The organism is Streptomyces sp. NBC_00259, from assembly GCF_036181745.1.
GTDB lineage: Bacteria > Actinomycetota > Actinomycetes > Streptomycetales > Streptomycetaceae > Streptomyces > Streptomyces pratisoli.
Map to the genome: position 1 here is coordinate 911790 of NZ_CP108080.1, position 57671 is coordinate 969460.

General features: G+C 70.2%; 45 protein-coding genes (2 of these 45 cut by a window edge). 25 read left to right on the top strand and 20 right to left on the bottom strand.

What is annotated here, in order from left to right:
- Positions 1-508, top strand: partial view of an Eco57I restriction-modification methylase domain-containing protein gene (locus OG766_RS04035; RefSeq protein ID WP_328724574.1) — the final stretch only. 3617 nt of this gene lie to the left of the window's left edge; only the last 508 of its 4125 coding nucleotides appear in the window; its start codon lies beyond the left edge, outside the window; the stop codon is at positions 506-508.
- 501 nt (positions 509-1009) lie between these two features.
- Here the strand turns inward: OG766_RS04035 and OG766_RS04040 are convergent.
- Together OG766_RS04040 and OG766_RS04045 are read right to left on the bottom strand one after the other, a co-directional pair.
- Entirely contained in the window at positions 1010-1210 is a 201-nt protein-coding gene (locus OG766_RS04040) for a DUF397 domain-containing protein (protein WP_328724575.1), read from the bottom strand.
- Positions 1207-2088, bottom strand: coding sequence for a helix-turn-helix domain-containing protein (locus OG766_RS04045; protein ID WP_328724576.1), 882 nt, complete (start codon positions 2086-2088; stop codon positions 1207-1209). Before OG766_RS04045 ends, OG766_RS04040 begins: the two co-directional genes overlap by 4 nt.
- A 156-nt stretch (positions 2089-2244) precedes the next feature.
- Here OG766_RS04045 and OG766_RS04050 point away from each other — a divergent pair, with 156 nt between their 5' ends.
- Positions 2245-2688 carry an ATP-binding protein gene (locus OG766_RS04050; RefSeq protein ID WP_328724577.1) on the top strand — a complete coding sequence of 148 codons (444 nt, stop codon included), beginning with the start codon at positions 2245-2247 and terminating at the stop codon, positions 2686-2688.
- Positions 2689-2794: 106 nt separating this feature from the next.
- On the opposite strand, the gene OG766_RS04055 is transcribed toward OG766_RS04050, so the two are convergent.
- The 6 genes from OG766_RS04055 to OG766_RS04080 all read right to left on the bottom strand — a co-directional run bounded on the left by OG766_RS04055 (position 2795) and on the right by OG766_RS04080 (position 13531).
- On the bottom strand, positions 2795-4603 hold the full coding sequence (locus OG766_RS04055) for a hypothetical protein (protein WP_328724578.1): 1809 nt from the start codon (positions 4601-4603) through the stop codon (positions 2795-2797).
- 43 nt (positions 4604-4646) lie between these two features.
- Positions 4647-5960, bottom strand: a complete 1314-nt coding sequence (locus OG766_RS04060) for a hypothetical protein (RefSeq protein WP_328724579.1) — start codon at positions 5958-5960, stop codon at positions 4647-4649.
- 43 nt (positions 5961-6003) lie between these two features.
- Positions 6004-7119: a hypothetical protein gene (locus tag OG766_RS04065; RefSeq protein WP_328724580.1), complete on the bottom strand. Its 1116-nt coding sequence runs from the start codon at positions 7117-7119 to the stop codon at positions 6004-6006.
- Between the two features lie 5 nt (positions 7120-7124).
- Positions 7125-9008 carry a DUF1998 domain-containing protein gene (locus OG766_RS04070; RefSeq protein WP_328724581.1) on the bottom strand — a complete coding sequence of 628 codons (1884 nt, stop codon included), beginning with the start codon at positions 9006-9008 and terminating at the stop codon, positions 7125-7127.
- The gene (locus OG766_RS04075; RefSeq protein WP_328724582.1) at positions 9005-12154 is read right to left on the bottom strand and encodes a helicase-related protein; all 3150 of its coding nucleotides are present in this window, start codon (positions 12152-12154) and stop codon (positions 9005-9007) included. Before OG766_RS04075 ends, OG766_RS04070 begins: the two co-directional genes overlap by 4 nt.
- Before the next feature lie 126 nt (positions 12155-12280).
- Complete coding sequence (locus OG766_RS04080) at positions 12281-13531, bottom strand: sigma-70 family RNA polymerase sigma factor (protein ID WP_328724583.1); 1251 nt, start codon at positions 13529-13531, stop codon at positions 12281-12283.
- 182 nt (positions 13532-13713) lie between these two features.
- On the opposite strand from OG766_RS04080, the gene OG766_RS04085 reads away from it, so the two are divergent.
- The 3 genes from OG766_RS04085 to OG766_RS04095 are packed head-to-tail and all read left to right on the top strand — an operon-like array spanning position 13714 to position 18953.
- Positions 13714-15537: a DUF4357 domain-containing protein gene (locus OG766_RS04085; RefSeq protein ID WP_328724584.1), complete on the top strand. Its 1824-nt coding sequence runs from the start codon at positions 13714-13716 to the stop codon at positions 15535-15537.
- A complete protein-coding gene (locus tag OG766_RS04090; protein WP_328724585.1) occupies positions 15534-16781 on the top strand; it encodes an McrC family protein in 1248 nt (415 codons plus the stop codon). The genes OG766_RS04085 and OG766_RS04090 overlap by 4 nt, the downstream gene beginning before the upstream one ends.
- 36 nt (positions 16782-16817) lie before the next feature.
- On the top strand, positions 16818-18953 hold the full coding sequence (locus tag OG766_RS04095) for a UvrD-helicase domain-containing protein (RefSeq protein ID WP_328724586.1): 2136 nt from the start codon (positions 16818-16820) through the stop codon (positions 18951-18953).
- 63 nt (positions 18954-19016) lie between these two features.
- Here the strand turns inward: OG766_RS04095 and OG766_RS04100 are convergent, their stop codons facing one another.
- Complete coding sequence (locus OG766_RS04100) at positions 19017-20672, bottom strand: HsdM family class I SAM-dependent methyltransferase (protein ID WP_328724587.1); 1656 nt, start codon at positions 20670-20672, stop codon at positions 19017-19019.
- 285 nt (positions 20673-20957) lie between these two features.
- Between OG766_RS04100 and OG766_RS04105 the strand changes: the two genes are divergently transcribed.
- Together OG766_RS04105 and OG766_RS04110 are read left to right on the top strand one after the other, a co-directional pair.
- Positions 20958-22661 (top strand): TIGR04141 family sporadically distributed protein, encoded by a 1704-nt coding sequence (locus tag OG766_RS04105; RefSeq protein ID WP_328724588.1) that lies wholly within the window; start codon positions 20958-20960, stop codon positions 22659-22661.
- A gap of 863 nt (positions 22662-23524) precedes the next feature.
- A complete protein-coding gene (locus OG766_RS04110; protein WP_328727423.1) occupies positions 23525-23983 on the top strand; it encodes a histidine phosphatase family protein in 459 nt (152 codons plus the stop codon).
- Between the two features lie 32 nt (positions 23984-24015).
- On the opposite strand, the gene metG is transcribed toward OG766_RS04110, so the two are convergent.
- Both metG and OG766_RS04120 read right to left on the bottom strand, forming a co-directional pair.
- Positions 24016-25740 (bottom strand): methionine--tRNA ligase, encoded by a 1725-nt coding sequence (metG, locus tag OG766_RS04115; RefSeq protein WP_328724589.1) that lies wholly within the window; start codon positions 25738-25740, stop codon positions 24016-24018.
- Positions 25741-26260: 520 nt separating this feature from the next.
- Entirely contained in the window at positions 26261-26683 is a 423-nt protein-coding gene (locus tag OG766_RS04120) for a secondary thiamine-phosphate synthase enzyme YjbQ (RefSeq protein ID WP_328724590.1), read from the bottom strand.
- Between the two features lie 92 nt (positions 26684-26775).
- Here OG766_RS04120 and OG766_RS36695 point away from each other — a divergent pair, with 92 nt between their 5' ends.
- The 9 genes from OG766_RS36695 to OG766_RS04160 all read left to right on the top strand — a co-directional run bounded on the left by OG766_RS36695 (position 26776) and on the right by OG766_RS04160 (position 36632).
- Positions 26776-26859 carry a putative leader peptide gene (locus tag OG766_RS36695; protein ID WP_351816447.1) on the top strand — a complete coding sequence of 28 codons (84 nt, stop codon included), beginning with the start codon at positions 26776-26778 and terminating at the stop codon, positions 26857-26859.
- A 242-nt stretch (positions 26860-27101) separates the two neighbouring features.
- Positions 27102-28001, top strand: coding sequence for an ABC transporter permease (locus OG766_RS04125; protein ID WP_266376257.1), 900 nt, complete (start codon positions 27102-27104; stop codon positions 27999-28001).
- Positions 27974-28738: an ABC transporter ATP-binding protein gene (locus OG766_RS04130; RefSeq protein WP_266376255.1), complete on the top strand. Its 765-nt coding sequence runs from the start codon at positions 27974-27976 to the stop codon at positions 28736-28738. The genes OG766_RS04125 and OG766_RS04130 overlap by 28 nt, the downstream gene beginning before the upstream one ends.
- 27 nt (positions 28739-28765) lie before the next feature.
- On the top strand, positions 28766-29809 hold the full coding sequence (locus OG766_RS04135) for an ABC transporter substrate-binding protein (protein ID WP_266376253.1): 1044 nt from the start codon (positions 28766-28768) through the stop codon (positions 29807-29809).
- Complete coding sequence (locus tag OG766_RS04140) at positions 29809-31017, top strand: LLM class flavin-dependent oxidoreductase (protein WP_328724591.1); 1209 nt, start codon at positions 29809-29811, stop codon at positions 31015-31017. Before OG766_RS04135 ends, OG766_RS04140 begins: the two co-directional genes overlap by 1 nt.
- 217 nt (positions 31018-31234) lie before the next feature.
- Complete coding sequence (locus OG766_RS04145; protein WP_328724592.1) at positions 31235-32425, top strand: NAD(P)/FAD-dependent oxidoreductase; 1191 nt, start codon at positions 31235-31237, stop codon at positions 32423-32425.
- An 86-nt stretch (positions 32426-32511) separates the two neighbouring features.
- Positions 32512-33870 carry a 2-oxoadipate dioxygenase/decarboxylase gene (gene hglS, locus OG766_RS04150; RefSeq protein ID WP_328724593.1) on the top strand — a complete coding sequence of 453 codons (1359 nt, stop codon included), beginning with the start codon at positions 32512-32514 and terminating at the stop codon, positions 33868-33870.
- On the top strand, positions 33867-35405 hold the full coding sequence (gene amaB, locus OG766_RS04155; RefSeq protein ID WP_266376246.1) for an L-piperidine-6-carboxylate dehydrogenase: 1539 nt from the start codon (positions 33867-33869) through the stop codon (positions 35403-35405). The genes hglS and amaB overlap by 4 nt, the downstream gene beginning before the upstream one ends.
- Before the next feature lie 102 nt (positions 35406-35507).
- Positions 35508-36632, top strand: coding sequence for an NAD(P)-binding domain-containing protein (locus OG766_RS04160; protein ID WP_328727424.1), 1125 nt, complete (start codon positions 35508-35510; stop codon positions 36630-36632).
- A 95-nt stretch (positions 36633-36727) separates the two neighbouring features.
- Here OG766_RS04160 and mltG read toward each other — a convergent pair whose 3' ends face one another.
- Together mltG and OG766_RS04170 are read right to left on the bottom strand one after the other, a co-directional pair.
- Positions 36728-37609, bottom strand: a complete 882-nt coding sequence (gene mltG / locus OG766_RS04165) for an endolytic transglycosylase MltG (RefSeq protein WP_328724594.1) — start codon at positions 37607-37609, stop codon at positions 36728-36730.
- Positions 37610-37718: 109 nt separating this feature from the next.
- The gene (locus tag OG766_RS04170) at positions 37719-39539 is read right to left on the bottom strand and encodes an ABC transporter ATP-binding protein (protein WP_266376242.1); all 1821 of its coding nucleotides are present in this window, start codon (positions 39537-39539) and stop codon (positions 37719-37721) included.
- A 95-nt stretch (positions 39540-39634) separates the two neighbouring features.
- Between OG766_RS04170 and OG766_RS04175 the strand changes: the two genes are divergently transcribed.
- Positions 39635-40090 (top strand): MarR family winged helix-turn-helix transcriptional regulator, encoded by a 456-nt coding sequence (locus OG766_RS04175; RefSeq protein ID WP_266376240.1) that lies wholly within the window; start codon positions 39635-39637, stop codon positions 40088-40090.
- A 155-nt stretch (positions 40091-40245) separates the two neighbouring features.
- On the opposite strand, the gene OG766_RS04180 is transcribed toward OG766_RS04175, so the two are convergent.
- Positions 40246-41829: an alkaline phosphatase D family protein gene (locus tag OG766_RS04180; RefSeq protein ID WP_266376238.1), complete on the bottom strand. Its 1584-nt coding sequence runs from the start codon at positions 41827-41829 to the stop codon at positions 40246-40248.
- Between the two features lie 407 nt (positions 41830-42236).
- Here OG766_RS04180 and OG766_RS04185 point away from each other — a divergent pair, with 407 nt between their 5' ends.
- A complete protein-coding gene (locus OG766_RS04185) occupies positions 42237-43670 on the top strand; it encodes a Gfo/Idh/MocA family protein (RefSeq protein WP_266376236.1) in 1434 nt (477 codons plus the stop codon).
- A gap of 54 nt (positions 43671-43724) precedes the next feature.
- Here OG766_RS04185 and OG766_RS04190 read toward each other — a convergent pair whose 3' ends face one another.
- Entirely contained in the window at positions 43725-43886 is a 162-nt protein-coding gene (locus OG766_RS04190) for a hypothetical protein (RefSeq protein ID WP_328724595.1), read from the bottom strand.
- A gap of 405 nt (positions 43887-44291) precedes the next feature.
- Between OG766_RS04190 and OG766_RS04195 the strand changes: the two genes are divergently transcribed.
- Both OG766_RS04195 and OG766_RS04200 read left to right on the top strand, forming a co-directional pair.
- Positions 44292-46160 carry an ABC transporter ATP-binding protein gene (locus tag OG766_RS04195; protein ID WP_328724596.1) on the top strand — a complete coding sequence of 623 codons (1869 nt, stop codon included), beginning with the start codon at positions 44292-44294 and terminating at the stop codon, positions 46158-46160.
- Entirely contained in the window at positions 46157-47938 is a 1782-nt protein-coding gene (locus tag OG766_RS04200; protein ID WP_266376230.1) for an ABC transporter ATP-binding protein, read from the top strand. Before OG766_RS04195 ends, OG766_RS04200 begins: the two co-directional genes overlap by 4 nt.
- Before the next feature lie 48 nt (positions 47939-47986).
- Here the strand turns inward: OG766_RS04200 and OG766_RS04205 are convergent, their stop codons facing one another.
- On the bottom strand, positions 47987-48634 hold the full coding sequence (locus tag OG766_RS04205) for a TMEM175 family protein (protein ID WP_266376228.1): 648 nt from the start codon (positions 48632-48634) through the stop codon (positions 47987-47989).
- Between the two features lie 121 nt (positions 48635-48755).
- A complete protein-coding gene (locus OG766_RS04210) occupies positions 48756-49547 on the bottom strand; it encodes a metal-dependent hydrolase (protein ID WP_266376226.1) in 792 nt (263 codons plus the stop codon).
- A 121-nt stretch (positions 49548-49668) separates the two neighbouring features.
- Here OG766_RS04210 and OG766_RS04215 point away from each other — a divergent pair, with 121 nt between their 5' ends.
- On the top strand, positions 49669-52182 hold the full coding sequence (locus tag OG766_RS04215; protein WP_266376224.1) for a DEAD/DEAH box helicase: 2514 nt from the start codon (positions 49669-49671) through the stop codon (positions 52180-52182).
- A gap of 13 nt (positions 52183-52195) precedes the next feature.
- Entirely contained in the window at positions 52196-53155 is a 960-nt protein-coding gene (locus tag OG766_RS04220) for an acyl-CoA thioesterase (RefSeq protein WP_266376222.1), read from the top strand.
- Between the two features lie 20 nt (positions 53156-53175).
- On the opposite strand, the gene OG766_RS04225 is transcribed toward OG766_RS04220, so the two are convergent.
- Positions 53176-53577 (bottom strand): LppU/SCO3897 family protein, encoded by a 402-nt coding sequence (locus tag OG766_RS04225; RefSeq protein WP_266376220.1) that lies wholly within the window; start codon positions 53575-53577, stop codon positions 53176-53178.
- A 94-nt stretch (positions 53578-53671) separates the two neighbouring features.
- Here OG766_RS04225 and OG766_RS04230 point away from each other — a divergent pair, with 94 nt between their 5' ends.
- Complete coding sequence (locus OG766_RS04230; protein WP_328724597.1) at positions 53672-54160, top strand: glutathione peroxidase; 489 nt, start codon at positions 53672-53674, stop codon at positions 54158-54160.
- A gap of 56 nt (positions 54161-54216) precedes the next feature.
- On the opposite strand, the gene OG766_RS04235 is transcribed toward OG766_RS04230, so the two are convergent.
- Positions 54217-55473, bottom strand: coding sequence for an acyl-CoA dehydrogenase family protein (locus OG766_RS04235; RefSeq protein ID WP_328724598.1), 1257 nt, complete (start codon positions 55471-55473; stop codon positions 54217-54219).
- 163 nt (positions 55474-55636) lie between these two features.
- Between OG766_RS04235 and OG766_RS04240 the strand changes: the two genes are divergently transcribed.
- Positions 55637-56290 (top strand): TetR family transcriptional regulator, encoded by a 654-nt coding sequence (locus tag OG766_RS04240; protein ID WP_266376214.1) that lies wholly within the window; start codon positions 55637-55639, stop codon positions 56288-56290.
- A gap of 33 nt (positions 56291-56323) precedes the next feature.
- Here OG766_RS04240 and def read toward each other — a convergent pair whose 3' ends face one another.
- On the bottom strand, positions 56324-56881 hold the full coding sequence (gene def / locus OG766_RS04245) for a peptide deformylase (RefSeq protein ID WP_328724599.1): 558 nt from the start codon (positions 56879-56881) through the stop codon (positions 56324-56326).
- A 126-nt stretch (positions 56882-57007) separates the two neighbouring features.
- Here def and OG766_RS04250 point away from each other — a divergent pair, with 126 nt between their 5' ends.
- A protein-coding gene (locus OG766_RS04250; protein ID WP_266376210.1) for a Mur ligase family protein crosses the window boundary here: on the top strand, positions 57008-57671 show its 5' portion. The gene runs 584 nt beyond the window's last position; 664 of the gene's 1248 nt are visible here — the first part of the coding sequence; its start codon is at positions 57008-57010; its stop codon lies beyond the right edge, outside the window.

A 57671-nucleotide genomic window follows, 5' to 3' on the forward strand; every position in this document is an offset into this window, starting at 1 on the left:
TGCCTGGTCGTCCATGGTCAGCGACTACTGCGTCCGCCAGAAGATCGGCGGCACACACCTCACTTACGGCTACATCCAACAGATGCCTGTCCCCACTCCCAACCAGCTCGCGCCGCACGCACAGTTCATCACCCCGCGCGTCCTCGAACTCACCTACACCGCAGCCGACATGATCCCCTTCGCCCGTGACCTCGGCGACCCCGGCGCTCCTTTCCGCTGGGACCCCGACCGCCGTGCCATCATCCGCGCCGAACTGGACGCCCTCTTCTTCCACCTCTACGGCATCACCCGCGACGACACCGAGTACATTCTGGACACCTTCAGCGTCGTCCGCGACAACGACATCAAGACCCACGGCGAGTACCGCACCAAGAACCTGATCCTCGCCGAGTACGACCGGATGGCCGTCGCCGGCCTCACCCTGGAGAACCCGCTCATCGAGGGCGAGTCCGGTACCTACCTCTCCACCCTCACCCCGCCCCCCGGCCAGGGCCCCCGGCACGCCTGATCCCACCCAAGGAGGCGAACGCCCTGTGGTACGTCGAAGCCAGACCAGCAATCCGCGCACGACCGTCGTCCTGACGGCGGGCACGGACTGGGGTACACGTGCCGCAGGGCAACGCCGGGGCAGTGGGGCCGAGTTCCCGATGCCCCGGAAGCAGGCGGCGAAGCTCAAGGCGTTGCAGGAATCCCTCGGCCTGATACGCACGGCGATCAACGCCAAGCGTTGGGCCCAGGCGCGCTACATGCTCAGCCGCGCCCGAGCCCTGGTGAATGCGCTGCCCGCCGACCAGACCGTCAAGGCGCGCGAGCAACTCACCCAGCTGCGGAAGACGTTCGAGGCACGCAACACCCCAGCAGCCAAGAAGGACACGAAGGCGAAGCCGAACGTCAAGGCGGCGCGGGCGGGCGGCAAGAAGGCCGCCGCGAAGCCCGCACCTCAGAAGAAGGCCGCGCCGAAGCCGGCACCCGACCTCGGCGACCGCCTCATCAACCGTGCCGCGCTCGGTTACGCCTCCGAGACGCCCGACACGAACCGCACAAAGGGCGCCCAGCCCTCCCGGCCCACGGCGAAGGGCGGGCGGGCCAGGTCCTTGGAGTCCCGTACGTGAACGGCCTGTTCGGCGATCGCGATCTCTACGCAGTCATCGCCCTGGCTGCCGCTGTAGGTTGACTTGAACCAGGCGAGTTCCGTCGCACTGCCGCTCATAGCTCTCCTCGGAGTCGCTCCAGCAAGGCCCCGGATTCATTGGGACTCAGGGCCTGCGAGCGAAGTGTTTCATAGCGCTGGCAGAGCAGGCTCACCTCTTTCCGGTCCGAGATCAGCCGGCCGTTCTCCTGCCCTTCGGAGTAGCCGAGCCGCTGTCCTGTAGGGGTCTCCAGGATCCGCACCGGCCCATCCAGGCACGGATGCAACCCCTGCTCCAGCGGGACCACTTGAAGCGTCACATTGCGCGGAGCACTGTGCTCCAGCACATGATCGAACAGCCCACGCATCGCCTGCGCATCACCGAACCGCCGCCGGAACACATGCTCCTCAACGATGAAGCTGAATGGCACCTTCGGCCGGTCCCGCATCATCGCCTGCCGTTCCATGCGGGCGGCAAGGAGTTCCTCCAGCTCCCCATCCGTCCGCAGCGGAATCGTGCCCTCGAGCACCGCCCTCGCGTACGCCTCCGACTGCAACAACCCCGGCACCAGCCGGCACTCGTACGTGCACAGACTCACCGCCTCCCGCTCCAGCCGAGCCCACCGCCGGAACCACGCCGCGAGTCCCACCTCACCCCGGCTGAGATGGCGGGCAGCCCTCCGCAGCGCGCCGGTGTTCCCCAGCGCCTCCTCCGCACGCTCGATGAACGCCTCGTCCGGCATCCGACGGCCCAGCTCCACGGATTCCACGGTGTGCTTGGAGTACCGGACGACAGCGGCGAGGTCTCCCCGGCTGAGCCCCGCGTGCTCACGTAACGCCTGGACGACCGCGCCGAAGGTACGCAGACTGTCCGAGGGATGGGGCTCCCGCTCCCCGTCTCCCGCCGGAACCGTCCGGGTGCCGATGCCCGTGTCCGCCTCCGCTTCGACGATGTCCATCCGCCGCCCCTCTCTCCAGCCCTTGGACCCGCACACGTTCAACACTCAGCGTGACGGCCGGACTCACGTACTGTCCACTCCATGCGCCCGTACGCTCACTTCGCGTACGGGGTGCGGTGCTCGCACTCGGTCACACCGAGCCGTCACGCTGGCGTCATGAACCACCCCATTCCCCAACTCGTCACCTCAGCCGTCACCTTCACACAGTTGCTGTCGTCCACACGGCGCGGCGCCCGGCTCGCCCGGCTGCTCAGTGCGAGCCAACTCCAGTCCTGGGGCGCCCCGCAGGACCTCACGGAGCGTGCCGAAATCGTCGTCGCGGAGCTTGCGGCGAACGCCGTGCTGCACGGCCGCCTGCCCGGTCGCAGCTTTCGCCTGACCCTCGTGTTCGACGCCTCGCCCGGTCTCCTCCGCATCGACGTCACCGACGCGCGCGGGGAGAGGTGGCCGCAGGTCCGTCCCTTGAGCGCCGTATCGGGCGCCTCGCTCCCCACTGGTAGGCACGGCCTCTCGCTCGTCGCCGCGCTCGCCGACCACTGGGAGACGCTCCCCTTTCCGCCCAGCGGCAAGACCGTCCGGGCCGTGCTCTCGGCACCCTGAGGGGCGACCGCCGCCACCTACGGGGAACGCACGCGGGCCACGTCACCGCGCACGTCGCGGCCGCCCCTCTGCGATGGAGGCGAAGTGCCCGGGCTCGGCAAGGTGCTCAGTTCGTGCGCGTGTTTGACAGGTGCGGCCCCACGTAGCCCACGATCACCTTGCCCGTGGCGCCCGCCGTGTCGTCGTAGAAGTGGACGCGGGGCGCGATCCTCCCCTTGTTGTCGATCTTGATATGGGCCTCCATGAACACCTTGCCCGACGCGTCGACCTCCGTCGACACAGGGAGCATGCGCTGCTGCCGGAACTTCCTGTCGTTGCGAACGGAGTCGGACTCGACCATGGCCACGCGCGTCACCGGATAGGTGCGCATGCCCTGCGGGGAAGCCTCGCAGAAATCCCGGAAGGTTCCGCCGAATCCCTGCTCGCCGGCGCTGCTCGCCCCGTAGGAATCCAGCGCCAGCAGCGCGTCCCATACCTTCGACGCCCAGGTCGAGCTCTTCAGGTCGTCGTCGAGGTCTGCCGCCTTGCTCCTGTCGTAGGTCAGAACGAGATGCTTCATCCGCTCGCGCACGCGTTCGTTCAGGTCGGCGAAGGACATCGGCGCCGCTTCCTCCACGGGCGGCGTGTAGGCGTCGTCCGCCCGGCCGGCCTCCACCAGCCGCTGCTGCAGAACCGCCACTTGGTGGCGCAGGGCGGACAGCTGCGCCTGGGTGGCATCGTGGTCGGCGATTTCGTCCTCATAGCGATCGGTCGCGTCCCGCAGTTCCTCATCGAGGGCGCGTCTGCTGCGCTCCGCCAAGTCCCTGGCCTTGGCTGCCTCGCTCAGCTCCTCCAGCGCCTTGTCGATCGTCTCGTTGGCCGTGCTCAGCTGGGCGCGCAGGGAGCCGACGGTCTCCGTCCTCAGGGACTCGGCGGTCTGGGACCGAGCCGCACGCAGGCCCTTGAGGACCCCCTCGATGCCGGGGAACACGGTCTCGGCGAGCAGGGCCGGTTGCGGTGTGGTGACAGCGTGCTGGCGCGGATACCTGGAGATCCGAACGTCCGCGTTGCGGAACGTCGGGTCGCTGAGCCGCCGGTACGTCAGCAGGCGGTGCCGCCGACCGTCTTCGGTGGAGCCGAGGGCGACGTCCGGAAGATACGTGCGTATCTGGCCGGAGAAGATGTCGTGCCCTTCTCCAGCCGCCTCCCTGAAGGCGGGGACGGCATCCCGTTCCAGCCGGAACACCGAGGCGATTCCTACCAGGTTCCGGGCGACCCGGGTCAGTAGCCTTTCCCAGGCCGAATCGCCATTGGACGGCTCCGCCGCGAGCACCATTGGAAGCTCTCGGGACGAATCGGTGAGGGCGGACATCAGCAGGCCGACCGACTCGGGGCCGATCAGGTGAGGTGCCGAGGAGAGCCGTATCGGCCCGTCCGTCACGGTGAAGTGATCGAGAAGCTCACGGACGAGCCGAGGCGGGACCGGTGTGATCGGCCGTCTGCCCGGACTGGGATGGTGCTCCAGCTCGACACCGACGTAAGCCGCTGTCGACTCATGGTCGGCAGCGGACGTGAGCGTCGTCTGCCAGGTCCCTCCCTGTTCTTCCTCCTTGCTCTCCCGCAGGCGAAGCCGCAGCGCGGTCTGATGGCCGTCGGTGTCGTAGGAGTCGGTCACGGTGAGGGTGTAGGCGTCGGTGAGCCGATGGACGCCCGAGGAGAGCTGCGTCGCCAGCCCCTTGCTCTCCAGCCAGGAGGTGAAACACGCGCGGGCTCCCGCGAACATCTGCTCCCGCTCGTCCTCGGGGATCGGCAGTACCGTCCGGTAGACCAGCGGGTTCTCAACACGCTGCTCGTCTCGGACAGATCCGTCCCTGACCCATCGCGGAGTATTCGGCGCGGGCTTGCGGCTGGGCATCGCCAACGGAGTGGGGCTCAACAGTGACCTCCTGCTTGATCGACGAACGGAAGTCGGCCGACACCTACACGGGCAACGCGGGGAACACGGTCACGGAACCGTCCTTGTCGCGGGCGATCTCGATCGCCACGTCCCTCGGGCGACCGCCGACCGTGACGCCACGGCCCAGCTGGTGAATCCTGTGTGCCGCGCTCATCAGGCGATCGACCTCACCGGTCGTGAAGACGGGTCGCAAACCGTTCGGACGCGCCAGTTCCAGGGCTGACAGGCGTACCAGGACAGCGGCGATGCCCGACTCCAGTTCGTCGAGGTGCTGTTGGTCGCGCTTGAGCGCGCGGGTGAAGTTCTCGAACAGGTTGCCGGGGTCGCCCTGGGCGTGCTCGACGGCCTGGAGGACGACGACCCGCCGCTTCAGCGCGATGGCCAGGGAGGCGATCTCGAGGTGGGTGCGGAACATGCCGCCCTGGTCGTCGACACCGGGGAAGGCCGTGGTCAGCGCGCCGAGTTCGACGGCCTCGCCCTCGGGCAGTCCGTCGAGCGCGCTCCGCCAGCGGGCAAGGCGGCCGTCGGCCTTGCTCAGCGCTGTGTCGATGGCATGCACCGCCGAGTCGAGTCCCAGCGAGACACCGAGCCTGCCCTGGTCGAGCAGAATGGCGGTGGCTTTGTCGATGGCTCCGCGGCAGCCGTCGAGTGCGCTGCGCTCGTCTTCGAGCCTGTCCTCCTGAAGTTGCTCCAGCAGTTCCGTGATGTGCTCGATTGCCTGCTGGCGCTGCTGGTCGGCGTGCGCGCTCACCCCCACCGCCACGGCCATGAGCACGAGGGGAGCGGCCACGGTGAGCGCGGCGCCGCCGGCGGCCGCGGCACCGGCGGTCGCACCGGCCCCGCCGACAGCGCCCGCCGATGCCGCTCCTCCGACGGGCACGAACGTCGCTTTGGCGGCGATCTTGCCCGACGTCGTGTTTACGAAGTCCCCGAAGAACTGACCCGCCGCCCCCTTCGGCACCATCGGGCGCAGGATGCCCTGCCCGAGCTGAGCAGCGACCTTCGCCGGGACCACCATGCGATACAGGCTCTCGCCGGAAGCGGTCGCTCTGGCCGCCGTGAGGGAGCTTCGCGTCGATTGCGTGATGAACTGCGACAGGTGTTGCGCCAGGGGACTCGCGGCGTCGAGCGGGATGCCACGGCCGCGGTCGATCCTGTCCGGCAGCGGATGCGCCTCAAGGGTGACGATCGGCTCGTCGGCCAGGACCGCCAGCACTCCGCGCAGTTCGGCCAGGCGCTCGGCCGTCATCGACTCGCCCGCGGTCAACCCGGGCACCCGGACGTCAGCGGTCGCCAGCGTCCACACGGGCACGGTCGTCTTACGGTCGTCAGTCATCGTCTCCCCTTGTTCTTTCCACATGTGCGTAGCCCCGTTGGCGTCATCGCCGCATCTGCACCCAGCCGTGCAGCCCCTCCAGATGCCGCGGCAGTCGGCTCCCCTGCCAACCCAGGACCAGCCGCTCCCGCGCACGGGTGATCATGACGTAGTACGCCATGCGCAGGGTCACAGACGTGGGGTCGGTGGCGGAGTCGGATTCCGCGTCGGCGACGACGACGGTGTCGAAGTCGAGGCCCTTGGCGCTGGCGCGATGGACGAGGACGACGCCCGGGCGGACGAGGTCCAGGTCGCGGTAGCGGCCGGAGGGGGCCGCCGAACTGTAGAGCTGAGGCTCGCGGGCGAGACCGGCCCGTTCGAGGCGCCTCATCAGATCGGCCGCGGTGGGCAGGCGGTTGACGATCACGCCGATGCGCTGCCGCGGCTGCCGTGCGGCCATGGTCACGATGTCCTCGGCGAGATCCTTGTTACCGGAGTAATGGCGCACGACAGGCAGGGAGCCACCTCGCGAGGGCAGGTCGGGGCGGATGCCGCCGCTGCGGAAGTACTCGGCGAGGGAGGCGATCTCGCGGGTGTTGCGGTGGTTGCCGGAGATCTCGGCACGTGCGGTGGAGCGGCCGAGGGCGTCGGTGATCTCGGTGAGGGTGGAGTTCGTCTCGGTGAGTCGCTGGCATTCGTCGGCGAACACCGTGACGGAGGCGGCGGCGAGGCGGACCAGCCGGTAGAAGCCCGGCGGCAGGTCCTGGCCCTCGTCGACGACGAGATGAGGGGTTGCCTCGTCGTCCTCGTCGAGGGTGGCGGCGGCTCGACGGGTGAGTTCCGCCCAGTCGAACCAGCCGTCCTCCGTGCGCGGTGCGTCGTGGCCGAAGTGGCGATGGATCCAGGTGTGTCCCGTGGCGGCGTCGACGGGTGTGCCCTCGACAGCGAGGCCCTGGAGGATTCCGCGCAGGAGCTGGCGCAGGAGGTTGGATCGCGAGATCAGGAAGGTGGGGCGGCCGGTGAGGGCGAGGTGGACGGCTCGGTGTGCGGCGAGCAGGCTCTTGCCGCTGCCGGGCGGGCCACTGACGACGTGGTTGCCGGACAGCGGCAGGGCGTCCAGGCAGTCGCGCTGGGCGGGGGTGAGGTCCGGGTGCAGCACGGGGGTGTTCGCTGTGGTCATGGGTGTCATCCCTGGGCGATGGCGGCGGCGTACTCGCGGCTCGCGGTGAGGACGTCGGTGAAGTAGCCGGGGACCCGTGCGGAGCCGACGACCAGGGCACGGTCGAGCAGGGTGTTGCCGGTCTGGCAGCTCGTCTCGGGCAGCAGGGTGCAGGCGTGGCAGGCGGCCCGGTTGAGGTTGCCGAAGCCCTGGCCGGTGTGCTCGGCGCACAGCGGATCGGCGGAGCACCAGGCGGCCGCCTCCAACATGCGGATGAGCGTCTCGGCGAAGTGCGGTGACTCGCCCTGCCGGACCAGGCCGCCGAGGGTGCCCTCCGCGTCACCGGCGGCCGTGTAGATCAGCAGTCCGTGCTGGCCGTACTCGGGGCGGCCGTAGACGCGTTCGCGCAGGCTGGCGGTGGTGTAGCCGGAGTCGAAGGACAGTTGGCGGATGAGCAGGTGGGCGACGGTGTGCAGGAGCAGGAAGCGCGGCGAGAGTTCGCTGCCGGTCGTCTCGGCGAGCTGTTCTTCGCGGAACGACGCGTCGAGGTCCGTACGGACACCCAGGACGTGGGCCCGGACACGGGGGTCGTTCTCCCAGGCGGTGAGGCGCTGTTCGTCGAGGGTGAGGACGATACCCTCGCCGTAGACCTCGGTCGCGGGGAGCCAGCGCAGGCGGCCGCTGGTGTCTGCAGGTACGAGGGTGCCGCCCGGGGAGTGGCGGCGGAAGCCGGTCAGCGCCCGCACTTCGCGGAGGCGGTCGGCCAGGACGATGCCGCCGATATGGGCGTCGAGGGTGGCCCAGGGCTCCTCCTTCTCGCCGTCGAGGCCGAGTCCGGTGCGGCGGATCCCAAACTCCGTTGTGGCTTCCGGAAGTTGTACGGCGTCGAAGGCGTACCACTCGTCGCGGCTCAGGTCGACCTTTCCGGACTTTCCGGACTCCTGTCGGTCGGGGGACGACGGCGCGGGGGCACCTGTGGCCTCCGCGACGAGCTGGTCGATGAGGCTGTCCGGGGCTTCGGTGTCCTCCTTGATCATGTCGCGGAAGGCGTCGGCCCTGCGCTTGCCGAGTGCGTCGAGCAGGTGCGGCCAGTAGTCGTGGCCCAGGACGGCCTCCGCCAGGTTCCGCTCCGCGCGCGGCGCTTCGGCGGTCTGGGGGATGTCGAGGGCCGAGTAGACGACCGGGTAGTAGACGTTTCCGGCGGTGCGCTGCACGTTGTGCACCTGGTGGCCGCAGGCCGTCCTCGCGTCCCAGTGCTGCCAGGGGTTGCGGCCCGAGCAGCGTCCGCCCTGGGGGCCGAGGACGTCGAGCAGGTCGCGTTCGGCGCCGCAGGGCTTGCCGCCCTCCCTGATCGCGTCGCAGCGCACCGAGAGTGCCTCGAGTCCCGAGGCGCGGTCGGCGACGCGGAAGCTGAGCCGGCCCGCCTTCCATGCCTGCTTCGACTCGGAGCAGGAGTCGCGCAGTTCGGGCGCGAGCTTGGAGTGGGCCCAGTACCACCAGTCGACGTCATCGAGGTGGCCGTCCGGGCAGATACGGACGAACCGCATCGGGGTGAGCCGGGGTGCCGCTGCGCACGACGTGCAGACGGGCGGCTCGCCCGGCTTCTCGTGCTCGCGCAGGAAGCGGACCATGGCCCGGCAGGAGCCGCAGAACAGCCATCCGGGGAAGCGCACATAGGGAACGCCGGGGCGATCGGCCTTGTCGTAGCGGTCGTTGAGGGTGTGGGGCGCGGCGTAGAAGCCCATGACGCCGAGGCGGGTGGCGAGCCGTTCGGAGGGGACGGGGGTCTTGAGGTCCGGCCACCTCTCGATACCGGCGGCGACGAACGACTCGCCCTGGACGTCGAGTACCGCGCCCACACCGAACGGCAGCACGGTCTGTGCCTGGCGGACCCGGAGTTTGCGCTTCACTTTCCTGCTCCCGTCACGGTGATCTGGCACTCGCGGTCGACGCTGCGCATGGAGTTGAGGGTCTCCCACAGGCCGTAGCGCTGCTCGAAGACCTTGAGGAGGTTGTGCTGGCCCTTGCCCTGGCTGCGGTAGTAGAGGTCCTTGCCCTCGGCCGCTGCGGTGCCGGCCTGCCGGTACCAGTCGTCCAGGAGGTAACCGAGTTCCGTTCGTACGTCGGCGCGGACGGCGTCGGCGTCGGCTCCTGTGGCGCCATGCTCGGCGGTCGCGGCTCGCTCGGCGAGAACGTCGGCGATCCGCCCCGCGTCTTCCTTGTGGTCGGTGATGCGTCCGGCCCGGTTCTCGGCGGCCAGGCCGAGCCGGTGGCGGACCAGGATGACCAGCGCGGCGTGCAGGGCGCGGCGGCGGGCGGGCAACGACCAGGGTGTGACGCTGGCGGGTTCGACGTAGCGGTAGAGCGCCCGGTGGTAGTCCATGAAGGTCTCGTAGTGGGAGCGGTCGCGCGGACGTGTGGCGTTGAAGTAGGTGACGACGAGTCCCGGCACCTTGTGACGGCCGACGCGACTGGTGGCCTGGATGTACTCGGCGGTCGTCTTGGGCTGGCCCTGCATGAGCATGTACGCGAGCCGCTTCACGTCGACGCCGACGGAGAGCATGTTGGTGCACGGCAGGAAGGACACCGACCGGGGGTCCGTCCAGGGCTTTTCGAGGCGGTCGAGGAGAATGGGCTGCTCGGCGCGCGGCAGGTTGCTGGTCAGCTCCTGTACATCGCCGTCGCTGAGCGCGCGTACACCGACGCCCTCGTCGAGGCCGCGGAGCTGGGCGGGGATGTCGTCGCCGGCCGCGGTGACCGTACGGCCGAGCTCGCGCAGGCTGTGGTGGTAGGCGACCAGGGTCCAGTAGTCGTCGCGGTGTTCCTCGGGGAGCTGGTGGACGCCCTGGAGCATGGCCGCGGTGGTGGCGACGGCGCCTCGGCCGGCGGTGTGGCCCTGTGCCATGACGCCGAGGTAGAGGCGGCCGGGGCTGCCGGTGTCGGGGACGGCGAAGAAGCTGTCGCGGGCGTCGAGTCCGGACGGCGGGAAGAGCTGGACGTCCTGGTGGTGCAGGGCGCGGACCTGTTCGGCGGAGCGCCGGATGGTGGCCGTGGCGGCAACGATCTTGGGCGGGCGGCCGTCCGGGCCCGTGCACAGCTCCAGGACGGCCGCCTCGTAGAGGCCGACCGTGGTGCCGAGCGGTCCGGTGAGCAGGTGCAGCTCGTCCTGGATGATCAGGGACGGGGGCCGGTGGCCGGTGCCCGCGCCGAAGAGGCGGCCGGAGTCGGGCTCCCAGGCGAGCCGGGCGAACTTGTCGACGGTGCCGAGGACGAACGTGGGCGGATCCTTGTAGAGGTGCTGGTCGACGACGGCGACGGGCAGGACGTCGTGGAAGGCGCACTCGTCGCGGGTGCAGTGGAAGGCGAACTCGTCCGCCCCGGCCCGGACTCCGTAGTCGGAGCGGACGCTGGACTTGGCCGACGGCAGGATGCGGGTGCCGCACCACGGGCAGCGGTCGAGAATGAAGATGTCCTCGGGGTGGCTGGCCTCGCGCTGCTCGTCGAAGGCGGCTTTGGCCGCCTCGAACTTGTTCGGAGTGGTGGTGTCGCCGACCCACAGGCCGATGGTGATGGGTTCGTCACCGAGGCCGAGTCCGGGTTCGGTGCGGCGGAGGTGCTCCAGGGCGCAGATCGTGGTGGCGGCGCGCTGGAACTGCTGGGTGGTGAGCAGACTGAGCGTGTAGCGGCTGATCACGGTGGTCCCGCCGCCTTCGCCGCGGATCCGGCGCAGGGCGATGGTGAAGGCGGCCAGGAGCAGATAGGCCTCGGTCTTGCCACCACCGGTGGGGAACCAGATCAGGTCGGTGGTCTCGCGGTCCCGGTGGCCGGGATCGGTGACGCCGTCGAGTGCGAGGAGGAAGAAGGCGAGCTGGAAGGGGCGCCAGGTGGCCTCGGGATCGACGGGCGGGTCGAGGGCCACGGCGTCGGAACGATGCCACCTCTGCCCGGCCTGGTCGGGGGCGGAATGCCGCATCTGGAGCAGCATGGCGCGCTGGGCGATCCGGAAGGCGTCCAGGAGTTCGGGGCGGTCGGGGTCGCACAGGGTACGCACGCCGGCCTCGATACGGGTGACCGCCTGGCGGACGCGGTCGAGGATCCGCTCCGCGGCCTCGCGGCCCCAGGGCGGCACCTCGACGGATCGCTGACCGACGTACCAGGCGTGGTACGAGGCGGCGAACTCAGCTAGTTCCTCACGGAGTTGGTCCCTGCCGACGGCCGGGTCGGCCAGGTGGGAGATCGTGAGCGCGGGGGCGTCGATCGGGCCGCCGGGCCGGACGGCGGGCACCTCGGCACGCGGCAGGGCCTCACAGGCGAGGAGTTCGACACCGCCGTCCTCGCCGCGCTCCTCGCGGACGGCGCAGCCGTGGCCGACGGCGTGGGTGACGACGTGCCGGTACTGGAGGCGCAGTTCGCGTTCCTCGGGATCGCGGCTGGCGAGCCGGACACTGGGATACGGCAGCACGGCGCCGTCGACGGGGCGGACGCTGAGCCGGCACTGGAACAGCATGTCGTCCCAGTCGGGCGCCTTGTCGTCGGCTCCGTAGTGGTGCTTCTCGTTGACCAGGGCCACGGTGACGAGGGTGCCCGTGCCGTAGGAGCGGCGGGTCACCTGGATCTTCGCGCGCTCTTCGAAGACGGGTACCTCCTCACGGTCGGGGCCGATCGTGTGGGTCTCGGGCTTGAGGGGGACGCGCTGCCAGCGCCGCCCGCGCCCGGGTTCGTTGCGCTGCGTCTCGTAGCGGGCGGCGGCACAGGTGACCTCCACGTCCACGGCATCGGTGTAGAAGCTGATACCGAGCGACGCGGGCAGCCAGCTGTTGGTCTCGGGCACGGGGTCGGTGGCCGGGTCCACGTCGGGGGCGTCCTGCTCGGCGCCGGGTGCCTCGAGGGCGTCGGCGGCGAGGGCGAGCCGGCGCTGCCGGTCCGCCTGCTGCGGATAGAGCGTGCCCATCAGGTACTGCCGGTCCGGCGGTGCGTCGAGCACCTCGTCGTCAGGGCCGACGGGCCCGACGAGCTGGCGGGTGAGGTAGTCGACCAGCTCCTGGCGCGGGTCCATGTGCGGGGTCCTTCGGATCAGGGTCGGGTCACGGGAGGGGGCGGCAGTGACTCCGTCGGAATCAGCGGGGTCAGGACATCAGCGAACGACGACAGGTCCGGGCGGTCGGCTAGGCCGGGGATAAGGTCACCGAACGCGGGGTCGTCGCCGACGAGCCCTCCCGGCGGGCTGTCTGATCCTGCGCACCTCCTCCACTTCGGCGAAGGTGAGACCACTGGCGTAGGCCACGTTGTCGACCGTCGTGGCACGGCCCTCGCTCGAGAGCTCGCGCTCGGCCTTGGCGACCTTGCCGATGTTCGCGCGGACGTCCGCGGGGAGTCGGACCCGGGGGCCTTCGTCAGCGACGGCCCGGATGATGGCGTGCTGTATGCACGAAGTCGCATAGGTCGAGAACTTGTTGCCCCTGGAGGCATCGAATCTGCGGACCGCGCTCAGCAGTCCGATGCTTCCGTGCTGGACGAGGTCCTCGATGTCCAGTCCGCGCCCTTGGTAGCCCTGCGCGATCTTCCGCACGAGCCGCTGGTTGTGCAGCACCAGGCACTCGTAAGCGCGCCGCCGCTCGCTGTCGCGGGGCAGCGCCGCGATCTCGTCCTCCGGAACATCGCGGGCGAGGAGGCCGGTACCGCCACGTAGGAGAAGGGCGAGGCCGACTTCCTCGTCCGCCTTCAGCACCACACTGGCTGCGTCCGAGCGCCACCGGTCTTCCTCCAGGACGGCTCGGGCGGCGCGAACGGCGTCGGCGAGTCCGGCGTCCTCGGCAGGGGAAGCAACAAGGACATGCGTCCTGCCGATCGGAGGCTTCACGGGTGCGGACCGGAACGTCGTAGCCGGAGCGGGCGCGACGGAGCGGACGTCACGACGCTCCCCTGGTTCTGCTCGCCCGCGGGGCGTTCCAGGTCGAGTGATCGGGAAGTCGGCGGTCAGCTCGCGTGCTTCGCCAGGGCTCAGCCCGTGGAGCCGCACCACACCATCGTGGGCGAGCCTGCTGACAGTACCGTTGACGGCGGCGTAGCGGGCCAGCATGCGCCGGGCTTGGGCCAGGCGTCTGGCTGCCTCGGTTCCGGTCGACCCGGGTTCAGCGGAGGGGGCCGGCGGGGCGGACACCTTCGACGGCGGGGGCGCAATCGGCACCTCAAGATCGGTGACGGGCGCGGGGCGCGGGTTCACCCGTCCCGGGCTCGGCTTCACGTGAATGCCGGCAACGGCCAGCTTGTTACGAAGCTTTCCCCGCTGTTCGTCGGTCCTCAGCCCGAGTCTGTCCGCCTCCTGAGCGAAGGCCCGCTGACTGACAACGCCCGCGCGAGAGGCGCAGTCCTTCAGCCTCTCGATGACAGACGGCAACTCCGCCTCTATCAAGCGCCGTTCGACCTCGGTCACCGGCTCCCCCTCATGCCGCCGCTCCGACCAGCCCGCCGGAGACTTCCATACTTTACGACCGGAGTAGTCACTTCCTCAACATATTCTGTGCATACGTTTACTTGTACTCCTAGTCTTTTGACAGTGTCAACAGGTAAGATGGCGGCGTTCGCGAAGGCCTCGCCCCACCCGGAAGGTCGCCCATGTCCCAGCCCGAACGCCTCCCCGGCACAACCGAGTTCCGCATCAAACTGCCCAAGGGCGGCGAGGCGCGCGGGTACCTGCTCTCCGAGTTCGGCGGTAACGGCACGCACAAGTTCCTCCTGCTGGAGGGGTCGTCGGTGGCCGCCGACGCCTGGCCCGGACTCGGTGACCACGCCCGCCGGAACCGCGCGGACCTGCGGGCGGACGGCGGTCTCATCAACGCTCCCGCCGATCCCGGAGCGCCGCGGCTGGAGCGTCACTGGCTGGCGACTCGCGACATCGAGTGCAACTCGTCGTCGGCCGCCGCCTCGCTCGTCTACGGCTACGACGCCTCCGGCCCGGAGTCCTGGCGCACCGCGGAGGGTCATCCGCTCGCCGACTACCTGTCCACCGGCTGGCGTGCCCCGCGCAAGGCGTGGCTGGTGCGCGGCTCCAACGTCTCGGGGCACAACCTGGTGCGGCAACTGTGGCTGCCGGAGGGGATCGTCTCCCTCGCGGGCACGCATCTGCCGCCCATGGAGGAAGCCGAACCGACCAAGAGCGCGCTGCGCCGCTTCGTGGAGGAGGGCTACGAGGGGGCGGCGTCGTACAACCAGAAGCGGGGGCTCGTCGACGAACTGCACGCGTTCCTGACCCAGATGCGCATCGGTGACACCATCGCCACCATCGGCGACGGCCGGCTGCACCTCGGCCGGATCACCGGGGAGTCCGTACAGACCGCGTCGCCCGGCGGATTGTCCAACCTCCGCAGGACCGTCTCCTGGCTGCCGCAGAGCCATGCCTATGAGGAACTGCCGGAGGAGGTCCAGCAGAAGCTGTCCGTACAGCACGACGTCGTCGACCTGACCGGTGTGCTGGACGCACTCGACGGGCTCACAGGAGAGACGGTCCTCACGGCCCCGAGAGCAACCGGTGACACCGGCGGGCACGCCACCGCGGAACGGCCGGCGCAACGTGAGCTGTCCCTTCCCCAGGTCACCGAGGAACTCGTCGCCGACCTCCTGGTCCACGACCGCGCGTGGCTGGAGGAGATGCGCGAGCTCCTCATCGACGAGCGGCAGTTGGTGTTCTACGGCCCTCCGGGCACCGGCAAGACCTATCTGGCCATGAAACTGGCCGAATACTTCGGTGGCGGTCCGGAGCAGGTCAAGATCGTGCAGTTCCATCCCTCCTACGCCTACGAGGACTTCTTCGAAGGGTTCCGGCCGGTGGAGGATGCCGAGACCCGGGAGGTGGCCTTCCGGCTGACAGCGGGCCCCCTGCGCGAACTCGCGGACCTCGCCTCTCGCGAAGGCAACCGGCACATCCCGCACTTCCTGATCATCGACGAGATCAACCGCGCCAATCTGGCGAAGGTCTTCGGCGAGCTGTACTTCCTCCTGGAGTACCGGACGCGGTCCGTCCGTCTCACGTACTCCGGAGACGACTTCGCCTTGCCGCCCAACCTCTTCGTCATCGGCACGATGAACACCGCCGACCGGTCGATCGCCCTCGTGGACGCCGCGATGCGGCGCCGTTTCGCGTTCGTGGAGCTGTCCCCGCGCGCCGAGCCGACCGCCGGGCTGCTCGCGCGCTGGCTGAAGCGCGACGGCAGGGACCCGGAGCCCGCTCGTCTCCTCGATGCCCTCAACGCCCTGATCGATGACGCCGACTTCGCCATCGGTCCGTCGTACCTGATGAAGCCGGGCGTGTACCGCGACGGCGGCCTCGAACGGACCTGGCGCACGAAGATCCTCCCACTGCTGGAGGAGCACCACTACGGCGAGGGCCTCGACATCGCCGCCCGCTACGGCCTCGACTCCCTGCGCGAGCAGCACCCGTGACTGCGCCCGACGTCTCGCTGCGCGAATACGGGCCCGCCGTCTCCGTCGCGCTGAGCGCCGAGGCCGGGCGGGCCCTGGCCGCCTCCGGCATCCTGCAGAGCGCAACCCCCGATCCCTGCCGGAGCGGGCACTGGCTCCTGCGTGCCGGCAGCCGGGTCGGCGCCGTACGCACACCCGGCGGTCCCGTCGTGCGGATCACACCCAAGACCCCCGTGAGTCGGCTGTTCTTCCTTCTCGGGTTCAGCCTCGATCCTGCACGTGCCTGGCGCGACAGCCGGGAAGGCACCGTCGACACCGGAGCGTACGACGACGTCGTGCCCGCACTCGCTCACACCGTGGAGCGACAGATCGACGCGGCACTGCGGCGGGGCTCCCTCCAGGGCTACCAGGAAGTGGAGGAGTCCGCGCTGGTCGTGCGCGGGCGGCTGCGCGAGGCCGAGCAGATCCGGCGGCACTTCGGCCGCACACCACCCGTGGAGATCGCCTACGACGCGTACACCGCCGACACCGCCGAGAACCGCATCCTGCGCGCCGCCACCGAGCGGTTGCTGCGGCTGCCGGGCGTTCCCGGTCCCGTCCGACGGCGTCTCGCCCATCAGCGCGCACGTCTCGCCGAAGCGCTGCCACTGGTACGGGGGCAGGAACTGCCGCGTTGGCATCCGTCACGCCTGAACTCCCGCTACCAGCCCGCGCTGCGGCTCGCCGAGGCCGTCCTGCGGGGCACCTCACCGGAACACCGGCCAGCCGGTTCCGAACCACTCACCGTCGACGGCTTCCTGCTCGACATGAACAAGTTGTTCGAGGACTTCGTCACGGTCGCCCTGCGTGAGGCCCTTCGAGAGCACGGCCTGGTCTCCCGCCTTCAGGACCCACACCACCTCGACGCCGCGGGTCTCGTGCGGATACGCCCTGATCTTGTCGTCCGCACCGGCGACGGCCGCATTCCACTCGCCGTTGTCGACGCCAAGTACAAGGTCGAGAAGGCCGACGGACTCCTCAACGCCGACCTGTATCAGGCGCTGGCTTACGCCACCGTGCTCTCTCTGCCCGAGGCGCATCTGGTGTACGCCGCGGGACGGCAGCCCGAGCGCTTCCATGAGGTGCGCGGAACGACGGCAGGGCCGGGCGGACGAGGAGTGCGGCTGTACCGGCACAGCCTCGATCTGTCCCGCGAGCCCGGACAGCTCCTGTCGACTCTGAAGGAGATCGCCGGACGGCTGGCCGGGGCCACCCCACATCCATGACCATGGAACACCGTCAGGCAGAAAGGAAGGGACCTCATGCCCCGGCTCGCCTTCGCCCAGAGCTTCTGGGACGGCTACGACACCCTGGAGAAGCCGGTTCGAGCCGGAGTGCGCAAGGCCATGGCGAAATTCCAGGCCATGAGCGTCGCCGAACTCAACGCGGACAAGGGACTGCACCTGGAGTCCGTCGAGAACGCCCGTGACCCGCGCATGCGCACCATTCGGATCACCGACTTCTGGCGGGGCGTCGTCCTCGCCCCCGACGACGGCAGTGACATGTTCCTCCTGGTCAATGTCCTACCTCACGACGACGCCTATACCTGGGCGGCAAAGCGTCTGTACAGCGCGAACTCCGCGACCCGGGCCCTGGAGGTACGCAACGCCGTCGCCCTGGACGAGCTGACACCGCTGTACGAGACGGCCGCACGCACGGCTCCACGGCTGCTGTTCGCGGACGTCTCCGACGGCACACTGCGTGAACTCGGCATCGACGACCAGGTGCTGCGCGCCGCGCGTTCACTTGTGGACAAGGCTCAATTGGACGCGTTCGCCACACTCCTACCGGAAGATCAGCTGGAGGTGCTGCAGTACCTCGCCGAGGGTTTCAGCCCGGAGGAGGTCTACCGCGACGTCGTGGCTGTCCGTCGACCCGCCGATGCGCCCGCCGAACCCGTGGAGGACCTGGCCACGGTGATCGCCAACACTCCGGCGCGCATCCGCCTGGTCACCGGGCCGCAGGAGCTGGAGGAGATCCTGGAGAAGCCGTTCGACGCCTGGCGGGTGTTCCTTCACCCCTCCCAGCGTCGCGTCGCCTACCGCACCTCCTACGGGGGTCCCGTGCAAGTCACCGGCGGCCCCGGGACAGGCAAGACGGTGGCTGCCCTGCATCGGGTCAAGCACCTGTTGGGCCGCTCCGAAGACGGCCGTGTCCTGCTCACCACGTACACGAACGCGCTGGCTGCCGGACTGCGTGAGATGCTCGGCCTGCTACTCGACGAGGACGAGCAATTGCTGGCGCGGGTCGACGTAACGACGGTCGACGCTTGTGCGAACGGCATCGTGCGCGCGAAGTCGGGGGCCGCGCCCAAGCCGGTCGGGGACCGGGAGCAGCGGCAGTTGTGGGAGAGGGTGGTCAAGCAGCTCGGTCTGCCGTTCACCGCCCAGTTCCTGGCCCAGGAGTACCGGCACGTCGTACTCGGCCAGAACCTCCGCGATCTCGACGCCTACCTCGGCGCGAGCCGCCGCGGTCGAGGCATCGGTCTCGGTCCGACGCGCCGCCGGGAGGTGTGGAGCGGCGTGGAGCGGTTCGAACAGTTCCTGCGCGACCGCGGCGAGACGACTCACCTGCGCGTCTGCGCCCGCGCGGCGGAACTGCTCGCCGGGGAGCCGGCTCCGTATGCCCACGTCGTCGTCGACGAGGCGCAGGACCTGCACCCCGCGCAGTGGCGTGTCCTGCGCGCTGTCGTCGCACCCGGCCCCGACGACCTGTTCGTCACCGGCGACCCGCATCAGCGGATCTACGACTCCCGTGTGTCGCTCGGATCCCTGGGCATCACCACCGCCGGCCGCAGCTTCCGGTTGCGCGTCAACTACCGCTCCACCGAGGAGATCCTCGCCTGGTCTGCGAGTCTCCTCGCGCCCGTCACCGTCGACGCGCTCGAGGGCGAGGGAACGGACTCACTGGCTGGGTACCGGTCTCTCCTCCACGGACGCCGCCCCCAGGCACAGGGGTACGCAACCCGGCAGAAGGAGACCGAGGCCCTGGTCGACCGGGTCCGGGCGTTGCTCGCCGAGGGTCTCGCACCGCACGAGATCGGCGTATGCGCACGTTTCAACCTTTCCCTGGACGCGGCCGAGGAGACACTGAAGTCCGCGGGCGTCCCGGTGGTACGCGTCAAAGGACAGGTCGCGCAGGGGACCGAGGGCATACGGCTGGCCACGATGCACGCGATGAAGGGGCTGGAGTTCCGAGCGGTTTCCGTTCTCGGTGTCGCCGACGGCACCGTCCCGTTCACGCGGGAGATCACACCGCGCGAGGCGGACGCGCTGCAGCACGACGCCGACCTGCTCAGGGAGCGGTGCCTGCTCTTCGTCGCCTGCACCCGTGCTCGCGAAGCGCTGAGCGTGACGTGGAGCGGAACTCAGAGCCCGTTTCTGCCACGCGCCGCCTGACGGAAACGGTCGCCCTGCACGGGCCGGTGCGTGGCACCCACTTTGGTGCACCGTGCACCGGCCTCACTCATCCGGGGCCAGGGCGCCCGTGGCAAGGCCGTCACGGGCGACCTCGGCCAGCTGCCGGCTCAGCTCGTCGACCTTGCGCATTCCCTCCTCGTATGCGGACAGGGCTCGGAAAGCCGAGCCGTACCGACGCTGCTCGTCGATGTTCATACGAGGGATACGGGCGCCCCTGGCGTCAAGGCGGTAGGTCCCGCTGGCACTTGTGGACCGGCGGGTATTGACGGAGCTGCGCAGGAATCCCTGCAGATAGTCCGTGTCGAGCTGTTCACTGGCCGAGACCGGTTCCGGACCGTCGTACGTCACGAGCCCGGCGCGGGCGAGATCCGCGACGCTGGTGGTCGCGGTGTCCAGGGAACCCGATCCACCTCCCGCCGCAAGCTCGGGCAGGAGTGTGGCGAGTCGGCGGATCTGGTCTTCCAGCTCCTTCCGCAGGGCTGCGTACTCACCGGGATAGTCGCGGTGCCGGGACCGGAGATGGCTACCGGGGGTCAGGTCGACGGTGTCGTCGAGCAGTTCGATCAGGGGCACGTCGGCGACCTGGTCGGGGCGTGGTTCCAGGCTGCCGTCGGGGCTGTTGCCGGTCAGGTCGACCATGCGCACGGTGTGGTTCGTATCCGCACTTGCGGTGCTCTCGGGACGCTGCAGACACCACAAATGCACGGGCAGGGCGTGAGAGGTCGCCGTCCCTGGCGGCAGGGCGACCACTTGGCGCACGATGCCCCGACGTACAAGTTCTGCTCGGATGCGGCGGCCCGCCTTGCGGTAGGCGACCGAGGCCGGCATGACCATGAGGACCTGGCCGCCGGGCACGGTGTGCGCATAGGCATGCTGGAGCCACGCGAGCTCCCCTTCGGCCTTGGAAGGGGTACCGAGTTCCCAGCGGGCGTCGAGCAGCAGCTCCTCTCGCCCCCACTCAGTCACGCCAGCTGGCGGGTCGCAGACCACCAAATCCGCCTTGAGGTCCGGCCACTCGTCCGCTCGAAGGGAATCACCTGCCACGATGCGCACGCCTGATCGGCCCAGGGCGTCAGCGCGGAGCTGTGCGAAACGGGAACTGTCGGCATCCATCTCCTGGCCGCAGCAACGCATCCTGGCTTCGGAGGCAACGGACAGGAGCAGCACCCCGATTCCACAGGCCGGGTCGAAGACCGTGGCGTCGCCTGGCGGCTCGGGAGCGAAGTGGCTCACGGCCCGCACCACGCGCTCGGGAGTCACCTGGTCCGATCCCGCACGCCGAGCGGAATCCATGAACCGTTCAGTCAGTCCGTTCATGAGGTCGACGGGCGCTTCGGTTTGAGCGAGCTCCCGTACACGGGTGGCGACGTCATCGGGCAGTCTCGGCTCATGTTCTCCGGCCAGCACCGCAGCCACCTCTGCCAGGCCCGTGATCATCTGTTCCCCGTACGCGCCCCGCATGGCCTGCCACAGCTCGACCTCGGGTGACACCTCCTGGCCTTTGCGCTGCTTGTCCAGCCACTCCTGGACCTCGGCGAGCGCATAGAGCGGACTGTTCGCGGCACCTCCCGCCGGCGCGGGGAAGTCGTCGTAGCGCCGACGCCAGTTGGAGACAGCGGCCCGAGTGACTCCGGCCAGCCGAGCGATCTCGGAACCGGTGACCATTGGTCCGACCGATGAAGTGGCATTGTCCGTCATAGTTCCAGCGTACACGGGTCGTCGATCTCATTTCGAGAGCGACACCTGTTGACGTCGTACACACATTAATGTCAGCATCCTCTGTGTACCTGGTTCTCATGGGCCAGTGCGACATCGGCGTGCCCTCGCCTCAGCCGCCCTCATTCCTGTCCCGATCCCGCGCCTCAGGGCTGCCCAAGCCTGCCTCACGCATCTGTCCTTGTTCCGTCCAGCCACGACCCGAAGGCATCGACGTGCCCCTCTCGCCCCTCAGACCTCTCCCTCACTGCCCCACGGAGGCACGCCTTGGTATCCAGCACCGCAGTACGCACCGTTTACCGGCTGTCCGGCGTCGCCCCCACCCCGGAGGCTATGCTCGACGCTCTTGACGCCGAACTGCTGGACAGGCTCGGTGCCGATCCATATTTCCCTGAGGTGCTCGGGGTTCCGGCCGTGTACCTCACCTGCGGGATGGAGCACACCAAGGCCCCATGGTGCGAACCCATGTCGCGCACCACCGGCATCACCGTCACGGAAAGCGTTCGGCGCACCGCCGCCGTGCTCCTGCTCACCATCGACGGCATCGTGTACGCCATCGGCTGCGACCAGGGGTACCGGCTGATCCCCGACCACCTCAAGGACAAGCGCTTCGGTCTATCCTTCGCCATCCGGCAGATGGATCCGAACATGATCCGCGGGGCTGTCTCGAAGACTCTCGGGCAGACGCGCACCGACATCTCCCTGGTTCCGGGCGGCGCCCCGGTCCCCCTGCTCGGCATCCGTGACCACTCGCGCATCGTGCGCAGCCTGGGCGGATACCTCGACGACCTCCCGCTCACCCGGTCGCGGTACACGCGCGGAAAGGCCGTCAGTGCCCAGGGCGGATGCGGGCTGAGGATCGCCCTCGGAGTCGAACCTGAGGCCCTGATCTCCGACCTGCGGACGATCGCCAGGATCTGCCGCGAAGACATCCCGCACCAGGAGCTGGAGTTTGTCGACCACATCGCGCCGGTCAGCGACACGACGACCCTCGACACCCTCGACCAGGCCCTGGACGACCGTCTCGGCCGGCCCGCCGACGGACGGATCTCCGTCTCCGTCCCCTCGGAACATCACGTGGCATACGCGGTGGCCACCACGTACATGACGCAGATCAACAGCCCCGGAGCGCTGCGCTCCGACAATTTCGACCTCGGCTACGTACTCACCCGGGCCCGACTCGCACCGCCCGGTCGACGCCTCAAGTCGCTGCGCGAGGGGACCGTGACCCTTGCCAGGGACCGCCGGGCCGGCACCGTCGATACGCTCGCCGTCACCAGTTCACTGACTTGGTTGGAGACCGGCATCTCCCTCGGCTCCCGCCGGTTCTTCCTGATGGAGGGTGAGTGGTACGAGGCCGGGGCCGCCTACGTGGAAGAGTGCCAGGCCACCGTGGCGGCGTGGTTGTCTCCCTCGCCCTCCATCTCCCTTCCCGCCTGGATCGACGGTGAGTCCGAGAACGACTACAACAACAGGGTGGCTGACGACCGGCCCGGCTGGCTCTGTCTCGACACCAAGAACGTCACCAATCCTCTCCGGCCCAGGGACCAGGTCGAGATCTGTGACCTGCTGGTGCCTGACGGCACCCTGGTCCTCGTCAAGCGCGCGGGCAGTTCCGGCCCGCTGAGTCACTTGTTCAGCCAGGCCAGGGTGGCGGTGGAACTGCTCCAGGAGTCCGCACAGGTCCGTGCGGAGTTCACTGCGAAGGTGGCCCGGCTCAGCGGGGGCAAGTGCTTGCTGCCGGACGACTTCACGCCCAAGCGCATCGTCCTTGCCGTACTTCTCAAGAACCGTGAGAACCTCACCCCGGAGTCCATCTTCGGCTTCTCCCAGATCACCATGGCCCAGACTGCGAAGGCCCTGACCGCACGAGGGGTAACTGTCGAGGTCGTCGGTATCCCTCAAGGCGGCTCAGACGCACTTCCCTTGGCCTCGTGTCACGTAGGGGTCGGGGCGGCGGGCCTTGGCTGACAACCTCGGACGCCGGTCCGATCTCGGCGTCGCGCGAGTTCAGCCGCCGCCGACACTCGAGCCAAGTCGCCCAATTACGGGGCGGGGCCATCGCCGAGGAGAGCTGGTGAAGCTCCCTTAGTCAACAAGTTGGCATCGGCGCGCCGACACGAACAGTCAAGCGAGCAGCGGCTCTACCAGTGAATCCTGACCGGCGCATGTATCGCCAGGCCAGGGACCAACGCCCCCTGTGGCCCACCGCCGCCGCCAAGGCATCCACCAGGCCGGAGTGATCTGCAGTACATCACGCAGCGTTCACCAGCCCGGAATACTGCGCGTCCACGAGCAATTGTTCGGCGCCCGCGGGCCGGGGGCCGCGCCGTCGTCGCGCCCAGGACAGGGCTGCAAGCAGCAGAACAACCGCGGGGTGCCAAGGTCGCACCCCTCGTTATCGGCATGCAGCTTGTGCCGGACTACCCAAGGTGTTCGTCGCCTGTCACACCAGTGACCTGCGTTTTCAGCGTCACCGCGCCTGCCCTGGCCGTCCTCCTCATCACCATCGGGCTCACACTTCCCGCGGCGACTACGCACCTACATCCAACAGGTGACCAACGAACTTCTCGACGACTGGGAACAGCACGGACAAGCCGACCTAGTAGAGGACCTCGCCATCCCGCTCCCGGTAACCGTCATCTGCGAGATGGTCGGTGTACCGGAACCCGACGCACGGAAGTCCGCCGCTGGTCGAACGATCTAATCCAGGGCATCCACCAGGGCCAAGCCGACGGCGGCGTGCTCAGCCAGCGTGGCGGCGACGACATCCGCATGGTCGGCGACGGTCTCTCGCGGCCGAGATCACCGTGGACCAGATGCTCGTCAGTCCGATGTCCCGTTGCCGCGAGTCGGCCGCGCTGCTGACCGCCGCGCTTGAACCGGCAGACGTACGAGTGGACGAGCGCCTGGGCGCCAAAACCAGCGGCCACCTCGGGGGCCGGCGCAGGGACCTCGCAGCAACCGAGGCCGCCCGTCAAGGTGTGCCCAGCCACCAGCTCTGCATACCGGGCGGCGAGCCATCCGAGTACGTCCGAGCCCGCTACGTACGCCTGTGGGATGAGGCACGCGCCGGACCGCACCCTACGACAGTCCTCATCGGGCACGGTGAGGGAATGGCCTGCCTTCTGCTGCGGCTGACCGGGAACGGCTTCGATTGCTACCTCGAGCACGTGCCCGGATCCGCAGGCGTCACCTGGATCGAGGTGGACGAGGAGGCCCCTCGAATCCGACTGATGAACGTGCCGGCCGCGGACCTGGCCGGTCACCTCACGGCCCGTACCGCCCGATGACAACGCGGGCGGTACGGGTGCGAGAAAGACGGTCAGGCGGTCTCAGCGCCGCCGAAGCGTGCACGGTAGGACTCCAGGTCCTCCTCCGTGATCTTCGCGAAGAGCACCGGCGGGACAGTGAACGCGGTGCCGCCCGGAACCGCGTCCAGGGCCTTGGCCTGCTCTGCGGTCACCCAGGTCGCCGTGTCGCCCTCCAGCGCGAAGGCGCCGCGCATGGCAGCCGCCGTAGCCGGAATGAACGGCTCGGAGGCCACCGCGTACAGGTGGATCAGGTTCATCGCCGTACGCAGGGTCAGCGCGGCGCCGTCCGGGTCGGTCTTGATCTCCAACCAGGGAGCCTTCGCCTCAAGGTAGGAATTGCCCGCGGACCACAAGGCACGCAGCGCGGCGGCCGCCTTGCGGAACTGGAGGGCCTCCATCTGCTCCTCGTAATCGGCGAGCAGCCGTGCGATCTCCTCGCCCAGCTTGGCCTCTGCCTCGCCGGCGGTGGCGCCCGCCGGGACCTCGTCGCCGAACCGCTTCCGGGAGAAGGACAGCACGCGGTTGACGAAGTTGCCGAGGGTGTCGGCCAGGTCCTTGTTGACCGTGGCGGTGAAGTGCTCCCAGGTGAAGGAGGAGTCGTCGGACTCGGGGGCGTTGGCGATCAGGAAGTAGCGCCAGTAGTCGGCGGGCAGGATCTCCAGGGCGGCGTCCGTGAAGACGCCTCGCTTCTGGGAGGTCGAGAACTTGCCGCCGTAGTAAGTCAGCCAGTTGAAGCCCTTGACGAGGTCGACCTTCTTCCACGGTTCGCGCACGCCGAGCTCGGTGGCCGGGAACATCACCGTGTGGAAGGGGACGTTGTCCTTGGCCATGAACTGGGTGTAGCGGACGGTGTCATCGGCCTCGTACCACCACGACTTCCAGTCGCGGGTCTCGCCGTCCGCGGCGGCGTCCGCCCACTCCTTCGTCGCGCCGATGTACTCGATCGGGGCATCGAACCAGACGTAGAAGACCTTGCCGTCGGCCGCGAGCTCCGGCCAGGTGTCGGCCGGGACCGGGACACCCCAGTCCAGGTCGCGGGTGATCGCGCGGTCGTGCAGGCCCTCGGTCAACCACTTGCGAGCGATGGCCGTGGACAGGTGCGGCCACTCCTCGCTGACTGCGTCGATCCATGCCTCGACCTCGTGCTGGAGCTTGGACTGCAGCAGGAAGAGGTGCTTGGTCTCGCGGACCTCCAGCTCCGTGGAGCCGCTGATCGCCGAGCGCGGGTTGATCAGGTCAGTCGGATCGAGGACGCGGGTGCAGTTCTCGCATTGGTCGCCGCGGGCCTTGTCGTAGCCGCAGTGCGGGCAGGTGCCCTCGACGTACCGGTCCGGGAGGAAGCGACCGTCAGCAGGCGAGTACACCTGGCGGATCGCGCGCTCCTCGATGAAGCCGTTGTCGTTCAGCCGGCGCGCGAAGTGCTGAGTGATCTCGACGTTTTGCTGCGACGAGCTGCGCCCGAAGTAGTCGAAGGCCAGCTCGAACCCGTCGTACACCGCCTTCTGCGCATCGTGCGCTTGCGCACAGAACTCGGCAACCGTCAGCCCGGACTCCGTGGCGGCCAGCTCTGCCGGCGTGCCGTGCTCGTCGGTCGCGCAGATGTAGAGCACGTCGTGACCGCGCTGGCGGAGGTACCGGGAGTACACATCCGCCGGAAGCATCGACCCGACCATGTTGCCCAGGTGCTTGATCCCGTTGATGTAGGGAAGCGCGCTGGTGACCAGGTGTCGAGCCATCCTTGGATGCTCCATTTCGTACGTACGGCGCCGATGACGGTGTCGCGGCGTGCCCAAGTCGGGAGGCTGCAGCCGACGCGATCACTCGGGTCACACGTGGGCATATCGCACGGTGACAGGTCAGGTCTGCAAGCCAGATCCATCGTATCGAACCTGGGGAACGCCCTTCCCGCGAATTCTCGGGCCCTGCTGGGCTGAGCCGAAAAGGCACTCGGCCGTCCGAGACAGGCGGCCAAGCGAGTCTCGTACGGCCGAGGCAGTCGCCATCTTAAAGCCACCGCGCTGCCGCATATCCGCACGCACGGCCCTTACCGCATTCCAACGACGAGGTGGACGGCGTGATCAACAGAATCCCGATTTCCAGCAGCTCCGCGTCGTCGTAGGAGGCCAGGGGTACGGACGCATCCGACTGCGCGGAATTCGACAAGCGATCGTCGCTGTCCCCTGCGGCATCGACACCGCCTCCATAGAAGGTACGGAGAATCGGCGGCCACACCCAGGACGATCTTGATCGGCTCGATCAGCCCAGGAAACTCAACCGCACCTGACGCTCCGGGTTGTCCTTGTTGGTGTCGACCAGACAGACCGACTGCCAGGTGCCGAGCTCCAGCCGGCCGCCGATGACCGGCAGGGTCGCGTGCGGTGGCACGAGCGCGGGCACGACGTGGTCGCGGCCGTGGCCCGGGCTGCCGTGGCGGTGCTGGTAGCGGTCGTCGGCGGGAAGCAGGACGTGCAGTGCGGCCAGGAGATCGTCGTCGCTGCCTGCGCCGGTCTCGATCACCGCGATCCCCGCGGTGGCGTGGGGCACGAACACATGGAGCAGGCCGTCGCGACCGTGGGCGGTCTCGTCGAGGAATTCCGCGCACTCGCGGGTCAGATCGGTCACGGCCTCCGTCGTGCCGGTGGCCACGTTCAGAACTCGGGTGGTGAAGGCGTCGGGCATACCTCCATCCTCTCGCCCATCCCGCAGGATCGCGCGTCCGCAGTACGAGACGGCGTTGACCGGTGGCGGAACCGGTCGCTACGTTCTGCGCCATGTTGCGTACAGCCCTGCTCACCACGCGCGGTCACATCGACCTGCTGCGGGTGGCTTCCGCCGCGTGTCGTCGCGGCTGCTGACGCCCTTTCAGTGCCTGAAGCGCGCCCGGTGCGCGCCGCGTTCCTCGTCGTAGCGCCCATGACGCCGCGGCCCGCATCCACTCGTCGCGCCCTGAGTGCCGGTGTTCGCCGAGCGTCGTCGACGCGCGCCGGACGCTGACCCGCCCTTCTCCTCCCTTCCGCCCCGCCCGTCCTGCGGTCACGGCCACGCCGTGGCGCCGCAGCCTGCGCCGGGGCATGTCCTCCCCTGCCCAGGAGCCTCCATGACCGTCGATCACGCCCCACCGGACATCTCCGCCATATCCAAGAACGCTCCGGCCGAGGAGCCCGTCGATTCCGTCCAGCCCGCACTCGAAGCCGTCACCCCGGCCGGGGTACGCGGCGGCCGCGGCGGCCTGCGCTCCGTACCCCGCTGGCTGCGGCGCACCGTGGGCCCCGTGCTCCTGCTCGTGCTGTGGCAGGTGTCCAGCTCCGCCGGGTTCCTGAACCCGGACACGCTCGCCTCGCCCGGGACCATCGCCCGCGCCGCCGGGGACCTGGTCGCCGACGGCACCCTGCCGAACGCCATGGGTGTCTCGCTGCGACGGGTCGCCGCGGGGCTGCTCCTCGGTGGCGCGATCGGCATCGGTCTCGCTCTGGTCTCCGGACTGTCCCGGCTCGGCGAGGACCTCGTCGACGCGACCGTGCAGATGCTGCGGACGGTCCCCTGGGTCGGGCTGATCCCGCTGTTCATCATCTGGCTGGGCATCGGCGAGGCGCCGAAGGTCGCGCTCATCGCCCTCGGTGTCGCCTTCCACCTCTATCTCAACGTCTACGCCGGCATCCGAGGCGTCGACGAGCAGCTCGTCGAGGCCGGGCATTCACTGGGTCTCGGCCGCTGGGGACTGATCCGCCATGTCGTCCTGCCGGGAGCGCTGCCCGGCGCCATGACGGGGCTGCGCTACTCGCTCGCCACCGCCTGGCTGGCGCTCGTCTTCGGCGAGTCCATCAACGCGGACGCCGGGATCGGCTTCCTGATGAACCAGGCCCGGGAGTTCTTCCGGACCGACGTCATCGTCGTCTGCCTCGTCGTCTACGCCTTCCTCGGCCTGCTGGCCGACGCCCTCGTCCGCACTCTCGAAAGGCTGCTGCTGCAATGGCGACCGACGTTCAAGGGACAGTGAACACAGCGGCGGACACGACGGCCGCCGTACGGGTCGAAGGACTGACCCGTTCCTTCGACGGCCGTCCGGTGATCGACGGCCTCGATCTGACGCTCCGCCCCGGGGAGTTCACCGCGCTGCTCGGACACAGCGGCTGCGGGAAGTCGACACTGCTGCGGGTCCTCGCGGGCCTCGACCGCGACATCGAGGGAACGGTCCTCGTGCCCAAGCGGCGGGCCGTGGCGTTCCAGGCGCCCCGGCTGATGCCCTGGAAGCGGGTGTGGCGCAACGTGCTGCTGGGCCTGCCGGGCAAGCCCGACCGGGCCGTCGCGGAGCGCGCGTTGGCGGAGGTCGGCCTCGGCGATCGCTCCGGAGCCTGGCCGAAGACGCTGTCCGGCGGCGAGGCGCAGCGGGCCTCCCTCGCCCGTGCCCTCGTACGCGAACCCGATCTGCTGCTGCTCGACGAGCCGTTCGGCGCGCTGGACGCGCTGACCCGGCTCACGGCGCAGCAGTTGGTGGCCGAGTTGTGGCAGCGGCGCGGCTGCGCCGTGCTGCTGGTCACGCACGACGTGGACGAGGCGCTGCTGCTCGCCGATCGGGCGCTGGTGATGCGGGACGGCGTCATCGCGTACGAGACGGCCGTCACGCCGGACCGTCCTCGCACCGCCGGTGATCCGCGGCTCGCCGCGCTCCGCACCCGGCTGCTGACCGAACTCGGCGTCGAAGGCCCCGCCACCACCGCCCGCACCGCCGCCTGAACCACCCTCACGAGAAAGTCACCCGTCATGAAACGCTTCCTTCCCGCCGCCGCCCTGCTCCCCCTCGCCCTGCTGCTGTCCGCCTGCTCCGGCAGCTCCGCCGCCGACGACTCCTCGGGCGGAGCCGGCGGCAGTGTCGACGGAAAGGGCTCGCTCACGCTCAACGTCGGGGACCAGAAGGGCGGTTCCGAAGCCGTCCTGCGGGCCGCCGGCGAGCTCGACGATCTCCCCTACAGGATCAAGTGGTCCACGTTCACGTCCGGACCGCCGCTGCTGGAGGCCGTCAACGCCAAGGCCGTGGACGTCGGCTCGGTCGGCAACACCCCGCCCGTCTTCGCCGCGGGCTCCGGTTCGAAGATCAGCATCGTGGCCGCCACCCACGGCGACTCCGCGGGCGAGGCGATCCTCGTACCCAAGGACTCGCCGTTGCGGACACCCGCGGATCTGAAGGGGAAGTCGGTCGCTGTCGCACAGGGCAGTTCGGCGCACTACCAGCTGATCGCCTCCCTGCGGAAGGCCGGTCTCGGGCCCGAGGACATCAAGATCAGTCTGCTCCAGCCCGCCGACGCGCTCGCCGCGTTCACCAGCGGCCGGGTCGACGCATGGGCGGTGTGGGACCCGTACACCTCCCAGGTGCTGCGGGGCGGCAAGAGCCGGGTCCTCACCGACGGCAACGGGCTGGTGAACGGACTCGGCTTCCAGGTCGCCGCGCCGTCGGCGCTCGCCGACAAGCAGAAGGCCGCCGCCATCGGTGACCTCATCGAGCGGCTGCGGCGCGCCCAGGACTGGGTGTTCAAGCACCCGGAGGAGTGGGCGAAGGTCTGGGCGAAGGACACCGGGCTGCCCTACGGGGTCGCGCTCGACGCGGTGAAGCGGTCGTACGGGACCAGGGTGCCGGTCGCCGTCGACGCCGCGGCGATCGCGTCCGAACAGCAGATCGCCGACACCTTCGCCGAACTGAAGCTCATTCCGCGCCGCTTCGACTTCGCCGACTACGTCGACGACCGCTTCAACAAGGACCTGCCGCCGTCGACCTCCCCGGCGCGCAGCTATGGAAAGGCCACATCCTGATGAGCGTTCATCTGCACTGGTTCCTGCCGACCGGCGGCGACGGCCGCACCCTCGTCGACCGGCACGCCTACACCGACGGCGGTATCAAACGGTCCCGGATCACCCCGGTGAGCGGGGTCCGGGCGCCGGACATCGAGTATCTGGCACAGATCGCGAAGGCCGCCGAGCAGCTGGGTTTCGAGGCCGTGCTGACGCCCACCGGGACATGGTGCGAGGACGCCTGGCTGACGACGGTGGCGCTGTCGCAGCACACCGAGCGGCTGAAGTTCCTCGTCGCGTTCCGGCCCGGGGTGATCTCGCCGGTGCTGGCGGCGCAGATGGCGGCGACGTACCAGCGCATCACCCGTGGCCGGCTGCTGCTGAACGTGGTGACGGGTGGCGACTCCACCGAACAGCGACGCTTCGGCGACCGTCTCGACCACGACCGGCGGTACGCGCGGACGGCGGAGTTCCTGTCGGTCGTCCGGGGTGTGTGGGGCGGTGGCCCGTACGACTTCGAGGGCGAGCACTTCCAGGTGGAGGGCGGGCTCACGGCGCTTCCGCCGGACCCGCTGCCGGAGATCTTCTTCGGCGGCTCGTCGGCCGCCGCGGGCCCGGTGGCCGCGGACCACGCCGACGTCTACCTCACCTGGGGCGAGCCGCCGCAGCAGGTGAAGGAGAAGATCGACTGGATCCGCGGGCTCGCGGAGGAACGAGGCCGCCGGGTGCGCTTCGGGATCCGGCTCCACACCATCTCGCGCGACTCGGCGCGCGAGGCGTGGGCGACGGCGGACCGGCTGCTGGACGATCTCGACCCGGAGACGATCGCCGCGGCGCAGCAGGCACTCGGCCGGAGCGAATCGGTGGGCCAGCAGCGGATGCTCGCCCTCCACGGAGGCAGGCGGGAGTCGCTGGAGATCTCGCCGAATCTGTGGGCGGGCGTGGGGCTGGTGCGCGGCGGGGCGGGGACGGCTCTGGTGGGAAGCCACGCGGACGTCGCGGACCGTATCGAGGAGTACCACGAGCTGGGCATCGAGCACTTCGTCCTGTCCGGCTACCCGCACCTGGAGGAGGCCTACTGGTTCGGGGAGGGCGTCACCCCCGAACTGGCGGCGCGCGGTCTCCTCCACCGGATCCCGCCCTCCCCGCTCCTCGGCGTCCCCGCGGCGAACGGCCGTCCCGCCTCGGCCCCGGGCGGCGCGCCCCTCCTGGTGGCGGGCGGTCGGTAGCCCCCACCGGGTCTCCGCGCCCCACCGGGGGCCGTCGCTGTCCGGCGGCCGCGCTCCGTCGGAGCCCGGCCGCCGGACGAGCTGTGGGGCCCTCCCGGGGAGCCAGCTCACGGGGCCGAGCGGAGGGCCGGTTCCGGGGAGCCGGGGGTCCGCCATGCCGGGGAAGCCCGTGGAGGCGTCGTGGACGGCGGCAGGGGAGGGCGGTCACCATGGCCTCATGGCTCACGGGACAGCTCACAAGGCCCTGCCCTCCGCAGCCGGAGTCGTCATCATCGGCGGCGGCGTCATCGGGGCCGGCATCGCGTTCCATCTCGCCGAGGCGGGCGTCCGCGACGTCCTCGTGCTGGAGCGGGACACTCCCGCCTCCGGCTCGTCGGGCAAACCGATCGGCGGCGTACGCGCCCAGTTCTCCGATCCGCTCAACATCCGTCTCGGGCAGCACAGTCTCCGGGCCTGGCGCGAGTTCGGCAGGCGGCCCGGCGCGGACGTGGGGCTGGAGCAGGTCGGCTATCTCTTCCTGCTGAACCGCGACGAGGATGTGGCGGCGTTCGGCGAGGCGTCGGCCCTGCAGCGGGAACTGGGCGTGGACAGCCGTCTTGTCGGCCCCCAAGAGGCCCAGGCTCTGTGCCCGTACGTCGACCCGTCCGGGTTCGTGGCCGCCGCCCACTCCCCCGGCGACGGATACGCCCTGCCCGAGGCGGCCGTGCTCGGCTATCTGCGGGCCGCCCGCGCCCTCGGCGCGACCGTGCTCCCCCACTGCGCGGTCACCGGTATCGACCGCGACGGCGACGTGCTGCGTGCCGTCCGTACGCCGTACGGCACGGTCCGTACCACCACCGTGATCTGCGCGGCGGGCGCCTGGTCGGCCGGTATCGCCGAGATGGCCGGGCTGCGGCTGCCCGTCACGCCACTGCGCCGCCAGATCGCGCTCACCGGACCGCTCGCGCCCCGCCCGCCCCGTATCCCCTTCACCCTCGACTTCGACTCGACCCTGTACTTCCACAACGACAACGCCGGCGGCCTGGTCCTCGGGCTGTCCGACGCCCGCCAGGAGCCGGGCTTCGGGCGGGAGTTCAGCGAGGAGTGGCTGGAGCCGTTCCGCGAGGCCGCCGCCCGCGTCGCGCCGGCCCTCGCGGGCATGGAGCCGGCGGGCGGCGGCTGGGCGGGGCTCTACGAGATGACGCCGGACCGCAACGCCCTCATCGGCGAGGCGTCCGGCGTCTCCCGCTTTCTGTACGCCACGGGGTTCTCCGGGCACGGCTTCCTCCAGGCGCCCGCGGTGGGCGAGATCGTGCGCGATCTGTACCTGGGGCGGGAGCCGTTCCTCGACGTGGGCCCGCTGGCGGCGACCCGTTTCGAGGCGGCGCCGTCCCCCACCGCGGCCCGGCCGGAGGCACACATCATCTGAGCGCCCCGACGATCGTCCCGACAACCGCACCGTCGACCGCACCGTTGACCGCACGTCGACCGCCCCGTCCGGCTCAGGAGGTCCGTATGGCACCCACCCTCCTCCCCACCTGGCAGCTGCGTGCCGCGTTCGCCCGCCGCCTCTCCGCCATGTACGGCACCGAGGTCCCCGCCTACACCACGCTGGTCGAGGTCGCCGGGCAGGTGAACGACGCCGCGATCAGGGCGGGCGGCGAGCGGGCCCAGCGGCTCGGCAGCATCGCGCGGGTGACGGCGGAGCGGCATGGCGCGATCCGCGTCGGCACTCCGGGCGAACTGTGCCGGGCCGCCCGGATCTTCGCCGCGCTCGGCATGGAGCCGGTCGGCTTCTACGATCTGCGGGACGCGTCGGCGAGCGCCGTCCCGGTCGTCTCCACCGCGTTCCGGCCGGTGCTCTCCGAGGAACTGGACCGCAATCCGTTCCGTGTCTTCACCTCCATGCTGACTCCCGGTGACCGCCGCTTCTTCGACGCGGACCTGGAGAAGCGGCTGGGGACGTTCCTGGAGCGCCGTGAGCTGTTCCCATCGGAGCTGCTGGAGCTCGCGGCGCACGCCGAACGCGAGGCAGGGCTCGACGAGGAGCGGGCGGAGCGTTTCCTCACCCTCGCGGTCGCGGCCTTCGAACTGTCCCCGGAGCCGGTGGACCGGGCCTGGTACGCCGAGCTGGAGAAGGTCTCCGCGGTCGCCGCCGACATCGGCGGTGTGACCAGCACCCACATCAACCACCTCACCCCGCGCGTGCTGGACATCGACGACCTCTACCGGCGGATGGAGGAGCGGGGCATCACGATGATCGACCGCATTCAGGGGCCGCCGCGCTGGGACGGTCCCGATGTGCTGCTGCGTCAGACGTCGTTCCGGGCACTGGCGGAGCCCCGCACGTTCCGCGAGGAGGACGGCAGCCTGGCCACCGGCTCGCTGCGGGTGCGGTTCGGCGAGGTCGAGGCACGCGGGATCGCGCTGAGCCGTGCGGGACGCGCACTGTACGACCGGCTCGTCGACGGCCCGGTCGAGGAGTGGACGGTGCACTTCCCCCGTACCGAGCGTCAACTGGCCGTGGACGGGCTGGGGTTCTTCACGTACGAGGCGGTGCGCGACCGGCCGCGGGACGGCCGGCGGCCTCCGGACGATCTGGCCGGGCTGCTCGACGGTGGCTGGCTCACCGCCCGGCCGATCGTCTACGAGGACTTCCTGCCGCGCTCGGCGGCGGGGATCTTCCAGTCGAACCTCACCGACCCGGGCGCCCGCGACTCCGCGCAGAGGGGCACGCACTACGACCAGCACTGGATGTCAGAGGCGATCGGGCGCACGGTGCACGACCCCTTCGACCTCTACGCCGTACAGCAGGGCGACTCGCTGGCACGGGCCGGACGGGCCCTTGGACTCACCGAGGAGAGCGACGCATGACCACCACCGCACTGCCCGACACCGACGCGCTGCGGGCGCGGGCCGAACAAGCGCTGCACCGGTGCGGTGCACGGCTGCCCGCCGAAGGGGCTGCCGGGCACCTTGCCGCCCGTACGCCACTGACCGGCGGAACGCTCCTCACGCTGCCCATGACCACGTCCGAGGACGCCGACGCGATGATCGCGGAGGCGCGGGCCGCCTTCCTGGAGTGGCGCACGGTCCCGGCGCCGCGCCGAGGCGCGCTGGTCAAACGGCTCGGCGAGCTGCTCAGCATCCACAAGGAGGATCTGGCCGGGCTGGTCACCATCGAGGCAGGCAAGATCCACTCCGAGGCGCTGGGCGAGGTCCAGGAGATGATCGACATCTGCGAGTTCGCGGTCGGTCTCTCCCGGCAGCTGTACGGGCGGACGATGGCCTCCGAGCGGCCCGGCCACCGGCTGTCCGAGAGCTGGCACCCCCTGGGCGTGGTCGGGGTGATCTCCGCGTTCAACTTCCCCGTCGCGGTGTGGTCGTGGAACACGGCGATCGCGCTGGTCTGCGGGGACACCGTGGTCTGGAAGCCCTCGGAGCTGACCCCGCTCACCGCGGTCGCCTGCGCCGCGCTGCTCCGCAGGGCGGCCGAGGACACCGGCGCCCCCGACGGCGTCCACCGGCTGCTGCTGGGCGGCCGGGAGTGCGGTGAACGGCTCGTCGACGATCCGCGGGTGGCGCTGGTCAGCGCCACCGGTTCGGTACGGATGGGCCGGGAGGTGGGTCCGCGGGTGGCCGCCCGCTTCGGCCGCTGCCTGCTGGAACTCGGCGGGAACAACGCGGCGGTCGTCACTCCGTCCGCCGACCTGGACCTGGCGGTGCGCGGCATCGTCTTCTCGGCAGCGGGGACGGCGGGGCAGCGCTGTACGAGCCTGCGGCGGCTCATCGTGCACGAGGAGGTCGCGGACGAGCTCACGCAGAGGATCGTGCACGCCTACGGTCAGCTGCCCGTCGGTGATCCTTTCCAGCCGGACACCCTGGTCGGCCCGCTGATCTCGACGGCGGCGTACGACGCGATGGCCAAGGCTCTGGAGACGGCGCAGGCGGACGGGGGAAAGGTGCTGACGGGCGGCGACCGGCAGTTGCGGGAGGCGGCACCCGAGGCCGCGTACGTACGGCCGGCGGTCGTACGGATGCCGGCGCAGACGGCGATCGTCCGCGAGGAGACCTTCGCGCCCGTTCTCTACGTCCTGACCTACCGGACTCTGCACGAGGCGATCGAGCTGCACAACGGCGTGCCCCAGGGCCTGTCCTCTTCGATCTTCACCCGGAGCCAGCGGGAGGCGGAACGGTTCCTGGCCGCCGACGGCTCGGACTGCGGCATCGCCAACGTCAACATCGGCACCTCCGGGGCGGAGATCGGCGGTGCGTTCGGCGGCGAGAAGGAGACGGGCGGCGGCCGTGAGTCGGGCTCGGACGCGTGGCGCGCGTACATGCGCCGCGCCACGAACACCGTGAACTACTCCGACGACCTCCCGCTCGCCCAGGGCGTCAACTTCCTCTGACGCGGGACGCCACCCCGGAGGCGGAACGGGAAGATCCTCGACACCCCAACAGTTAGTAGAAGCGTGAACAACTTCAGGGTGCGGGACGAGGACGCGCGGGACATGGACGTGGTCGTCATAGGCGCCGGGCAGGCAGGGCTGTCCGGCGCCTACCATCTGCGGCGGGTGGGGCTGCGCCCCGACGTGGACTTCGTGGTCCTCGACCACGCACCGCGACCGGGCGGTGCCTGGCAGTTCCGCTGGCCCTCGCTGACGTACGGCAAGGTCCACGGCATGCACGCGCTGCCGGGGATGGAACTGACCGGTGCCGACGACACCCGGCCGTCCTCCGAGGTCATCGGCGACTACTTCACCTCGTACGAGGACGCCTTCGATCTGCGGGTGCACCGGCCCGTCCATGTGCGCGCGGTGCGTGAGGGCGGGCGCGGGCGGCTGCTGGTGGAGACATCGGAGGGGACGTACGCCACACGCGCGCTCCTCAACGCCACCGGCACCTGGGACCGACCGTTCTGGCCGCGCTACCCGGGGCAGGAGACGTTCCGCGGGCGGCAGCTGCACACGGCGCAGTACCCGGGGCCGGAGGCGTTCGCGGGGCAGCGCGTGGTCGTGGTCGGCGGCGGGGCCTCAGGGACCCAGCACCTGATGGAGATCGCCGAGGTGGCGGCGGGGACGACCTGGGTCACGCGCAGGCCACCGGTCTTCCGCGAGGGCCCGTTCGGCGAGGTGCAGGGCCGCGAGGCCGTCGCCATGGTGGAGGAGCGCGTACGACGGGGGCTGCCCCCGCGGAGTGTCGTCTCCGTGACGGGGCTGCCGCTGAACGACGCGATACGGCGCGCCCGCGCGCAGGGCGTCCTCGACCGGCTGCCGATGTTCGACCGGATCACTCCGGACGGGGTGGCATGGGACGACGGCCGGACGGTCGAGGCGGACGTCATCCTCTGGGCGACCGGTTTCCGCGCCGCGATCGACCATCTGGCACCGCTCAGGCTGCGCGAGCCCGGCGGCGGTATCGCGGTGGACGGCACACGCGCGGTAATGGACGAACGGATCCACCTCGTCGGCTACGGCCCTTCGGCGTCGACGATCGGAGCCAACCGGGCCGGCCGGGCCGCGGTCACCGAGATCAAGCGCCTGCTGGACCGTGACATCGCGCCCGCCGGCTCCCCGGGGTCCGCAGGGGAGACGGAAGGCGGGCCGGCCGGAGAGCTCACCGCCGTGCACAGCTGAGTCGCCCGGAATCCGCTCCCCGGGCCGAGGAGAGCCGACGGATCAGCCCAGGGGTCGCCGGGTCAGCCCGGGTGCAGGCGGAGGGAGCCGGCGCGTCAGCCCGGTGTGGAGGCGGTCGCGGTCTTGCGGTTCCTGTTGAACTCCTCGACGTTCCTGCGGTGTTCCTCGTAGTCGGCGGTGAAGCGTGTATCCCCTGGCGCGACGGTGACGAAATACAGCCAGTCCCCCGCCGCCGGGCTGACGGCCGCCCTCATCGCGGCCTCGCCCGGATTCCCGATCGGTGTGGGTGGCAGACCCTTGCGCGCATAGGTGTTGTAGGGGCTCTGGAGCTGGGTGTCCTGCCGGGTGGTGTCGAGGGTGGAGCGGTTCAGGGCGTAGTTGAGGGTCGAGTCCATCTGCAACGGCATGTCCTGGGCCATCCGGTTGTGGACGACGCGGGACACCTTCGCCATGTCCGCGACGGTGTCCGCCTCGGCCTGCACGATGCTGGCGATCGTCACCGTCTGATAGAGGGTCATCCCGTTGCGTTGCGCCGCGTCGTTGAGGGACGAGGTGCCGAACCGATGGCCCGCCGTGTTGACCATGAAGCTGAGCAGGCTCGCCGGTGTCGACTTCGGGTTGACGGGATAGATGGCCGGGAAGAGATATCCCTCGGGGTTGCCCCGGGCGTCCGCGGGCAGCCTCAGCCGCCCACCGGCCGCTGCCGCCGTCCGTCGTGTCGTACCGGCCCGGACGGCAAGCGCCTTGTCGACCGCCGCGTAGACCTGTGACGACCTCCACCCCTCAGGGATGAGCAGGGTCTTCGGCCTCGCCTCGGGCTTGGTGGGCTTCTTCTGCGGCTGCTGCAGCATCATCACGACGACAGCCGCCGCCACACCGACGACGCCGGCCAGGCAGGCCACCAGAACCAGTCGGCCGCGGCGCGTCAGGCGGAGCCCGCGACGGCGCCGCCGGGCCTTCGGGAACTCGCTCTTCATGCGGGCACGCTAACCCGCATAAACCACTCATACCGGAACGCGCGCCGTCACCGGTCCGGCGAACGCACCGGGAGCGCGCGAAGCACGCGGGCAGGGGCCGCCGCCCGGCTCAGGACACGGCCGGGGCCAACTCGGCGTCCCTGCGGACCAGGGCCGCGTAGCGCCCGTCCCGATCGAGCAGTTCCTCGTGCGTGCCGCGCTCGGCGATGCGCCCGCTGTCGAGGACGACGATCTGGTCGGCGTCCCGGACGGTGGAGAGCCGGTGGGCGATGGTGATGGTGGTGCGTCCGGCCGACAGGGCGTCGATGGCCTGCTGCACCGCGTGCTCCGTACGCGTGTCGAGGGCGCTGGTCGCCTCGTCCAGGATGAGCACCGGCGGGTCGCGCAGGATCGTGCGGGCGATGGCGAGGCGCTGCTTCTCACCGCCCGAGAAGCGGTATCCACGCTCGCCGACCAGGGTGTCGTAGCCATCGGGCAGCGAGGCGATGTGGTCGTGGATCTGTGCCGCGCGGGCGGCCGCCTCCACCTCGGCGTCCGTGGCGTCGGGCTTGGCGAAGCGCAGATTGTCGGCGACGGAGGCGTGGAAGAGATACGTCTCCTGGGAGACGACGCCCACGGCCCGGGAGAGCGTGTCGAAGTCGAGCTCGCGGACGTCCACACCGTCGAGGGTGACCCGTCCGCCCGTGACGTCGTAGAGCCGGGGCACGAGGTAGCTGAGGGTGGACTTCCCGGATCCGGTGGGTCCGACGACCGCGAGGCTCCCTCCGGCGGGCACGGTGACCTCGATGCCGTCGAGGGTGGGCCCGCTTCTCTCGTCGTAACTGAAGTCGACGCCTTCGAAGCGCACTTCGCCGAGGATCTTCTCCAGCCGGACGGGGTCCTCGGGCTCGGTGATGTCCACCCGCAGGTCCAGATACTCGAAGATCCGCTGGAACAGGGCGAGCGACGTCTGGATCTGCACGCCGGTGGAGAGGAGGCTCACGGCCGGCCGGAACAGGCCCTGCTGGAGCGAGACGAAGGCGACGAGCGTGCCGATCGAAATCGCGGGTCCGCCGCCTTGCAGCGTGAGTCCCGCGGCCCAGTAGAGGAGCGCGGGCATGGCGGCCATGACGATGCCGATCGTGGACATCCGCCATCGCCCGGCCATGCTGGAGCGGACCTCCAGGTCGACGAGGCGCTCGGACTCGTCGGCGAAGGAACGGGTGAGCGAGTCGGCCCGGCCCATCGTGCGGCCGAGCAGGATGCCGCTGACCGACAGCGATTCCGTGACCGTCGCGGCCATCGCGGCCATCTGTTTCTGACGTCGGGTCGTGATGGACTTGCGCTCACGGCCGACGCGACGGCTGATCAGGACGAAGACCGGCAGCAGCACCAGCGAGACGACGGTGAGCCGCCAGTCCAGCGCGAGCATCGCGACGATGGTGGCGACGACGGCGGTCAGATTGGAGACCAGGGACGTCGCCGTGGACGTGACGGTCGCCTGCATGCCGCCGATGTCGTTGGCGATGCGCGACTGGACCTCGCCGGTGCGCGTCCTGGTGAAGAACGCGAGCGGCATGCGCTGCAGCTGCGCGTAGACACCGGTGCGCAGATCGTGCATCACCCGCTGGCCGACCGTGGTCGAGATCAGGGTCTGCAGCACACCGAAGACGCTCGTGGTCACGGCGATGAGGATCATGCCGAGGGCGAGCAGCGACAGCAGGCCCGTGCGGCCCTGCGGGATCGCGGTGTCGAGGATCTCGCGGAGCATGAACGGCGACGCGACGGAGACGAGCGACGAGGCGCCGACGAGCAGCCCGACGAGAGCGAGCCGCCCCCGGTAGGGACGGAAGAGCCGGAGGATGCGCCGCATCTGCGCGGGCTGCTCCGGCTGTGTCGGGTCGAGCGGGCGGTCTGGGGGTGTCCAGGACGGACCGTCTTGCGGGCGCATGGGCTCCTTCCGAAGGGCGGGGCCGGGCGGACTTGAAGAGCATAGCTCACTGTTACCTATACTCATAATGGACAAGGTCCTGTTATTGTTCCCGCATGAACTCCCCAGTCCCCGCCCCCGACGCGGACGGCCTGCTCGCCGAGCAGTTGCTGCGCCTGACGCGCAGACTCCACCGCATTCAGAAGCGGCATCTGGAGCCGGTCGGCATCACCCCCGCACAGTCCAGACTGCTGCGGGTCGTCGCGCACTACGACGGGGCGCCGCGGATGGCGGACCTCGCCGACCGGCTGGAGGTGGTTCCCCGCGCGATCACCACCCTCGTCGACGGGCTGGAGGCGAGCGGCCGGGTCCGCCGCGTGCCCGATCCGGCCAACCGCCGGGTGGTGCGCATCGAGCTGACCGACGACGGCCGCGTCACGCTCCGGCAGCTGCGCAGCGCGCGCCGCGCGGCCGCGGAGGACATCCTGGCTCCGCTGACCGCCGATCAGCGCGAGGTGCTGGGCGGGCTGCTGTCCGCGCTGGTCGACGGAGGGCCCGAGGCCCGCTGCTGAGAGCACGAGGACCGGGCGACGGGCTGCCGTCGCACATGGAGGCGCGCCCCGCGCATGCGCGGGGCGCGCCTCCTGCGCAGTGCCTGCCGCGTCCGACGCCGACGCCGGCGTCGGTTCAGGCGATCAGGCGATCAGGCGATCAGGCGATCAGGCGATCAGGCGACGGTCACGCCTCGGCGGCCCGACTCCGTCACGAAGCGCGCGGCGGAGATCACCGGGGCACCCTCCTGCTTGGTCACGACCTCCGTCGCCCGCAGCGTGGTCTCCATCCGCTCCCGGTCGACGTCGCAGAGGAGGTATCCGCGCCGGTTGTCCCAGTAGCGCCAGTGCGGCCACTCGGCGGCGATCGGGTCGTACGTGGTGTGGAACTGCTGCTGCGCGGACGGCGGGATGTCGCCGCCGGAGGTGATCGACGTGCCGCACAGCTCGGTACCGACGACCGGGGTCCCCTGCTGCTCGGGGTTGCGCTCCAGGTTCATGATGAAGGTGGAGTGGCGGTCACCGGTGAGCACGACCGGGTTGGCCACCCGCGGCGAGGCGAACGTGTCCATCAGCTTGCGGCGACTGGCGCGGTAGCCGTCCCAGTTGTCGAGGTCGAAGGAGTCGGCGTCCCCCGCGGTGCGGTCGTTGGTGGCGACCTGCGTCTGATTGGCGAGCAGGTTCCACTGCTGCCGCCCGCTCAGCAGTCCGGCGTCGAGCCACTTCTCCTGCCGCCGGCCGAGCATGGTGCGCGAGGGGTCCTCCGCCTCGGCGACGGTGGCGACCTGGTCACTGCGGTACTGGCGGGTGTCCAGGACGTGGACGTGGGCGAGGTCGCCGAACTCGAAGCGGCGGAAGACCTGCATGTCCGGGCCGTTGGGACGCGAGGTACGGCGTACGGGCATGTGCTCGTACCAGGCCTGGAACGCGGCGATCCGGCGGGCGCGGAAGGCTTCCGGCGTCTGGTTGCCGGGGTCCTGCGGAATGTCGTCGGCCCAGTTGTTGTCGATCTCGTGGTCGTCGAGCGTGACGATCCACGGCGCGGCGGCGTGCCCGGCCTGGAGGTCGGCGTCGGTGCGGTACTGGGCGTGCCGGTCGCGGTAGTCGAGGAGTGAGTACGGCTCGCCGGTGCCTTCATGGACACGTACGGACGTGGCGACGGGAGCCGACTCGTAGATGTAGTCGCCGAGGAAGGCGACGAAGTCGACGTCCTGCTGGACGACGTCGCGGTAGAGATGGAAGTACCCCGCCGAGAAGTTCTGGCAGGACGCGAACGCGAACCGCAGTGAACCGGGACGGGAGCCGAGGGCCGGTGCGGTACGGGTGCGGCCGGTCGGCGATATCTCCTTGCCGGCCTTGAATCGGTAGAAGTACTCGGTGCCGGGACGCAGTCCCTGCGGGTCGACGTGGACGCTGTGCCCGAGCTCGGGCAGCGCGCGCTCGCTGCCCCTGCGGACGACGCGGCGGAACCGCTCGTCGGTCGCGACCTCCCAGTGCACCTCGACGGCCTGGTCGGGCATGCCGCCGCCGGCGACGGGGTCGGGCGCGAGCCGGGTCCACAGCACGGTCGAGGTCGGCAGCGGGTCGCCGGACGCGACACCGAGGGTGAAGAGGCCGGTGGGGAGGGCGGCTTGGGCGGAGGCGTACGCCGGGGCGCTACCGGGAGTGGCGGCCGCGGCCGAGTGGGCGCCGAGGCCCACACCTGCGGCGGCACCGGCCGCAACACCGAGAAGACGACGCCGGGAAAGGGAATCGGGCACGGAAGTGCTCCTGACCGTTGGACCGATGGGACTCCGTCACGCTTTCCGCTCCGAGGCAACCTGGCGTGACCGCGGGTTGAACGATTCAGGTCGGTCACGGGAGCTGTGGACGCGGCGTCCCGGCGGCGGCGAGCGGGGCCGAACACCGCACTTCTCACCGGTGCTTCACAGGTGCGACGACCGGCATTGGCCGAGCAGGTGGAGAGGTCTCCGACCGGAGGAACGAGCACGGGCACGTGCCGGGTCGGGGCGAGCTGGTTCAGGAGCGGTGAGGGCGTGGCCGGGGCAAGAGTCCAAGGACTCGCATCAATAGTCCAATCGCCACTCTTGCGTATCAGGAGTCCCAACAGCCATGGTCCTTACCGGAATTCATGAACCAGCCACGCTCCATGGCCATGGGAGGTTCGATGAACGACACGACACCGCAGACCGGCCGGGACACGGAGGACGACGACGGCTCGATGAGCCGCCGCTCGGTGCTGTGGACCACGGCAGGGGTAGCCGGGGCCGGGCTCGGACTGGGCGGGCTCGGCGGCGGCAGCGCGGCCGCCGCGGAGGGCGCACACCGGCCGGAGTCAGCCGCGCCGGCCCGCAAGGGCCGCACGATGGCCGGCGTTCCGTTCGAGCGGCGCGGCACGGTACGGGTCGGCCTCATCGGCCTCGGCAACCGCGGCGGCTCCATGATCGACCTCTATCTCGCCGTCCCGGGTGTCCAGGTGGTCGCGGTGTGCGATCCGGTGCGAGCCAAGACGGAGGCCGCCGCCGCCAAGGTCGTACAGGCAGGGCAGCCCGCGCCCGCCGTCTACACCAACGGCGAGGACGACTACGAGAACCTGTGCAAGCGGGGCGACATCGACTTCATCCATGTCGCGACGCCCTGGGACGTGCACTTCGAGATGGCGAAGACGGCGTTGCTGAACGGCAAGCACGTCGGCGTGGAATGCCCCGTCGCGATGCGTCTCGATGAACTCTGGGCGCTGGTGGACCTGTCCGAGCGCACCAGGCGCCACTGCATGCAACTGGAGAACTGCTGTTACGGCCGCAACGAGATGCGGGTGCTGCGGATGGCTCATGCCGGGAGGTTCGGTGAGCTGCTGCACGGAGCGGGCGCCTACAACCACGATCTGCGTGACCTGATGTTCTCGCCGACGTACTACGAGGGGCCCTGGCGGCGGCTCTGGCACACCCGGCTGCGCGGGGACCTCTACCCGAACCACGGCTTCGGTCCCGTCGCCAACTACATGGACGTCAATCGTGGTGACCGCGCCGTCAGCATCAGCAGTTTCGGCACGCCGGCGCTCGGCCTCGCCGAGTACCGCGAGGCGAACATGCCGCCCGGCGATCCCAGTTGGAAGGAGACGTACATAGAGAGCGACCGCACCATCAGCATGGTGCGGACGGCGAAGGGCCGGGTGATCCGGCTGGAGCACGATGTGTCCACCCCACATCCGTACAGCCGGATCAACAGTCTCGGCGGCACCAAGGGTGTGTTCGAGGACTATCCGGCGCGGATCTATGTGGAGCCGGACCATAAGGACCATCAGTGGGGCGACTTCGCCGCGTACGCGGACTGGGACCACTGGCTCTGGAAGGAGCACGCCAACCCGCCGGGCGGTCACGGCGGAATGGACTACATCATGGTGTTCCGGCTGATGCAGTGCATGCAGCTGGGGCTGGTCCCCGACTTCGACGTGTACGACGCGGCGACCTGGACGGCGCCCGTGCCGCTGAGTCATCTGTCGGTGAAGGCGAACGGCGCTCCGCAGGAGATACCCGACTTCACCCGGGGTGAGTGGCGCAAGGCCCGCTCGGGTGTGGACTCGGAGAAGCCCGGCGCTTAGCAGATCTGACGGAGCCGGCGGGACCCGGCCGCCCGTACCGGGTCCCGTGCCGCCTCATGCCGACGACGCCGGCCGCACCTGCTCCGCAGCCGTCCCGGACGCCGCCTCCGTACCGGCGCCCGTGTCCTTGTCCGCGTCCTTCTCGGGTACGGATACGACCTTCTCGGGTACGGGTACGTCCTTCTCGGGTACGGGTACGTCCTCGCCGTTCAGCACCTTCTTCAGAGCGAGGTACGCAGCAGACGGGCTGCGCGTCGACCGAGGGTGGGGCTTGCGGGTGGGGCGGCGTGCGGCACGGGCGCTCCTCGACTTACGCTGCTAGCGACTTCTGGCATACGGAAACCAACTTCCGCGATGCGTCACTATTGCGGAGCGAGATCGTCCGGGTGAAGGGGCTCGTGTCATCTTCCGACGGATCTTGGAGCTTGCTCCAAAACCTTCCCAGCATGCGGAACGCACCTGGGCGGCCCCTCCCCCGCGCGCGTCGCCCGCAGGGGCTCACGGGACCCGGTCGATCATGGCCGGTTCTCTGCTGTGGTGCCTAAAACCGGTTGCTACACATGACTGCGGAGAGCGAACCTTGCACGTCCGAGCCGCACGTTCCGAACGATCTGGGATGTCATGCAGATTCGCGATCTTCCTTATCCCGATCCCGGTGAGCCGGACGTCCGGTCGGGACTCCGGTTCCTCATCTGGCTCGGGCGGGGCCAGCTCGGCGGCCAGTTCAAAGCGCTCGCCTGGGGCATGGTGCACTTCGTCTCCGTGATGGCCCTGCCGTACGGCGTCGGGTTCGCCGTCCAGGCCGTCGTGGACCGCTCCGGCACCGGCCTCGCCCTGGCGGGCGGCCTGATCGCCGTCGCCGCGATCGGCATCGCCGGCGGCGACACGATGCTGCACCGTACGGCCGTCACCAACTGGATCACCGCCGCGGCGCGCACCCAGCAGCTGCTGGCGCGCAGGACCGCCGAGTTGGGCTCCGCCCTCACCAGACGCGTCGCCGCCGGTGAGGTCGTCGCGGTCTCCACGGGCGATGTCGAGAAGATCGGCTGGTTCGTCGAAGCCGTCTCACGGTTCCTCGCGGCGGCCCTGACGATCGTCGTGGTCTGTGCGGCGCTGCTGGTGTACCAGCCGGCGCTCGGCGTCCTCGTCGCGATCGGGGTCCCGGTCCTGGCGCTCGGCGTACTGCCCCTGCTGCCGCGGGCCACCCGGCTGGCCGACGTCCAGCGTGACAAGGCGGGCAAGGCCACCGAGCTGGCCTCCGACACCGTCGCGGGACTGCGGGTGCTGCGCGGCATCGGCGGCGAGGAGCTGTTCCTCACGCGATACCGGCGCGCCTCGCAGGAGGTCCGCAAGGCCGCGGTCCGCAGTGCCCGGATGTGGTCGGTCATCACGGCGTTGCAGGTGCTGCTGCCGGGCCTGTTGCTGATCGCCGTCGTCTGGCACGGCATCGGGCTGGTCGGCAACGGCCGGATCGAGATCGGTGAACTCGTCACCGTGTACAGCGCGGTGATGCTGCTGACCTATCCCCTGCGGCATTTCGAGGAGATCGCGATGGCCTACTCGTTCTCCCGTCCCTCGGCGCGGCGTGCGGCCAGGGTGCTCGCGCTGAAGCGTGCGACGGGCGGTGCCGAAGGCACGTCCGACGCGACCCCCTCGGGTGACCTGTACGACCCGGCCACCGGGCTGCTCGCCCCGGCCGGGGAACTGACCGCCGTCGTGTGCGGCGACCCGGACGCGGCGGGACGCCTGGCGGAACGGCTGGGCGGACACCCCGCGGAGCCGGAGGGGCAGCCGTCCGTGCTGCTCGGCGGGGTGGCGCTGGACGAGCTGCCGCTGGACGCCGCCAGGGCCGCGGTGCTGGTGCAGGACAAGGACCCGGTGCTCCTTTCCGGAACGCTCGCCGAGCTGCTGGACGTGCCCGCGTCGGGCGCGGTGGCGGCGGACGCGGCGCTGACAGCGGCGGAGTGCGGCGACGTCCTCGACGCGCTGGCCCAGGCCTCGCTGGACGGGGACGCGTGGAGCGCCACCGTCACCGAGCGCGGCCGCTCGCTCTCCGGTGGCCAGCGGCAGCGACTGGCCCTGGCCCGTTCACTGGTGGCTGACCCCGAGGTGCTCGTGCTCGACGAGCCGACCTCGGCCGTCGACTCGCACACGGAGGCACGGATCGCGGGCGGTGTGCGGGCGCTGCGGTCAGGACGTACGACCGTGGTGTTCACCTCGTCGCCCCTGCTGCTCGACCGGGCCGACCGGGTCGTGCTCGTCCACGACGACACCGTCGCGGCGGTCGGGGCCCACCGCGAACTGCTGCACTCGGAACCGCGGTACCGGGCGGTGGTGACCCGTGAGACGGAGGACGAGCAGCTCGCCCTCAACGGCAGCAAGCACAGGAACGGCAGCGGCGGTGGCGCGCTGGAGGCCGTCGAAGCGACCCGGACGACCGACGTCGGCATCGACATCGACATCGACATCGACATCGAGGAGACGGCATGATCGGCGTGGCGCCACCGGACTACGATCCGGCGGCCCCCCGGACGGCGACCACCCTGCCGGTGGGCACGCCCGCGACCGTACGGTCGTACGTCCACGAACTCATGCGGCGGCACCGCCGCGCCTTCGCGCTGCTCATCGGCGTCAACACGGTGGCCGTCGTCGCCTCGATGGCCGGGCCGTGGCTGCTCGGCTCGCTGGTGGAGCGCGCGGCGGACGGGGCGCGCGAGCTCCATCTGGAGCGCACCGCCGCGCTGTTCGCGCTCGCGCTCGTGGTCCAGGCCGTGTTCGTGCGACTGGTGCGGCTGCGCGGCGCGGTGCTCGGTGAGCGCATGCTGGCGGATCTGCGCGAGGACTTCCTCGTACGGTCCGTGGGACTGCCGCCGGGGGTGCTGGAACGGGCGGGTACGGGCGATCTGCTGTCCCGGATCACCACCGACATCGACCGCCTGGCGAACGCGATGCGCGAGGCCGTCCCGCAGCTGACGATCGGTGTGTTCTGGGTCGTGCTGCTGCTCGGCGGCCTCACGGTGACCGCGCCGCCGCTGGCTCCCGCGGTGCTGGTGGCACTGCCGGTGCTGGTGCTCGGCTGCCGCTGGTACTTCAGGCGTGCTCCGTCGGCGTACCGCTCGGAGGCCGCCGGCTACGCGGCGGTGGCGGCCGTACTCGCGGAGACGGTCGACGCGGGGCGCACCGTCGAGGCACACCGGCTCGGGGCGCGGCGCGTGGCGCTCTCGGACCGGCGGATCAAGGAGTGGACGGCGTGGGAGCGGTACACGCTGTGGCTGCGGTCCGTGCTCTTCCCGGTCATCAACATCACCCATGCGACCGTGCTCGGATCGGTGCTGATGATCGGCGGCGTGTTCGTTCTGCAGGGCTGGATCAGCATCGGGCAACTGACCACCGGCGCGCTGATCGCCCAGATGATGGTCGACCCGGTGAACCTGATCCTGCGCTGGTACGACGAGCTCCAGGTGGCGCAGGTGTCGCTGGCCCGACTGGTGGGCGTACGGGAGATCGAGCCGGACGCGGGCGACGCCGAGGTGCGGCCCGACGGCCGCGCGGTCCGCGCGGACGAGGTGCGCTTCGGATACCGCGAGGGCGTCGACGTGCTCCACCGGGTCTCGATGGACGTGCCGCCCGGGACCCGGCTGGCGCTGGTCGGCCCGTCCGGCGCGGGCAAGTCCACGCTCGGCCGGCTGCTCGCGGGCATCTACGCCCCGCGCACCGGCCGGGTCACGCTCGGCGCCGCCGAGCTGTCCCGGATGCCGGCGGAGCGGGTACGGGAGCATGTGGCGCTGGTCAACCAGGAGCACCACGTGTTCGTCGGCTCCCTGCGCGACAATCTGCTGCTCGCACGGGCGGGGGCCGAGGACGCGGAGCTGTGGGCGGCCCTCGGCGCGGTCGACGCGGAGGACTGGGCTCAGGGCCTGGACGACGGACTCGACACCGAGGTCGGCTCCGGCGGTCTGTCGCTGACCCCGGCCCAGGCCCAGCAGATCGCGCTCGCCCGGCTGGTCCTCGCGGACCCGCACACCCTGGTCCTGGACGAGGCGACGTCACTGCTGGACCCGCGGGCGGCCCGCCATCTGGAGCGGTCCCTGGCCCGGGTCCTCGACGGCCGTACGGTCGTGGCGATCGCCCATCGGCTGCACACGGCGCACGACGCGGACGTCATCGCGGTCGTCGAGAACGGCCGGATCACCGAACTGGGCAGCCACACCGACCTGGTGGCGGCGGACGGGGCGTACGCGGCGCTGTGGCGGTCCTGGCACGGGTGAGCCTTCCGTCCCGCGTGACCGCCCCGCGCGGCCGCCCCGTCCCCGGTCTCAGGCCGAGGGCCGGGCGGCCCCGGGCCAGCGGCCGAGCCAGACGCGGAGCGGAACGGCGGCCAGCCACCAGAGCTGGGCGACCCTCGCCGAGACGAGGGTGAGCGGGATGGACACGGCGAAAACGACGACCATGACCAGGCCCTCCCGGACGGAGTGGCTCAGGCTCGCGCGCGGAACACCCGGCTCGACCAGGGTCGGCCTGAGGAGGATCCGCAGCGACATCGCGGTGATCAGCCCCGAGGCGAGGGCGATCGCTCCCGCGTAGACCGCGGTCGCCAGCGCGGTGTCCCCGTACTCACTGATCAGGCGGGTCGGGAACGGCAGCCCTGCGATCAGGGCCAGCAGCGCCAGGTACAGGTACAGAAGACACATGTCGATCCGGACGATCCTGGAGAGCACCGCGTACTGGGCCAGCCACAGGGCACCGATGACGACGAAGCTCAGCAGGAACGCGCTCACGTCGGCGAGGGCGTCGTTGAGCGCGCCGCCGAGGTCCGCGTCGGGCAGACCGTCCGGCACGTTGATGTCGAGGGCCAGCAGCGTGATCGCGATGGCGAAGACCGCGTCCCCGAACGTGAGCAGCCGCTCCGGGCTGACGACCGTACCGGCGTCTTCGGCTCCCCGCTCACGTCTCGCTGCGCTCACGGCCGGGACGCTACCCGGGGGTGCCCGCTCGGGCACCCGGTGCTGGGCCGGACACCGCACGCCGGCACCCGTCCGGATGCCCCCGGACGGGTCCAGGGGGCACCGGACGGTGCCGGCGCCGCTAGATGAAGTTGAGCGCCGCCGCGCCGCCCACTCCCCCGAGCAGCATGAACGCCGGCATCAGCACCTTCAGCTCCACCCAGCTGCCGGCCCGGAAGCGCATGGCCTTCGGCGGCCCGAGCGCATACCAGCGCTTGTTGCCGACCGGGATCGGCCAGAGGATCGGGCAGCCCGACACGGTGAGGGCGTCGCCGATGTCGTGCACCAGGGCACCGAGGACGACCGGGAGGCCGAGCCAGAGGTACTCCTGGCCGGGTCCGGTGAAGAGCCAGTCCGCGCCGCTGCCCGGTTTGTCCAGGACACCGGCCAGAATCCAGGCGCTGGTCGCCCCGAGCAGCCACACGAGGACATCGCTGGACACCCGCGCGGCGCGCCACAGCAGGCCCTCGACCGCGAGCACGAGGTGCACGAAGAGGATCGCGAGGACGGCCCACCGCCCGCCGGCCATGGCCAGCGCGGACGTACCGCCGCCGATCAGCACGGCCCACAGCCAGGTGTGGGTGAGCGTGCGGTGGCCGCCGGTCCTGCGTTTATCGCCCGGCTTCTTCGTGGCCTTGTAGACGGCGTACGAGAGCTTGTCGACGATCTCGCACAGGCCCCGCGAGACCGGCCCGAAGGCCCGGGATATCGTCGCCGCCTTGTGATCGAGATCCGGCGCGAGCGCCGCGCCCGCGCAGATCAGCGCGCCGACCACGAGAACGGGCCACGGCATCGCGTGGCCCGCGGCGGCCGCCGCCGCTCCCACCCCCAGCCAGGCCGCCGCCCCGGAAAGGGAGTGCGCCGGTCCCATCATGCTCGTTCCCGCCCCATCTGCTGTTGTGGTTGACCCCAGTTGACGGGACAGGCTACCGGTAGCGATCTTCGCAGCGGTGGCCGGTTCCCGGTCCCGGCCACAAGCCAGGCAAGATGGGGGCGTGACCCTTATCGATCAGCTGCCGCCTGCCGCCGACCCCGATGCCCTCTTCGAAGCCTTCTCGTCGTGGGCCGAGGACCGGGGCATCTCGCTCTACCCGGCCCAGGAGGAGGCGCTGATCGAGGTGGTCTCCGGGGCCAACGTGATCCTCTCCACACCCACCGGCTCGGGAAAGAGCCTGGTCGCGGCCGGTGCGCACTTCGCGGCGCTGGCCCGTGACGAGGTCACCTTCTACACGGCGCCGATCAAGGCGCTCGTCTCGGAGAAGTTCTTCGACCTCTGCAAGCTCTTCGGCACGGAGAACGTCGGCATGCTCACCGGCGACGCGTCCGTGAACGCGGACGCACCGGTCATCTGCTGCACCGCCGAGGTTCTTGCCTCCATCGCGCTGCGCGACGGCAGGAACGCCGACATCGGCCAGGTCGTCATGGACGAGTTCCACTTCTACGCGGAGCCGGACCGCGGCTGGGCCTGGCAGATCCCTCTTCTGGAGCTTCCCCAGGCGCAGTTCGTGCTGATGTCGGCGACGCTCGGCGACGTCTCGATGTTCGAGAAGGACCTGACCCGGCGCACCGGCCGCGACACCGCCGTCGTCCGGTCCGCCACCCGCCCGGTGCCGCTCTCCTACGAGTACCGCACGACGCCCATCACCGAGACGCTGACCGAGCTGCTGGAGACCAGGCAGGCGCCGGTCTACATCGTGCACTTCACCCAGGCGCAGGCGGTCGAGCGCGCGCAGTCGCTGATGAGCATCAACATGTGCACCCGCGAGGAGAAGGACCGGATCGCCGAGCTGATCGGCAACTTCCGCTTCACCACCAAGTTCGGCCGGAACCTCTCCCGGTACGTGCGCCACGGCATCGGCGTCCATCACGCCGGCATGCTGCCGAAGTACCGCCGCCTGGTCGAGAAGCTCGCCCAGGCCGGTCTGCTGAAGGTGATCTGCGGTACGGACACGCTCGGCGTCGGCGTCAACGTGCCCATTCGCACGGTGCTGTTCACCGCGCTCACCAAGTACGACGGCAGTCGGGTGCGGACGCTCCGTTCGCGCGAGTTCCACCAGATCGCGGGCCGGGCCGGCCGGGCCGGGTTCGACACCGCCGGGTTCGTCGTCGCCCAGGCGCCCGAGCATGTCATCGAGAACGAGAAGGCCCTCGCCAAGGCCGGCGACGACCCGAAGAAGAAGCGCAAGGTGGTCCGCAAGAAGGCCCCCGAAGGCTTCGTCGCGTGGTCCCAGAACTCCTTCGAGAAGCTCATCGGTTCCGATCCCGAGCCGCTGACCTCCCGCTTCAGGGTCACCCACGCCATGCTGCTGTCGGTGATCGCCCGCCCGGGCAACGCCTTCGACGCGATGCGCAAGCTGCTGGAGGACAACCACGAGCCGCGCAAGCAGCAGCTGCGCCACATCCGCCGGGCCATCGCGATCTACCGCTCGCTCCTCGACGGCGGAATCGTGGAGCGCCTCGACACACCCGACGCCCAGGGCCGGATCGTCCGGCTCACCGTCGACTTCCAGCAGGACTTCGCCCTGAACCAGGCGCTGTCCACGTTCGCGCTCGCCGCCTTCGACCTGCTGGATCCCGAATCGCCGTCGTACGCCCTCGACATGGTGTCCGTCGTCGAGTCCACGCTGGACGATCCCCGCCAGATCCTCGCGGCCCAGCAGAACAAGGCCCGCGGCGAGGCGGTCGGGGCGATGAAGGCCGACGGTGTCGAGTACGAGGAGCGGATGGAGCGGCTCCAGGACATCTCGTACCCGAAGCCGCTCGAAGAGCTGCTGTGGCACGCGTACAACCTCTACCGGAAGTCCCATCCGTGGGTCGGCGACCACCCGGTCTCGCCGAAGTCGGTCATCCGGGACATGTACGAACGGGCCCTGTCCTTCACCGAGTTCACGTCGTTCTACGAGCTGGCGCGCACCGAGGGCATCGTGCTCCGCTATCTCGCGAGCGCGTACAAGGCGCTGGACCACACCATTCCGGACGATCTGAAGAGCGAGGACCTCCAGGATCTGATCGCCTGGCTGGGCGAGATGGTCCGGCAGGTCGACTCCAGCCTGCTGGACGAGTGGGAGCAGCTGGCCAATCCCGAGGTGGAGACCGCGGAGGAGGCCCAGGAGAAGGCCGACCAGGTCAAGCCGGTCACGGCGAACGCCCGCGCCTTCCGTGTGCTCGTGCGGAACGCCATGTTCCGTCGGGTGGAGCTGGCCGCGCTGGACCAGGTCGCCGAGCTGGGCGCGCTCGACGCCGAGTCCGGCTGGGACGAGGACGCCTGGGGAGAGGCGATGGACGCGTACTGGGACGAGTACGACGACCTCGGCACCGGGCCGGACGCGCGCGGACCGAAGCTGCTGTCGATCGAGGAGGACCCCGGGCACGGGCTGTGGCGGGTCCGGCAGACGTTCGCCGACCCCAACGGCGATCATGACTGGGGCATCAGCGCGGAGGTCGATCTGGCGGCCTCCGACGAAGAGGGCCTGGCCGTGGTCCGGGTCACGTCCGTCGGCCAGCTGTGAGACTGGAGCACACATGACCAACGCCGCCGAGAACCCTCCCGCCGCAGCCGGCTCCGCCGGGTCCGGCCCCGCGGACCGTCCCGCGGAGGCCAGTCCCGCGGAGGTCAGTCCCGCGGAGCGGCTCGTCGATCTGCTCGATCTGGAGCAGATCGAGGTCAACATCTTCCGCGGGCTGAGCCCCAACGAGTCCCTCCAGCGGGTCTTCGGAGGGCAGGTCGCGGGCCAGGCCCTGGTCGCGGCGGGCAGGACGACGGACGGCGCCCGTCCGGTCCACTCGCTGCACGCCTACTTCCTGCGGCCGGGCATCCCCGGGGTGCCGATCGTGTACCAGGTCGAACGGGTCAGGGACGGCCGGTCGTTCACCACCCGCAGGGTCACGGCCGTCCAGCGGGGCCGCACGATCTTCAATCTGACGGCGTCCTTCCACCAGCCCGAGGAGGCCGGCTTCGAACACCAGCTGCCGCCCCGGCTGGACTTCCCGGAACCGGAGACCCTGCCGAACGTCAGCGACGAGATCCGCGAGCACCTGGGCGCGCTGCCCGAGACGCTGGAGCGGATGGCCCGGCGCCAGCCCTTCGACATCCGCTACGTGGACCGGCTCCGCTGGACCGAGGAGGAGACCAAGGAGGCGGACCCCCGCAGCGCGGTGTGGATGCGCGCCGTCGGCCCGCTGGGCGACGACCCGCTGGTGCACACGTGCGCGCTGACGTACGCCTCGGACATGACACTGCTGGACGCGGTCCGCATCCCGGTGGAGCCGCTGTGGGGGCCCCGCGGCTTCGACATGGCCTCGCTGGACCACGCCATGTGGTTCCACCGGCCGTTCCGCACGGACGAATGGTTCCTGTACGACCAGGAGTCCCCGGTCGCCACGGGCGGCCGGGGACTGGCGCGCGGCCGGATCTACGACCGGCAGGGCCGGTTGCTCGTCTCGGTCGTGCAGGAGGGACTGTTCCGCAGGCTGGGCGGCTGACCGCCGCCCGGCACGCGTCCCTACTTCTTGACGGGGTCCAGGCAGAGGACGAACTTGTCCGCGTCCCACTGCTGCGCGAGGGCGGCCTCGCCGACGGTGCAGGCGTCGACGTCGAAGGTGTTCTCGACGACCTTGACGACCTTGTAGTTGGCGTCCTTGTCGTCACACTTCTTGGTCTCGACCTCGGGGTTGTTCTCCTCGCCGGTGACCCGGACGCAGTCGCCGGCCTCGGCGCGCACCGGGGAGTCGAAGACGTAGCCGATGCCGAGCTTCACCACCACGGCGACGACAATGAGGACGACCACGCCGAGGAACTTCTTCAGCTTGCTCTTCGGGGCGGGCGCGGGGGCCGCGCCGGGTATGGGCTGGCCCTGCGGGAACTGCGGGTCCTGCGGGGCAGCGGGGGGCGTGGGAGCGCTCATCGGCGGTCTTCCTCGGGGTCGCATGGTGATCGAACGCGCGCACGCTACACGAAGAATAAGAACCACATAAACATGAGATGCGAAGGAGTCCTTGATGTCCGTATATGACATCCCGTTGCGCACCCTGACCGGCGAGGAGGCGTCACTCGCCGATCACCGCGGCAAGGCCGTGCTCGTGGTGAACGTGGCGTCCCGGTGCGGTCTCACGCCGCAGTACGCGGGCCTGGAGGCGCTGCAGAAGACGTACGGCGACCGGGGCTTCACCGTCCTCGGGGTGCCCTGCAACCAGTTTGCCGGACAGGAGCCCGGCAGCGCCGAGGAGATCTCCACCTTCTGCTCGGCGACGTACGGCGTGACCTTCCCGCTCCTGGAGAAGGCCGAGGTGAACGGCGACCACCGGCACCCGCTCTACACCGAGTTGACCCGTTTCGCGGACGCCGACGGGGAAGCCGGGGACATCCGGTGGAACTTCGAGAAGTTCCTGATCTCCGCCGAGGGTGATGTGGTGGCCCGGTTCCGGCCGCGCGTGGAACCGGAGGCTCCGGAGGTCGTCACGGCGATCGAGGCGCTGCTCTCCGCCTGAGCGGTGCACGGTACGCGTCGGGCGCCGCCCGTCACCGGGCGGCGCCCCACGCCGCGTCAGCGGATCGGCATGCCCGAGAGCGTACGGGCGATCACCAGCCGCTGGATCTCGCTCGTGCCCTCGAAGATCGTGTAGATCGCGGCGTCACGGTGCATGCGCTCGACGGGGTACTCACGGGTGAACCCGTTGCCGCCGAGGATCTGCACGGCCTGCGCGGTGACCTTCTTGGCGACCTCGCTGGCGAAGAGCTTGGACATCGAGCCCTCGGCGGCGGTGAACGGCTTGCCGCTCACGGCCATCCAGGAGGCGCGCCAGACCAGGAGCCGGGCCGCGTCGATCTGGGTGCGCATGTCGGCGAGTTGGAAGGCCACACCCTGGTTGTCGATGATCGGGCGGCCGAACTGCTCGCGCTCCTTGGCGTACTCGAGCGCGTAGTCGTACGCGGCCCTGGCGGTGCCGACGGCCATCGCGCCCACCGCGGGACGGGACGCCTCGAAGGTCGCCATGGCCGCGTTCTTCACCCTCCCCCGGCCTTCGGCCGGGGGGACCCCCACGCCGCCCGCGCCGGCGGCCCGCTCGCGGGCGCGGGCGAGGCGCTCGTCGAGCTTCTCCTTGCCGCCGAGGAGGCACGAGCCGGGGACGCGGACGTTCTCCAGGACGACCTCGGCGGTGTGGGACGCGCGGATGCCGTGCTTCTTGAACTTCTGCCCCTGGGAGAGCCCCGGGGTGTTCGGCGGGACGATGAAGGAGGCGTGGCCCTTGCTGCCCAGCTCGGAGTCGACGACGGCGACGACGACATGGACGTTGGCGATACCGCCGTTGGTCGCCCAGGTCTTCGTACCGTTGAGGACCCATTCGTCCTTTGCCTCGTCGTAGACGGCCCGGGTACGCATCGCGCCGACGTCGGAGCCGGCGTCGGGCTCGGAGGAGCAGAAGGCGGCGACCTTCACGTCGTCGACATCGCCGTACATCTGCGGGATCCAGGTGCCGATCTGCTCCTCGGTACCGTTGGCGAGGACGCCGACGGCGGCCAGGCCGGTGCCGACGATGGACAGCGCGATTCCGGCGTCGCCCCAGAAGAGCTCCTCCATCGCCACCGGGATGCCGAGTCCGGTGGGGTCGAAGAACTGCTGGGCATAGAAGTCGAGGGAGTAGATGCCCACCTTGGCGGCCTCCTGGATGACCGGCCAGGGTGTCTCCTCACGCTCGTCCCACTCCGCGGCGGCCGGGCGGATCACGTCCTTGGCGAAACCGTGCAGCCAGTCACGGACCTGCTTCTGGTCGTCGTTGAGATCGAGCGCGAACTCGGTCATGTCCCCTCCTGATGTGCTTCAACCACGCATGTTACTAGCGGTAACCGCAGTCTGTTACCGGTAAGTACGAGCTGTCAACCGCCGCCCCCGTGATCGGCGGGGAGCCTCGGTGGAGTGTTACGTTGCGCAGGCCTCACGGATTTCGCACGGGCGGGGAGACGCTATGGAGACCACGACCACGACTCATCAGAGCGACCAGCAGCGGTCGGCAGACCAGCGGCGGCGGGAGCTGCTCGAAGCCGCGGACCGCGTAGTGCTCCGGGACGGGCCGCAGGCGTCCATGAACGCGATCGCCGCCGAGGCCGGGATCACCAAGCCGATCCTCTACCGGCACTTCGGCGACAAGAGCGGCCTCTACCGGGCGCTCGCCAAGCGCCACACCGACGCCCTGCTCGTGGCGCTGCGCACGGCGATCGACGCGAGTTCCGACCGGCGCGAGCGGGTCGAGCACACCCTCGACACCTATCTCGCCGCGATCGAGGCGCGACCGCAGGTGTACCGCTTCCTGATGCACCCGGCCGAGGACCCCCAGCAGTCCGAGCAGGGCTTCGACGTCGGCCTCCACTCGGCGCCACTGCTGCGCAGGCTCGGCGAGGAACTCGCCAAGGTCATCGCCGAGCGCGTCGACCTCGGCCCCGGCGGTGACGAGCTGGCCCGGATCTGGAGCCACGGCATCGTCGGCATGATGCACGGCGCGGGTGACTGGTGGCTCGGTGAACGCCCCTGCTCGCGGCAGCAGTTGGTGACGAGCCTCGCGGACCTGCTGTGGGGCAGGCTCTCGGTCGCCGAGGACCGCCCGGGCAGCCCGGGCTTCTGAATGCCGGTCGCCGCAGGGGCTCGTCACGGGCCCCTACGGCGACTGCGGAGCGGAGCGGAACCACGGCGCACGGCGGGCCGCCCGCAGGGCGCGGGCCCGGCGCAGGCCGGTGAGACGGTCCACGTAGACGGCGCCTTCCAGGTGGTCGCACTCGTGCTGCAGGCACCGCGCGAAGAACCCCGTCCCGTCCACCCGGACCGGCTCCCCGTCCGCCGTCACGCCCTCGACCACCGCGTGGTCGAAGCGTGGCGTCCCCGCCTCGATGCCGGGCAGCGACAGACAACCCTCCGGCCCCCGCAGCTCGATCCCGTCCGCCGTGACGAGCCGTGGATTGACCACGTGCCCGAGGTGGCGGACGTCCTCGTCGTCAGGGCAGTCGTAGACGAACACCCGCAGCGGGACACCGATCTGGTTCGCCGCGAGGCCGACGCCCTGGGCGGCGTACATTGTCGCGTACATGTCCTCGACGAGCCTCGCCAGGGACGGACCGAAGTCGGTGACGGGCTCGCAGGGCGCGTGCAGCACCGGATCCCCGAGCATGCTCATGTCTCGGACGAGTCCGGAACTGCCGGGGATCGGTCGGTTTCGCATGGCGGTAAGGGTACGTTCCGCACGTCGGGGCGATGACCTCCAGGTTTCGTCATGGAGCCGCGGTTCGGGCCGTCGCCCGGAGGTCGATAGGCTGAGCCCCGACCGACGCAAGGAGGATCAAGGACGATGGCAGGACACCCTGGCAACGCAGACCCACTGTCGCCGCGGGCCAAGCTGGCCGTGACGGCGGGCAAGGCCGCAGCGGCGGTGTCGCGCGCGGCGGGCCGTGGCAGCGGATCGGTGATCGGCGGCCGGGTGGCGCTCAAACTCGACCCGGATCTGCTGAGCCGGCTGGCACAGCATCTCGACGTCATCCTGGTGTCGGCGACGAACGGCAAGACCACCACCACCCGGCTCATCGCCGAGGCCCTGCGCGCCAGCGGCCCGGTCGTCTCCAACGCCCTGGGTGCGAACATGCCGGCGGGCATCACCTCCGCCCTGGCCGGCGGCTCCGACGCCAAGTTCGGCGTGATCGAGGTCGACGAGAAGTACCTGGCCGGCGTGGCGCGCGACACCACCCCGAAGGCCATCGCGCTGCTCAACCTCTCCCGCGACCAGCTGGACCGGGCGGCCGAGACCCGGATGCTCGCCGAGAAGTGGCGCGAGGGCCTGTCCGGCACGAAGGCCGTGGTCATCGCCAACGCCGACGACCCGCTGATCGTCTGGGCCGCGTCCTCCTCGCCCAATGTGGTGTGGGTGGCCGCCGGACAGGAGTGGAAGGACGACGCCTGGTCCTGCCCCGCCTGCGGCGGTGTGATGCAGCGTCCCGGCGACGACTGGTTCTGCGGGG

Coding starts and splice junctions, on each gene's coding strand:
- OG766_RS04235 (WP_328724598.1), bottom strand. CDS start 55,473: ATGACCGAGTTCGCGCTCGATCTCAACGACGACCAGAAGCAGGTCCGT.
- OG766_RS36695 (WP_351816447.1), top strand. CDS start 26,776: ATGTTGCGTACAGCCCTGCTCACCACGCGCGGTCACATCGACCTGCTG.
- OG766_RS04085 (WP_328724584.1), top strand. CDS start 13,714: ATGTCCCAGCCCGAACGCCTCCCCGGCACAACCGAGTTCCGCATCAAA.
- OG766_RS04210 (WP_266376226.1), bottom strand. CDS start 49,547: ATGATGGGACCGGCGCACTCCCTTTCCGGGGCGGCGGCCTGGCTGGGG.
- OG766_RS04185 (WP_266376236.1), top strand. CDS start 42,237: ATGAACGACACGACACCGCAGACCGGCCGGGACACGGAGGACGACGAC.
- OG766_RS04220 (WP_266376222.1), top strand. CDS start 52,196: ATGACCAACGCCGCCGAGAACCCTCCCGCCGCAGCCGGCTCCGCCGGG.
- OG766_RS04095 (WP_328724586.1), top strand. CDS start 16,818: ATGCCCCGGCTCGCCTTCGCCCAGAGCTTCTGGGACGGCTACGACACC.
- OG766_RS04065 (WP_328724580.1), bottom strand. CDS start 7,119: ATGACCACAGCGAACACCCCCGTGCTGCACCCGGACCTCACCCCCGCC.
- OG766_RS04230 (WP_328724597.1), top strand. CDS start 53,672: ATGTCCGTATATGACATCCCGTTGCGCACCCTGACCGGCGAGGAGGCG.
- amaB (WP_266376246.1), top strand. CDS start 33,867: ATGACCACCACCGCACTGCCCGACACCGACGCGCTGCGGGCGCGGGCC.
- OG766_RS04240 (WP_266376214.1), top strand. CDS start 55,637: ATGGAGACCACGACCACGACTCATCAGAGCGACCAGCAGCGGTCGGCA.
- OG766_RS04195 (WP_328724596.1), top strand. CDS start 44,292: ATGCAGATTCGCGATCTTCCTTATCCCGATCCCGGTGAGCCGGACGTC.
- OG766_RS04225 (WP_266376220.1), bottom strand. CDS start 53,577: ATGAGCGCTCCCACGCCCCCCGCTGCCCCGCAGGACCCGCAGTTCCCG.
- OG766_RS04110 (WP_328727423.1), top strand. CDS start 23,525: ATGTCCCGTTGCCGCGAGTCGGCCGCGCTGCTGACCGCCGCGCTTGAA.
- OG766_RS04135 (WP_266376253.1), top strand. CDS start 28,766: ATGAAACGCTTCCTTCCCGCCGCCGCCCTGCTCCCCCTCGCCCTGCTG.
- OG766_RS04130 (WP_266376255.1), top strand. CDS start 27,974: ATGGCGACCGACGTTCAAGGGACAGTGAACACAGCGGCGGACACGACG.
- def (WP_328724599.1), bottom strand. CDS start 56,881: ATGCGAAACCGACCGATCCCCGGCAGTTCCGGACTCGTCCGAGACATG.
- OG766_RS04060 (WP_328724579.1), bottom strand. CDS start 5,960: ATGACTGACGACCGTAAGACGACCGTGCCCGTGTGGACGCTGGCGACC.
- OG766_RS04160 (WP_328727424.1), top strand. CDS start 35,508: ATGGACGTGGTCGTCATAGGCGCCGGGCAGGCAGGGCTGTCCGGCGCC.
- mltG (WP_328724594.1), bottom strand. CDS start 37,609: ATGAAGAGCGAGTTCCCGAAGGCCCGGCGGCGCCGTCGCGGGCTCCGC.
- hglS (WP_328724593.1), top strand. CDS start 32,512: ATGGCACCCACCCTCCTCCCCACCTGGCAGCTGCGTGCCGCGTTCGCC.
- OG766_RS04075 (WP_328724582.1), bottom strand. CDS start 12,154: ATGGACCCGCGCCAGGAGCTGGTCGACTACCTCACCCGCCAGCTCGTC.
- OG766_RS04050 (WP_328724577.1), top strand. CDS start 2,245: ATGAACCACCCCATTCCCCAACTCGTCACCTCAGCCGTCACCTTCACA.
- OG766_RS04125 (WP_266376257.1), top strand. CDS start 27,102: ATGACCGTCGATCACGCCCCACCGGACATCTCCGCCATATCCAAGAAC.
- OG766_RS04045 (WP_328724576.1), bottom strand. CDS start 2,088: ATGGACATCGTCGAAGCGGAGGCGGACACGGGCATCGGCACCCGGACG.
- OG766_RS04175 (WP_266376240.1), top strand. CDS start 39,635: ATGAACTCCCCAGTCCCCGCCCCCGACGCGGACGGCCTGCTCGCCGAG.
- OG766_RS04145 (WP_328724592.1), top strand. CDS start 31,235: ATGGCTCACGGGACAGCTCACAAGGCCCTGCCCTCCGCAGCCGGAGTC.
- OG766_RS04140 (WP_328724591.1), top strand. CDS start 29,809: ATGAGCGTTCATCTGCACTGGTTCCTGCCGACCGGCGGCGACGGCCGC.
- OG766_RS04100 (WP_328724587.1), bottom strand. CDS start 20,672: ATGACGGACAATGCCACTTCATCGGTCGGACCAATGGTCACCGGTTCC.
- OG766_RS04200 (WP_266376230.1), top strand. CDS start 46,157: ATGATCGGCGTGGCGCCACCGGACTACGATCCGGCGGCCCCCCGGACG.
- metG (WP_328724589.1), bottom strand. CDS start 25,740: ATGGCTCGACACCTGGTCACCAGCGCGCTTCCCTACATCAACGGGATC.
- OG766_RS04040 (WP_328724575.1), bottom strand. CDS start 1,210: ATGAGCGGCAGTGCGACGGAACTCGCCTGGTTCAAGTCAACCTACAGC.
- OG766_RS04170 (WP_266376242.1), bottom strand. CDS start 39,539: ATGCGCCCGCAAGACGGTCCGTCCTGGACACCCCCAGACCGCCCGCTC.
- OG766_RS04120 (WP_328724590.1), bottom strand. CDS start 26,683: ATGCCCGACGCCTTCACCACCCGAGTTCTGAACGTGGCCACCGGCACG.